45 protein-coding genes (2 of these 45 running past the window's edge) are annotated in these 57,671 nt (G+C 43.6%); 21 read left to right on the forward strand and 24 right to left on the reverse strand.

Annotated elements, in window-relative coordinates:
- Window positions 1-779: the 3' portion of a DUF1214 domain-containing protein gene (locus tag DN068_RS07585; RefSeq protein ID WP_110998301.1), read on the forward strand. Its footprint begins 295 nt before the window's first position; the window shows 779 of its 1,074 coding nt (coding positions 296-1,074); its start codon lies off the left edge, out of view; its stop codon occupies window positions 777-779.
- Between the two features lie 90 nt (window positions 780-869).
- On the opposite strand, the gene DN068_RS07590 is transcribed toward DN068_RS07585, so the two are convergent.
- A complete protein-coding gene (locus DN068_RS07590) occupies window positions 870-1,850 on the reverse strand; it encodes a T9SS type A sorting domain-containing protein (protein WP_110998302.1) in 981 nt (326 codons plus the stop codon).
- Window positions 1,851-2,023: 173 nt separating this feature from the next.
- Window positions 2,024-3,070 (reverse strand): hypothetical protein, encoded by a 1,047-nt coding sequence (locus tag DN068_RS07595; protein WP_110998303.1) that lies wholly within the window; start codon window positions 3,068-3,070, stop codon window positions 2,024-2,026.
- A 224-nt stretch (window positions 3,071-3,294) separates the two neighbouring features.
- Here DN068_RS07595 and DN068_RS07600 point away from each other — a divergent pair, with 224 nt between their 5' ends.
- The 4 genes from DN068_RS07600 (at window position 3,295) to DN068_RS07615 (ending at window position 7,756) form a co-directional block, all read left to right on the forward strand.
- Window positions 3,295-4,044: an SDR family NAD(P)-dependent oxidoreductase gene (locus DN068_RS07600; RefSeq protein ID WP_110998304.1), complete on the forward strand. Its 750-nt coding sequence runs from the start codon at window positions 3,295-3,297 to the stop codon at window positions 4,042-4,044.
- A gap of 349 nt (window positions 4,045-4,393) precedes the next feature.
- Window positions 4,394-4,969 carry a TetR/AcrR family transcriptional regulator gene (locus DN068_RS07605; RefSeq protein ID WP_110998305.1) on the forward strand — a complete coding sequence of 192 codons (576 nt, stop codon included), beginning with the start codon at window positions 4,394-4,396 and terminating at the stop codon, window positions 4,967-4,969.
- 989 nt (window positions 4,970-5,958) lie between these two features.
- The gene (locus DN068_RS07610) at window positions 5,959-6,807 is read left to right on the forward strand and encodes an AraC family transcriptional regulator (RefSeq protein ID WP_110998306.1); all 849 of its coding nucleotides are present in this window, start codon (window positions 5,959-5,961) and stop codon (window positions 6,805-6,807) included.
- A gap of 100 nt (window positions 6,808-6,907) precedes the next feature.
- Window positions 6,908-7,756: a choice-of-anchor V domain-containing protein gene (locus DN068_RS07615; RefSeq protein ID WP_110998307.1), complete on the forward strand. Its 849-nt coding sequence runs from the start codon at window positions 6,908-6,910 to the stop codon at window positions 7,754-7,756.
- Window positions 7,757-8,131: 375 nt separating this feature from the next.
- On the opposite strand, the gene DN068_RS07620 is transcribed toward DN068_RS07615, so the two are convergent.
- From DN068_RS07620 to DN068_RS07690, 15 genes are all read right to left on the reverse strand, one after another.
- Window positions 8,132-8,395 (reverse strand): DUF6624 domain-containing protein, encoded by a 264-nt coding sequence (locus DN068_RS07620; protein ID WP_110998308.1) that lies wholly within the window; start codon window positions 8,393-8,395, stop codon window positions 8,132-8,134.
- Complete coding sequence (locus tag DN068_RS07625; protein ID WP_110998309.1) at window positions 8,386-8,817, reverse strand: hypothetical protein; 432 nt, start codon at window positions 8,815-8,817, stop codon at window positions 8,386-8,388. Before DN068_RS07625 ends, DN068_RS07620 begins: the two co-directional genes overlap by 10 nt.
- 185 nt (window positions 8,818-9,002) lie before the next feature.
- Complete coding sequence (locus DN068_RS07630) at window positions 9,003-10,034, reverse strand: hypothetical protein (RefSeq protein WP_123985280.1); 1,032 nt, start codon at window positions 10,032-10,034, stop codon at window positions 9,003-9,005.
- A gap of 9 nt (window positions 10,035-10,043) precedes the next feature.
- The gene (locus DN068_RS07635; RefSeq protein ID WP_110998311.1) at window positions 10,044-13,706 is read right to left on the reverse strand and encodes a DUF4280 domain-containing protein; all 3,663 of its coding nucleotides are present in this window, start codon (window positions 13,704-13,706) and stop codon (window positions 10,044-10,046) included.
- Window positions 13,696-14,562, reverse strand: coding sequence for a hypothetical protein (locus DN068_RS07640; protein WP_110998312.1), 867 nt, complete (start codon window positions 14,560-14,562; stop codon window positions 13,696-13,698). Before DN068_RS07640 ends, DN068_RS07635 begins: the two co-directional genes overlap by 11 nt.
- 9 nt (window positions 14,563-14,571) lie before the next feature.
- Complete coding sequence (locus tag DN068_RS07645; protein ID WP_110998313.1) at window positions 14,572-14,955, reverse strand: peptidase associated/transthyretin-like domain-containing protein; 384 nt, start codon at window positions 14,953-14,955, stop codon at window positions 14,572-14,574.
- Window positions 14,955-16,292, reverse strand: coding sequence for a hypothetical protein (locus tag DN068_RS07650; protein WP_110998314.1), 1,338 nt, complete (start codon window positions 16,290-16,292; stop codon window positions 14,955-14,957). The genes DN068_RS07645 and DN068_RS07650 overlap by 1 nt, the downstream gene beginning before the upstream one ends.
- Window positions 16,293-18,194 (reverse strand): type VI secretion system Vgr family protein, encoded by a 1,902-nt coding sequence (locus tag DN068_RS07655; RefSeq protein WP_110998315.1) that lies wholly within the window; start codon window positions 18,192-18,194, stop codon window positions 16,293-16,295.
- A 70-nt stretch (window positions 18,195-18,264) separates the two neighbouring features.
- Complete coding sequence (tssR, locus tag DN068_RS07660) at window positions 18,265-20,691, reverse strand: type VI secretion system protein TssR domain-containing protein (protein WP_110998316.1); 2,427 nt, start codon at window positions 20,689-20,691, stop codon at window positions 18,265-18,267.
- Complete coding sequence (locus tag DN068_RS07665; RefSeq protein ID WP_110998317.1) at window positions 20,688-21,596, reverse strand: PKD domain-containing protein; 909 nt, start codon at window positions 21,594-21,596, stop codon at window positions 20,688-20,690. The genes tssR and DN068_RS07665 overlap by 4 nt, the downstream gene beginning before the upstream one ends.
- Before the next feature lie 32 nt (window positions 21,597-21,628).
- On the reverse strand, window positions 21,629-22,108 hold the full coding sequence (tssO, locus tag DN068_RS07670; protein ID WP_110998318.1) for a type VI secretion system TssO: 480 nt from the start codon (window positions 22,106-22,108) through the stop codon (window positions 21,629-21,631).
- 26 nt (window positions 22,109-22,134) lie between these two features.
- Window positions 22,135-22,638, reverse strand: a complete 504-nt coding sequence (tssO, locus tag DN068_RS07675) for a type VI secretion system TssO (protein WP_110998319.1) — start codon at window positions 22,636-22,638, stop codon at window positions 22,135-22,137.
- Window positions 22,639-22,757: 119 nt separating this feature from the next.
- Window positions 22,758-24,128, reverse strand: coding sequence for a DUF5458 family protein (locus DN068_RS07680; RefSeq protein WP_110998320.1), 1,371 nt, complete (start codon window positions 24,126-24,128; stop codon window positions 22,758-22,760).
- A gap of 50 nt (window positions 24,129-24,178) precedes the next feature.
- Window positions 24,179-24,637, reverse strand: a complete 459-nt coding sequence (locus DN068_RS07685) for a hypothetical protein (protein ID WP_243630152.1) — start codon at window positions 24,635-24,637, stop codon at window positions 24,179-24,181.
- Between the two features lie 158 nt (window positions 24,638-24,795).
- A complete protein-coding gene (locus DN068_RS07690; RefSeq protein WP_110998321.1) occupies window positions 24,796-27,297 on the reverse strand; it encodes an ATP-dependent Clp protease ATP-binding subunit in 2,502 nt (833 codons plus the stop codon).
- Between the two features lie 148 nt (window positions 27,298-27,445).
- Between DN068_RS07690 and DN068_RS07695 the strand changes: the two genes are divergently transcribed.
- The 10 genes from DN068_RS07695 (at window position 27,446) to DN068_RS07740 (ending at window position 38,844) form a co-directional block, all read left to right on the forward strand.
- The gene (locus tag DN068_RS07695) at window positions 27,446-28,363 is read left to right on the forward strand and encodes a type VI secretion system baseplate subunit TssG (RefSeq protein WP_110998322.1); all 918 of its coding nucleotides are present in this window, start codon (window positions 27,446-27,448) and stop codon (window positions 28,361-28,363) included.
- A gap of 26 nt (window positions 28,364-28,389) precedes the next feature.
- On the forward strand, window positions 28,390-29,253 hold the full coding sequence (locus tag DN068_RS07700; protein ID WP_110998323.1) for a TssN family type VI secretion system protein: 864 nt from the start codon (window positions 28,390-28,392) through the stop codon (window positions 29,251-29,253).
- Between the two features lie 24 nt (window positions 29,254-29,277).
- On the forward strand, window positions 29,278-30,441 hold the full coding sequence (locus tag DN068_RS07705) for a hypothetical protein (RefSeq protein ID WP_110998324.1): 1,164 nt from the start codon (window positions 29,278-29,280) through the stop codon (window positions 30,439-30,441).
- 34 nt (window positions 30,442-30,475) lie between these two features.
- Window positions 30,476-31,414, forward strand: coding sequence for a lytic transglycosylase domain-containing protein (locus DN068_RS07710; protein ID WP_165836313.1), 939 nt, complete (start codon window positions 30,476-30,478; stop codon window positions 31,412-31,414).
- An 11-nt stretch (window positions 31,415-31,425) separates the two neighbouring features.
- Complete coding sequence (locus DN068_RS07715) at window positions 31,426-31,863, forward strand: GPW/gp25 family protein (RefSeq protein ID WP_110998326.1); 438 nt, start codon at window positions 31,426-31,428, stop codon at window positions 31,861-31,863.
- 13 nt (window positions 31,864-31,876) lie between these two features.
- On the forward strand, window positions 31,877-33,724 hold the full coding sequence (locus DN068_RS07720) for a type VI secretion system baseplate subunit TssF (RefSeq protein WP_123985281.1): 1,848 nt from the start codon (window positions 31,877-31,879) through the stop codon (window positions 33,722-33,724).
- 63 nt (window positions 33,725-33,787) lie between these two features.
- Window positions 33,788-34,372, forward strand: coding sequence for an NAD(P)H-dependent oxidoreductase (locus tag DN068_RS07725; protein ID WP_110998328.1), 585 nt, complete (start codon window positions 33,788-33,790; stop codon window positions 34,370-34,372).
- 94 nt (window positions 34,373-34,466) lie between these two features.
- Complete coding sequence (gene tssD / locus DN068_RS07730) at window positions 34,467-34,871, forward strand: type VI secretion system tube protein TssD (RefSeq protein ID WP_110998329.1); 405 nt, start codon at window positions 34,467-34,469, stop codon at window positions 34,869-34,871.
- Between the two features lie 456 nt (window positions 34,872-35,327).
- Window positions 35,328-35,870: a TPM domain-containing protein gene (locus DN068_RS07735; RefSeq protein ID WP_110998330.1), complete on the forward strand. Its 543-nt coding sequence runs from the start codon at window positions 35,328-35,330 to the stop codon at window positions 35,868-35,870.
- A 307-nt stretch (window positions 35,871-36,177) separates the two neighbouring features.
- Complete coding sequence (locus DN068_RS07740) at window positions 36,178-38,844, forward strand: tachylectin-related carbohydrate-binding protein (RefSeq protein ID WP_110998331.1); 2,667 nt, start codon at window positions 36,178-36,180, stop codon at window positions 38,842-38,844.
- A gap of 191 nt (window positions 38,845-39,035) precedes the next feature.
- Here DN068_RS07740 and DN068_RS07745 read toward each other — a convergent pair whose 3' ends face one another.
- Window positions 39,036-39,968 carry a hypothetical protein gene (locus DN068_RS07745; RefSeq protein WP_123985282.1) on the reverse strand — a complete coding sequence of 311 codons (933 nt, stop codon included), beginning with the start codon at window positions 39,966-39,968 and terminating at the stop codon, window positions 39,036-39,038.
- 127 nt (window positions 39,969-40,095) lie between these two features.
- Window positions 40,096-40,968, reverse strand: a complete 873-nt coding sequence (locus tag DN068_RS07750; RefSeq protein ID WP_110998333.1) for a c-type cytochrome — start codon at window positions 40,966-40,968, stop codon at window positions 40,096-40,098.
- A 197-nt stretch (window positions 40,969-41,165) separates the two neighbouring features.
- Between DN068_RS07750 and DN068_RS07755 the strand changes: the two genes are divergently transcribed.
- A complete protein-coding gene (locus tag DN068_RS07755; protein WP_110998334.1) occupies window positions 41,166-42,080 on the forward strand; it encodes a UbiA prenyltransferase family protein in 915 nt (304 codons plus the stop codon).
- A 111-nt stretch (window positions 42,081-42,191) separates the two neighbouring features.
- Here DN068_RS07755 and DN068_RS07760 read toward each other — a convergent pair whose 3' ends face one another.
- From DN068_RS07760 to DN068_RS07770, 3 genes are all read right to left on the reverse strand, one after another.
- Window positions 42,192-42,848, reverse strand: a complete 657-nt coding sequence (locus DN068_RS07760) for a class I SAM-dependent methyltransferase (protein ID WP_110998335.1) — start codon at window positions 42,846-42,848, stop codon at window positions 42,192-42,194.
- A 397-nt stretch (window positions 42,849-43,245) separates the two neighbouring features.
- The gene (locus DN068_RS07765; RefSeq protein ID WP_110998336.1) at window positions 43,246-44,934 is read right to left on the reverse strand and encodes an arylsulfatase; all 1,689 of its coding nucleotides are present in this window, start codon (window positions 44,932-44,934) and stop codon (window positions 43,246-43,248) included.
- 325 nt (window positions 44,935-45,259) lie between these two features.
- Window positions 45,260-45,769, reverse strand: coding sequence for a hypothetical protein (locus tag DN068_RS07770; protein WP_110998337.1), 510 nt, complete (start codon window positions 45,767-45,769; stop codon window positions 45,260-45,262).
- A gap of 164 nt (window positions 45,770-45,933) precedes the next feature.
- Between DN068_RS07770 and DN068_RS07775 the strand changes: the two genes are divergently transcribed.
- From DN068_RS07775 to DN068_RS07790, 3 genes are all read left to right on the forward strand, one after another.
- Window positions 45,934-46,989, forward strand: coding sequence for a BamA/TamA family outer membrane protein (locus DN068_RS07775; RefSeq protein WP_110998338.1), 1,056 nt, complete (start codon window positions 45,934-45,936; stop codon window positions 46,987-46,989).
- A gap of 266 nt (window positions 46,990-47,255) precedes the next feature.
- The gene (locus DN068_RS07780; RefSeq protein ID WP_110998339.1) at window positions 47,256-48,743 is read left to right on the forward strand and encodes a DUF1254 domain-containing protein; all 1,488 of its coding nucleotides are present in this window, start codon (window positions 47,256-47,258) and stop codon (window positions 48,741-48,743) included.
- 175 nt (window positions 48,744-48,918) lie between these two features.
- Entirely contained in the window at window positions 48,919-49,476 is a 558-nt protein-coding gene (locus tag DN068_RS07790; protein WP_207798869.1) for a GNAT family N-acetyltransferase, read from the forward strand.
- Window positions 49,477-49,940: 464 nt separating this feature from the next.
- Here DN068_RS07790 and DN068_RS07795 read toward each other — a convergent pair whose 3' ends face one another.
- Window positions 49,941-53,381: a pyruvate carboxylase gene (locus DN068_RS07795; protein ID WP_110998342.1), complete on the reverse strand. Its 3,441-nt coding sequence runs from the start codon at window positions 53,379-53,381 to the stop codon at window positions 49,941-49,943.
- Between the two features lie 744 nt (window positions 53,382-54,125).
- Window positions 54,126-56,168: a M13 family metallopeptidase gene (locus DN068_RS07800; RefSeq protein ID WP_110998343.1), complete on the reverse strand. Its 2,043-nt coding sequence runs from the start codon at window positions 56,166-56,168 to the stop codon at window positions 54,126-54,128.
- Window positions 56,169-56,354: 186 nt separating this feature from the next.
- On the opposite strand from DN068_RS07800, the gene DN068_RS07805 reads away from it, so the two are divergent.
- Together DN068_RS07805 and DN068_RS07810 are read left to right on the forward strand one after the other, a co-directional pair.
- The gene (locus tag DN068_RS07805) at window positions 56,355-56,594 is read left to right on the forward strand and encodes a DUF1653 domain-containing protein (protein WP_110998344.1); all 240 of its coding nucleotides are present in this window, start codon (window positions 56,355-56,357) and stop codon (window positions 56,592-56,594) included.
- A 16-nt stretch (window positions 56,595-56,610) separates the two neighbouring features.
- Window positions 56,611-57,671, forward strand: the 5' portion of a protein-coding gene (locus tag DN068_RS07810) for a DEAD/DEAH box helicase (RefSeq protein WP_110998345.1). Its footprint extends 262 nt past the window's final position; only the first 1,061 of its 1,323 coding nucleotides appear in the window; the start codon lies at window positions 56,611-56,613; the stop codon falls past the right edge of the window.

Here is a 57,671-nt window from a genome sequence, read left to right on the forward strand (position 1 = left end):
GGGTATTTGATCTGGACGCGGGTCCGGTAACCATCGTACTACCCGATCCCGGAAAGCGCTTTATGTCCATGATGTCGATAGATGAAGACCAATACGCCGAAACGGTATATGCGCCCGGCACTTTTACCTATACAAAAGAAAAGATAGGCACCCGCTATTTGATGCTGGGTATTCGCACATTTATTGATCCCAATGATCCAAAGGATTTGCAACGAGTGAAAGACCTTCAAAACGCCGTTAAGATCAGCCAGGCCAATAAAGGTTCTTTTGTCATTCCGCAATGGGACGAACTAAGCAGAAAACGAATCCATGATTCTTTGGTTGAAGTAAGTAAAACATTGCCGGATACACGCGGTATGTTCGGGACCAAGGCAGAAGTTGATCCTACGCGTCATCTCATAGGAACGGCGACCGGTTGGGGCGGTAATGCCGAAAAAGATGCCATGTATCTTCCCGTCACGCCTGCGCAAAATGACGGTAAAACCGCTTACGAATTGACTGTTAAAAATGTGCCTGTCGATGGCTTTTGGTCGGTAAGCGTTTATAACAAGGATGGTTATTTTGAGAAAAATAATTTGAACAGTTATTCACTCAACAATATGACGGCGAAAAAGAATGCGGACGGTTCTGTTACCATTCGATTCGGCGGTTGCGGCGCCAAGTCCGGCAATTGCCTGCCCATTACGCCCGGCTGGAACTACTGGGTACGATTGTATCGTCCCCGTCCCGAAATATTGGATGGACGATGGAAATTTCCCGAACCCCGGAAGGTCCAATGATCTGCCAAAGATCCCACTATTTGCTTCATCAAAAATAGTAAAGGCTTTTCGGATGACGAAAAGCCTTTACTATTTCAACAAAATAAAATGCTATCGCGCTACTACAAAACGTTCGCGTTTGAGTTGATTATTGATGCGTAGCTCGATACTATACAAACCATTTGCCAGACGGGTGAGATCTACTACGGTCTTTTTACCGGTAGTAAGTCCGGAATGCACCAATTGTCCGAGCGTATTATAAATGTTGAACTCAAATTTGCTCTCGTTGCTCATAGCAATGTTGAGCTCGTTTTTTGCAGGATTAGGAAAGATCGAAAACAGATCATCGATGTGAACCGTTTCAACTGCGGTTGGTTTAGCGCAGGTAACGGGTTTCGGGGATTGTGTCACCAGTCTCATGGACGCAGCGCCCGGAACGCCATCGATATTAAGATCGGGACAAAGCATCTGATAACTGCCGTCGATCTGGCAAATCTTAATGGCATTTTTTCCATTAAAACCAATGATTGAATTATAGTCGTTCGCAAACTGTGCTGTGACGGCACCTTCGCAGGTTGGAATCGAAGAGCCGAGCGCGATTACACTCGTTATCGCCGTGATCGTACTGTTCAGTACTATTTTCACAACTTGTCCGCCAGAAGTGACCATGTACAAATCGTCATCATACCAGGTCAGATCGCCCGCCGCCGCATAACCGATGGTATCAATATATTGCGCAAACGCCGTGTTGGTACTAACGCGGTATAGCTTTTGACCCGCCTCCGCCAATAAAGTTGTATCGTTTAGTCCGACCAGTGATACCGCATCGAGTCCTGTAAAACCGATAGATGTTGCATTTGCAGTTGTGGTATTAATATGAAAAAGTTCACCGCCCGCAATGCCCCATAGTTGTCCGTCTGTAGATAATGCAATATCGCCGAATCCAATTCCCGTAGCACCAATAAACTGCCGGGAACAATTGGCCAGATCGAGTGAATACAAATCGCCACCGGTAACGGTTGTAAAGATCGGCTGTTGTGCAAAGGCTGTGTGGGTAGCTGCCAATAAAAATGCAATGATGAGTTTTTTCATACGCAGTAGTTTTTCATTAAGGTTATAGATATGACGAAGAGTTTGGCGAGAATGTTAGAAATATAATTAGTTCATATATCGAAACAAAAGACCATTCACAATATGCAACCGTTCAAACCTACTTGACATAAAGAAACCGACATTAGATGTGTCGGTTTTGCATTTCGATTTAATTATTCAGCGTACGACCATGGATACACCGCCTTTTTCAACCACTTATCTAACTGCTCCTTTTGCTCTGTATCCATAACCTGTTTTGCTCCGTCGATATAAAATCTGTTTTTGTCACCCATTTTATTGGCGTAGTTGATCTTTGTGATCTCATCTTCAATCGTGCATAAGCCATACTGCTGCCTGATCGTATTGATTTTTGCGATTTTGCTTTTGTCGATTTTGGGAATAAACAATGAGTCATTGTAACCAAGACATTCAAACATCAACGGCTCTTTTGACCCCATATATTTTTGCGTAACTACTTTTGGCCCAGCCAGGGCAAACATTAACGCCTCATTCGGCGTTATGGAAAACTGTTCCAGACCTTTATTGACAACGCTCCAAAACAGAAAATCATTCTCCCCGCTTTCCGCCATCTGAATATTGTGCAGTATAATGATATTATAAGCCAATCCATTAAAAGGACCGCTCTGTCCGTTTCCGATAGCATTAATGCCAAGCGTATGCTTTTGCAAAGTATCAAACAGTTCTTTTTGCACCTTCGCATCTACTTTCCGTACGGTATCTGTATTAACACTCCCATCATTTAAGTCGCTCGAATAGGACCGCACACCCTGATCCTGATCAACAAGTCCTTGTACATATAAGGCCATCGCCGAAGGAACAATTGTGTCGCCCTTATACAGATCAACCCAGGCCCGGATGCATTGCTGCTGCGGAACACTATAGTATTTCAGAATATGATTGCTGATGAATTTTTCGTGAAGACCACGCTGCAATAAACCATGCAATTGATTTTTAGCAAACGTAGTGTCACCAGACATCATCCCTGTGTGAAACGCATTGTACAAATTAATGTTGGCGATGCTGGTATCATTAATCGCACAAGCCATTTTATATTGTTTACAGGCCGCACCATAATCTCCTTTGCAAATAAGTTGTTCCGCATTGTTGATGTGATTGTAATATTTGTACCAGGAAGGAGCGAAAGCGAAGCTTTGGGCGCAGGTAATCAATGCACCCACAATTAGACATACGAACTTCATATTCTTTTTTAAGGTTTAAGTGTTACCAACAATATATAAATACTCCTGTAAAAAGACAATAGCTAAAAACTGTAAACCGTCCGCGTTCCTTGCTACCCAAATGTTTCGACACACCCCATAAACTTCCCCTATTCCACTATCAACAATTCAAGAACGATCATTCCAAAACCCAGCCTACATTTGCGGAACGATTATTCCAAAAACAAAATTTAATCGTTTCAACAATGAAAAAATTAGACAATAAAGTAGCAGTAATAACAGGCGCATCAAAAGGTATTGGTGCTGGTATCGCTAAACGTCTGGCAGCAGCGGGTGCTAGTGTAGTGGTGAATTATTCATCCTCTAAAGAAGGCGCTGATAAAGTGGTGGAAGAAATCACTGCCAACGGCGGCAAGGCGATTGCGGTGCAGGGCAATGTATCGAACAAAGCGGATATCGATCGTTTGTATGCTGAAACGAAGAAAGCCTTCGGCGCTGTGGATATTCTGGTGAACAACGCCGGTGTTTATAAATTCGGCGCTATTGAAGAAATCAACGCGGAGGATTTCCACAATCAGTTTGATACGAATGTGCTTGGCTTATTGCTGGCTACCCGTGGTGCCGTAGAAAACTTCAATGAGAACGGTGGCAGTATCATCAATATTGGCTCTGCGGTAACGGATATTACGCCTGTTTACAGCTCGGTGTACACAGCTACTAAAGGTGCGGTGAATTCGATCACACAGGTATTGTCGAAAGAATTGGGTGCTCGCAAAATTCGTGTGAATTCGATCAATCCGGGCATGGTGGAAACGGAAGGTGCACATGCTGCAGGACTTATCGGTGGTGATTTTCATGCGGAAGCAGTGCGTACTGCCCCACTCGGCCGTATCGGTCAGCCGGATGATGTGGCGGATGTAGCGCTGTTCCTGGCGTCGGAAGATGCGCGCTGGCTCACTGGCGAGATTTTAGTTGCGAGTGGTGGTATCAGATAATTTCTGTCACTTTTGTCTTGAAACAAAAGTAACCAAAAGTTCAAGGCTTAACGAAACTAGGCTAAAATGAAAAGGCATACAGCTACAATTATTAAAGCTTACTATTAGACATTAGCGCAATTCCAGACGAATCTATGCCTCGGCATAACAATTCTTACTACCATCATAATTGCTTTACGCTGTCTGCATTTCATTTCTTAACGCCGAGTTTCATTAGGCCGGGGTGTTAGCCGACAATCGATCTTAAGCAAGGAATGAAAGTGTGTGTAAACGGCAGATGAGACAGGGGCGCTGATTCTGTGAATAATTTAAAATGAATAGCTTTGCCCCGGCAAGGCTATTTTATATTATGGCAAGAAGTAAAGATTTTGACGAGAATGAGGTGCTGGCAAAAGCGATTCAGCTTTTCTGGCATAAGGGATATAATGGTACTTCAATGCAAGACCTGGTGGATGCATTGGGTATCAGCCGGTCCAGCCTGTACGATACTTATACGGATAAGCATACGCTGTTTCTGAAAGCATTGGAACGTTACCAGAGTATCGGCAATACGAATGTGCTGGAAATTGCTGCTGGTAAAGGTTCAGCGAAGAAGATAGTTCAAAAGCTGCTGGAATTTGCGGTGAGTGATATGATCTGCGATAAACAACAGAAAGGTTGTTTTATGGTGAATGCAGAGGTGGAAGTGGCGCCGCATGATAAGGAGGTGAATAAGCTGGTTTGCCGGAATGATCAGCAGATGGAGGATATCTTTTTCGAAGTGATTCAAAAAGGTATTGATAACGGTGAGCTTAAAAGCAAGGATGGACGGGCGCTGGCAAGATTTGTTTTTAACGCGGTGAAGGGTATGCAGGTAACTGCAAAGTCGACGAAGGACAGGGCTGTGTTTGACGATATTATTAAACTGACGGTTTCGGTTCTTTAATGAATGTGTGGAATGTGTTAATGTGGGTGAATGTGTCGTTCATTGTTCTGGAAATTTCACGCGAAAAGTCTAATTTTTCTCACGGCGGACACAAAGGCGCGAAGGTGTTTTCTACAATAGCATGAGTAACTGTCCACTGTCAATTATCAACTGAAAAGTTTCACGCGAACACTTAAAGAACAAAAGATGTAAAGGCAGTCGACGCAATTCTTCGACTCCGCTCAGAATGACAAACGAGTATGTGTCATGTAAAGAAGGGAAGCAGCAAAGGTGCTAATTTTTCTCACGGCGGGCACAAAGGCACCAAGATGTTTTCTACAATAGTATGATTAACTGTCCACTGTCAATTATCAACTGAAAAGTTTCACGCGAACACTTAAAGGACAAAAGATGTAAAGGCAGTCGACGCAATTCTTCGACTCCGCTCAGAATGACAAACGAGTATGTTTCATGTAAAGAAGGAAAGATGCAAAGGTGCTAATTTTTCTCACGGCGGGCACAAAGGCACCAAGGTGTTTTCTACAATAGTATGATTAACTGTCCACTGTCAATTATCAACTGAAAAGTTTCACGCGAACACTTAAAGGACAAAAGATGTAAAGGCAGTCGACGCAATTCTTCGACTCCGCTCAGAATGACAAACGAGTATGTTTCATGTAAAGAAGGAAAGATGCAAAGGTGCTAATTTTTCTCACGGCGAACACAAAGGCGCGAAGGTGTTTTCTACAATAGCATGAGTAACTGTCCACTGTCAATTATCAACTGAAAAGTTTCACACGAACACTTAAAGGACAAAAGATGTAAAGGCAGTCGACACAATTCTTCGACTCCGCTCAGAATGACAAACGAGTATGTTGCACGCAAAGGAGCAAAGATGCAAAGCGCATAAAAAACGTACCTTGTTGGTTAAGGGAAGGATACATTCATCATATTCGTTCACATTTGACACATTGCCTGATTTAACCAACTAACCATTTGCCCAACTACCAATGCTGATTCCGATTCACGATTTTACGAAGGACAATGAGGGAAGTGTTCCATTCCGGTTTATATCGCTGGGGGCATCGTCTCACTATGATTTTTCGGAACCGCACCGGCATAACTACTACGAGATTTTTTTCTTTAAAGAAGGCGGCGGCACACATTTCATCGATTTCACGGAGTATCCGATTGCCGACCACGCCATTCATTTTGTATCGCCGGGACAAGTACATAGATTGCAACGTAACAGGAATGCGCACGGCTCTATCGTATTGTTCTCCCGTGATTTCTTTCATCCTGTCGCGGGTAATTCCGGCTCACTATTTTCTTTTCCATTCTTAAATAATAGCCCATATCCGGTAATGGATGTGACGCAGGAAGAGTTCGACGAATTTGTGCCGCTCCTGAGTATCATCGCTAACGAAAAAGAAAAAAGCCGGGAACTTTACCGAGAATTTCTCCGTTCCTGCCTGAATGCAACCCTGCTGAAATGCCTGCATGTATTCGATTCTATTTATCCCGACAGAGTACAAAAACAAGGCACAGCATTTAACACATTCAGGGAACTAATAGAAAAGGAATACCGGACGCAACGACAACCGGCGTGGTATGCAGCACAATTACACATAACGGAGAAGCGACTGAATGAACTGTGTAAGGATGCAACGGGTGAAAATGTGACCAACTATATTAAACAGCGTATCATGCTAGAGGCCAAACGGCTGTTGGCAAATACTGATCATTCTGTAAAAGAAATCGCCACTTTTCTTGGCTTCGATGACCCCGCTTATTTTAACCGGTTTTATAAAACAAACACGGGCATGACTGCGGGTGAGTTCCGCAAAAACGGCAATTAGTCCAGTTCTACATCCATTTTGTCCATTGTTTCCGCATTGCATGTGAATGACCTTTGAGGTCATCAACCATCAACTCATTCCATTCCTAAAACAATGACTTATGAAAAAGAAAACACTAACCATTATCCTGCTGGCGGGCTTTTCGTGGGTATGCCTTGAAAGTTTCTCGACGGGCGCTGGTGCCGGCGCTGGCATGAATGCTACCGACTCGCCTTCCGGTTGCAGCTGCCATGGCGTACCGGGTATTGCAACGCCGGGCATCAATATGTCGATACAAGTCATGAACGGAAATAGCGCTGTAAGCAGCTACATCCCTGGCAATAGCTATACAATCAGACTCACCGGCACCAATACAACTGGTGGTTCATTACCACGTTTCGGCTATCAACTCACGGCTACTAAAACAACTGGCACTGCGAATGCAGGCAGTTTGTCCGCACCGTCGGGTTCGCATGCAATCTCTATACAGGGTATAAACATAATTGAACAATCTTCGGCACTGATGCCGTTTTCAGGCACTGGTGGCAACGGGACTCAATACGTTGTCAATATTCCGTGGACGGCTCCGGCGACTGGTACGGGCAATGTCTCACTGGCGAGCGTTATTAATGCGGTGAATAATAATGGCGCGTTTGATCCGGATGATAAATGGAATACGACATCGGTTACTATTGCGGAAGACGGCGTGCAAACTGCCGTATCTGAACTTAAAAATGAAAATAACATTTCGGTATACCCCAATCCCGCGAACAGTTCTTTCATTTTAAATTTGCCGCAATCAGCAGGACCGGCGGAGGTGTATATCATCAACTCAATTGGGCAACTGATGCGTACCTACTCCGTTCATAAAAATAGTACAACTTTTACTCCGGATTTGCCAGCAGGATTATATCATATTTCAGTGATTTCGAACGATCGAAAATACGTTTCTCAACTTCTTATTCAATAAAAGCTTGCTCGCGAAGACGCAAAAGTTTCTCTCACGGCGCTCACAACGACGCAAAGTTTTTTGTTTGTATTTTTTTAATGTCACATCGACCTAAGGAGATGTTCTAGCGTTATGTAAGTCCTGTGTAACGCGAGATCCTCTCCTAAACTCGGGACGACGAATGCGCGTAAGCTTCACGCAAATTGCTTCGTGCCTCGCAAGCGTAAGAGGCAAAGACGCACAAGCTTCTCTCACGGCGCCCACAACGGCGCAAAGCTTCAAATAATTTAAACAAATTAAACTCAAAATGTGGTTAATGTAAAAAACGGACAAGCACATTAACCACATTTTTCACATTCACCACATTGATCATTATCCTATTATCGAATTGTCACATTAGGGCATCCACCACTTCGGCCGCTTCACTACATAAGGAACGCCCATTTCTTTTGCATACTCCTCAACAGTAGTTTTAAAACCTGCTTCACGCCTTCGTTTGTTGACATTTTCAGGATTTCCGATTGGGTCGAAATACCATACTGGCTTCACGACACCTGTCACTGAATCTTTCACGGGATCGCCCCATAATTGTGTGCCGTAAATTTGTTCTTTTTGTTCATTGACCAGCGCACGATCTTCCATCATTGCCACTAAAGGCATTGCCAGCTCGTCTGCCTTACCTGCTTTTTTAATAAAGGCAAATATTCTTTGATTTTAGAGGAATGCTGAATCACGTAAAATGCGGCTTCATTGGTAGGTTTGCCCACAAGTGTTTTTCCGGGATAACCGTATTTTTTCAAAATGCCTTCCACATAGACCAGATTCATACTGTCGAGTACCATTTGTTTTGCCATTAAATAATCAAATATTTTACCGGGCGGCTGATGGTAGACTTGGGCTAAGCTGTCCAGTGTTGCATCTGAAACATCCTGTGGTAACCGGTATCGTTGGTCTTCTAATGCAATGCTGTCTAGGCTTTCCTTGACTGCGGGATTGATTTGGGTTGTTTTGTTCTGCGCGAGGCAAGCATGACCAATTAATGAGAGGACTAATGAATAAAGGATAAAATTCAGGTGCTTCACTGTGGATTGTTGATAGTTATGAAATAGGTTGAGGGGTAATATTAATGCAAAAAACAGCCGCTGATTTTGATCAATGGCTGTTTTAACTTTTATTTAGAAATGGTGTGTATGAGCGCCGATACAATCGGCCACACTTTTGTTTCTATTTGACGGCAGTCTGAGACTGCCAGTGTCGTAGAGCCAGACTACTTCATAAAAAAACTATTACTCTCATTGTTCACATATTTCGCCGGACTAAACTGATAGACATTGAAATCCCGAATGGCTTTAGGTCCACCCAGTTTATCTGCCGCAAACACATGCGTGTCGGGCTTTTGCTTGTATGGGATATAGCTGATTTCCGCTTGCTTGAGCGACCAGCTCTTTTCCGCAGCGTTATAGCTAAAACTATATTTCACTTTACGTAAAATAGTGCCGCCACCGCGCGGATCTTCAATTGTAGTGAATTGTATGTTTCCTTTATTGACGGATACTTGTTCGTAGGAAACTTGTCGCTCATTCTGTGAAAAGAGTTTTGACGGAATTAGTTTATCGTTACGAAATGTCAATTGAAATTTTCCGCCTCCCTGCCCTAAAAACAATATAGCCGGGCGATTCACGCCTTCGGTATCGTTTCGGATGAGCGATTCGTATAGCTCGGGATCTTGCTCTGATTTATGATTTAAAATAACGAGCTGGTCTTCGATGCCATCATTATTCGCATCACCTTTTGCTGTTTGCGCAACTGTATAATCGGAAACTAATGGCCGCAATAATTCATTGATTGTTCCCGCTTCTTCACTTAGTTCACCCTCACACCCTTTCTCTTTGACGGTTTTGAAATCGTGCATATGCAGACTATCTACAAAAACAATTTCCGATACCGGATCAGATGCAGCGTGCGCGATTTTCCAGACTGCGATGCCTTTTGCTTTGTTTTCCCAGGTAAACACATATCTGCTGCCGCTTTTGCCGTTAAGCACATAACCTTCTCCTTCTGGTTTTATGTCTTGCAGCGTGCTTTTATTTTCTTCACTGGGTAATAACTCATAAACAGATTGCTCTGAAATTCGCATCAGGCGGTTATCCAGACCACAAGGCTGAAAGATCACGTACGCACCGTTTTGCTTCGTAAGCTGTACCCAGGTGCCGAGATACGGTTTATCATCCGAGCGTGACTGGCAACTGGCAAGCATTACAAGCATCAATGCGGGCAATATGCTTTTTATAATTGTCATCGATTATGGTTAAACGTTTTTTCTTACTTGCGTTACTGTATACGTACTGCCGTTATAAGTGGTAGTCCCTTTCAATGAATGATCAGTGGCATTCAGGTAGAGCAGATTGTCTTCACTCGCGCCTTTATCCATATGACTGGTTCCTACATCGTAAAACCGGTAACAGATTTTCCCCTCCACACAGCCTTTGCCTACTATTACAATAAAGTGATCTGTAGTTCCTTCATTGAGTGTGCCGCCTTTGTAATTGAGCGCGTGATCCACACCAACGAGGATCGGGCGGCCGGCTTTCAATTCGCTATCAATATAAGCTACGCCTTTTTTGGCTTCGTCGGCATTAATATTGAGTTGCGTATGGTTTGAATTTTCCAAAGCGGTCTGAAACTTTCCATCCTGGCTGCCACTACCATCGCCAAGTCCTGTGGTGACTAATATATCATGACATGTTTTCCAGCAGGCAACATTTTGCTTTGCTTTATCGCCCCATTTCGGATTGAATTGTGTTTGCCATACTACAGTATCCACCAGATCATCATAATGCATCGTACCACATTTCGGGCAAAGTCCATCTACTTTTGAATTCTTTGCAGTTCCGCCATTACACAATTCTTTGTAACGGAAAACCTTATTCTTAAGCAGGTTGTAATACGTCTGACGTTTAGACCAGTTGATCGGGAATGCTTTATCATGAAAACCATTAATGAGTTTAGAAATCTCCATCAAATAAGTGTCTTCATAATCTGCAATTTCGTTCGGCGTCTTCCCTAAAAGATCTGCATATTTCTCACGCAGGTATTTTTTCTGTTTCTTGGTTGACTCGCTATCGTTCTTATGATCTTCCCATTTCGGACAAACCTTTGCTACAGCCCATTCCCAACCACCGCTATCGATACAGAGATGTATATCCGTTGCTACTTTACCGGGGCTGGTTACTACGTCAGGTTGCTTCACATAATCAGCATAAGTCTGATAGGCACCCGGCAGATTATAGAAACCCGTTGTATCCGCTGCACCTGTCAACTGCAGAATACCACGGCCTTTGTACGTACTCTGGCTGGATTTGTATTTACTGAGACCTTCTTCCGAAAGTCCGAATACGCCTGTTTCCTCACATACCTGCGCAAGGAAATGTATTTTACGAATACAAGAGGTGACGTTGTAACGCGTCATCATCGCATTCAATTCACGGGTCAAGGCTTCATAAGATTTATCAGAAACGCCGCAGTTTTTCCCATACCATATTTTCTGCTGACCCGTAAGGTAGTTCACCGTATCCTTTACTTCCTGCACGGTGAAATCACGATTACAGAAACATTTTCCGGAAGGCTTTCTGTTGTTCACTTTATCCACACCTACCGGTGCATTACTTGCATCAGGTGCTTTGGCATTTTTCGTTACAACGAGCAAGGCCTTGGTCTGAATATTCTGAACACTGAATTCATTGTTTTTTAATTCCGTTCCATATTCCATCGAAGAACCAAACATCTCATCTTCTTTTACCCATGCGTAAAACTGATGAATATTGCCGCCGTATTTGTTTTCCATATCCTTTGGCAATGTAAAATCTACCTCACCATAGCCTTCCTTACCAACTGTACATTTCAATGTATTACCCATCTGTGTATCGATACGCCAGTTCTCATGCCGGTAGATTTTAATCGTCAGTTCTTTGGTACTCAGATTCCGTGCGTAAACTCTACACTTCATCGTATCACCATAATTAGCGCTGTAAATCCGTTTACCTCCTTTGTAAAAACCAATGCTGGTAATCTTTTCGTCGGTTTTCAGTTGCAGGTATAGTTTATCCTGCGGCTGATAGGTATCGGCGAGATCAATCGTTTGTCCCTGTGTTTTATTTCGGATGACGAAAGCCAGTTTATCGCCAGCATTTACTTTATTGCCGAATTTATTTTTATCGAGTGTAAACTTCTGTTGAAATGTATTTTCGCTGGTAATTTTTGCGCCGCCATAGGTAAATATTTTTGTTTTGCCGCCACTACTATTCACCGTATAAATTTCAATATCCACAGTCATACCCTGTGCGGATTTGAACGAAAGCCATATAATACTTTCTTCATCCCAACCTGTGGTCGTTTTTACGTCACCATCATCGCCACGCCAACAGCATTGTGACAACCGGGGTTTCACCACTTCGAAGGTTGCTGTTACCTCTTCTGATGGCGCCATGAGATAGGCGTATATTTTGTATTTCCCTTCCGCTCCCAGTTTCGCATCGAAGCTTACAGAACCATTCACCACGGCATTTGGGTGTTCCCCACCTTTATCATCTACACATTTCCATTTTAACTGTGCCACTTCATCAGGCATCGGCGGAGAAAATTCAAAACCTTTAGAAGCATCTACATGAACAGATTCCCCTAAACGCACACTTGTTTTATCGATTGTGATTTGCTTAACGCGATTCTTCAATACCTGTATCAACGGCGATTGAAAAGTCTTTCCGTTCTGCCTTGCAATGACCACATAACTACTTTTATCGCTCGCAGTCGCTGTTGTCGTCATGCCTTCTGTGTTACTTAATACTGGCTGTGCCCCATCTTTTACCTGTACTTCCCAACTTACGTTTCCACTTGCTGCGGGAAATGGTGTTTGATCAACCGGGAACAAAGTCGACACATTAAATGTTGCAGGCTGACCGATCCGTATTTTCGTCTGACCATTGCTTTCTGCAACGCCAGTCATTTCATTATTTTTAATAGAGACCCTTTGAAACGCACTGCTGCCTTTCTTCTTGGCATCTGTTGCGCCTGGATTTTTCCCGTAGGCTTCCACAATGTATTCGCCCGGTTTATTGAAAACCGTACTCATCAACGGACCTATATCATTGCTTGTTGTAATTGGTTGCCCAGTTGTTCCGTTATAGACAATCCAATCGATGGTTTTCTTTTCAGCATCAGTCGGATTTTTTTTGGTAAATGCTATTGCCTCAAAATCTACCGTGCTCCCGGGTGGATAAGTACCTTCCGTTGGCGATTCTGTTTTAGTTTTGATTTTCGTAACACCAATGGTAACACTGTTGTCAGTATCATTATCTGCCTGTTTAATCTCGGCATCCTGTTCACTTACCGCCGGATTCGTAGCAGACCAGGCACTAGCGTTGGCTTCATCGAGATGTTTGGCGGTAACAGCTTGTTCCTGACCGGTTGTTTTTACAGTAATCTTCCCGCCCTTCGCACAGGTCGCTTCACTTTTTTCGGTGAGTACAAACGATTTCCCCGGCAATTCTACCGACTCGTAATATTTTTCCCATTTCAGCTGTGCCGTACAGGCAACAGGTTTGGAAGGATCAGGAACCTTGCATTCGGAAAAATTCAGCGCGGCAATATTATTCTCCCGGATGGTGGCAATGTATTTTTTTGAACCATCAGGATCATTGATAAAATATTTCTGATGGCTGATAACGTTCAGCTTTACGGGATTCGGCGATTTTGCTTTATCACATACACAAGTGCCGCCTGCACAAAGCAGCAACTCCGTTTTATCCGCTTTACTATTTTGATCTTCTTCTGTTTTCTGTTCCGGCATAGTGCCGCCATTTCCTGTTGGCTGGCCCTCTCCGCTATTCCCGTTGTCACCGTCAGCAGGCGCAGCTTCCGTTGCCGCAGCTGTATCTGAATCTTCGTCCAACGGTGACCAATTTTTATCTGCCATTACTGTTCATTTTTTCAGGTGATAGTTGAATCGTTGTTCTTTTCTGCCAGACATTCCCTAAACGCATAATGCTAATGGTATTAAACGCATTGTACCATCCTGTTTGCTGGCTGATTTCGTAATTCGCGGCACGTTTCACTTCAAGTTGTTCAGTGATTACAGTTCCGGTTTTTCGTTGCAACCATTCTTTTACTGATTTCACGGAAGTCATATCTGCGGTCTCGGGCAAAAAACCTTCCGCGTCTACATGTCCACCAGCCGGGGTTTTGCGATACTGCCAAACCTCTTGCAATGGCACAAAATTTTCGCCCATGACATGTTGCATACTGGTTGCTGGCGCGCTATGCTGTGTACGAAAATCAAATACACGTTTGTACACATCATTAAAATAATTGGCCAGCACCTGATCTTTCGTCAGTATTGTTTTTAACAACTGATCAGGATGTAAAATGAGATCGTCTGTTTTACGCACCATTTCATCTACCCACTGCCCCTTGTAAGTGGCCTGTACTGCAATTCGTACGTCTTCATTCCACAACTGCCAAATCTCAACATGATTACGAATATTGTATGGATTGCCATTTTTGTCTAATAATAATTCCAGCTTTTTCCAGGGCGCTGCCAATCGCAAAATCACATCATCTGCAGGATTGATCTTACCGGTATGATAGCGTGTATCTGTTTGTTGCACTTCCAGACAATAATCACCCCATCCCTGTTTTGGTGCCGGACGCAGTTGTAATCCATAGCGAATATTTGCCCCCGAGTTATCCCCGTTAAAAGTGGATTCCGTCTGTACGCTGACCTGAAATTTCAACGCTGTATCCAGCGGGCGATATGGTAAATGCCAACCCATAATTCTATTTTAGCGAGTAAGCTGTTTTTGTAAAAACACTGTATCCATCACAATTGCGTTGGGTTCCCGTTGTGCCTTTGGTCCGAAAATGTTGAGTGTATCGCTGCCATAACCATTCTTCTTTACAACGAGCATATCCGAATGTGGCGCAAGTCTGCCGCGCTCCTCCCCGGGCAACGTTCTTCTGTCTTTCACTGCTGCTATTTCAAATGAACCGTCGCCGCCGGTTGTTGTGAGGAGATTCATCATGTCATATGAAACCACCATAACACCGCCTAACGGCTGATGTGTTTCGGCATCACAGATAACACCCTTAATTGCAGGACGCAGATCAGCAGCGGCTTTGCAGGCAAAAAAACTAAGACAAAAAATAAGTATTGCGGTACGTGTCATTATTTATTGAATTTTAAACCGGACAACCAAACAAGTCCTGTCACATCCTCTTCAGCCGCTACCACTCTATCAAAATCTTTGTCGTAAGGTTCGTCGTTATAGTATTTCATCAGATCAATTTCGCCTGTTTTCGGATATTGAAATCCGCCGTCAGCAACGGTTTTCGTATCCGAAAAACCAGAACTGCCTTTGTGCTTGTAGGAATAGATATCGCCGCTGTAATCCTTTAATATTTCATGTCCGATTTCATGGGCAGCGGTTTCTGTAAAATGTTGGTCTTCACCCGCCTCATCCTGATAACCCCAACCGTTTGAATACTCAATATAACCAACGTTGTAGGCGACGATTTCAGATAACACCTGTGCGAAGAAAGAAACAACGCCATCCACAGAACCCGGATTGTGTGAGCGTTTCCAGCTGCCATTGGTATTAAATACGAGTTCGATGTCGTCCATCGAATTTTCGGTTGTATTCGACGGATGCACAAATACCTCGTACATTTCGCCATGTACCGTAATTCCTTTGGCTACCCTGTTAGCCGCATTGCGACTCCAGTGTTTCGTGAGTCCGTCCAGCGCCAACTGCTTCAACTGATCGAAGCTGCGACTGCGTGTGCGCAATGGTTGTATGCCGCGTGCTGCCACTTTATCTTTTGGTACTTTATCGTAATCATTGAGTCCATCGGCACCACCGTCTTGCAGATTAACACGCAGCACTACATCGATTTGTTTCTTCTTTTTATCGAGCTTCACATCTACCCAATCTACTTTTGCAGCATCTCCTTTGAATTCTTTTTTATCCTTCGCTGTTCCTCCATTCATTCCTGTTGCCTCAATTTCTACGGAAATATTTTTCTTCAACAATGCCGTATCAATCACACCATCCTGCGAAGCACCATCCCATTTAAATACATAAGAGCCAGGCGGATAACCGCCATCAGGCTGTGATTCCTCCGAACCAACCATAACCTTGATGGGCTGCAGATTGGTCTCTTTGAAATACATTTTGCCATCCACATAGATTGTAACAATGTATTCCTTCGCATCTGTTTTCAGGATATCAAAGAGAATATCGATTGTCCCGGATGTATTGTCTGTACTGCGTGATGGATTTTTAATGCCCAGTGGTGTAAAATACTGAGTGCGCATATGCATGACCTTTACACCGAAATCTTTTTTCTCTTCTGGTGCTTTGTAAGTGGTGTATACAATTTTCTCTTTCGATTGCATTGCTACGCGGCCAGCCGCACCGAGCACAATGTCTCCCGCTGTGGCTGCCCAGCTTGTTGTCCCGGCAGTTTCTGTAATCGTTTTTGCTATGGTTGTAATCTTGCCCATCTAAAACAGTTTTACGTTATCGCCGCTGTGATTGACGATCTGCTTTGAACTGTGCATTTCGATATTGTCTTTTGTGCTGTTCACTTTCACAGTCTCGGCAGTTTTCTCAATAGAACTGGCAGTGCGTAAAATATTATCACTGGCGACTTCTGTGATGTTTGCAGCTGTCAACATAGTATCTTTAGTAGCACTCAACATCATATTTTCGCCCGCTGAAATGCTCACGTTATCCCCGGCAGTATGCGTGATATTTTCTCCTGCATTAAAGCCAATATTCTTTGCATAGAAATTGATGCTTTCCGGCGCTGTAATGGTGATGTTCTTCGCTTGCGTATCAAGGAAGATTTCGTTGCCGCCAGGATCTTTGATGACGATATGCGTTCCTTCCCCATCGTCATTCAGTTCTATTGTATGCCCGCTGCGGGTCGTAATACTTTTGTTGATATTCTGTGGCAGTCCGCCAATACCATTTTTACCATGAAACAAACTGCCTAATACAAATGGTGCATCCGGATTACCGCGCTCAAAACCTATAATCACCTGATCTCCGATCTCCGGAATAAATACAAATCCACGGTTTTTATTCACGGCATTTGAAGAACCGGCATCGGGCGTCATCACACGAATCCATGAAGTCATATTGCTGCCTTCCTGCCACTGAAATTGCACACGCACACGGCCGATACCTGAAGGATCTGCATTGTCTTTTACAATGGCCAGTTGCGTTTCTGTAACCGGAAAATGTACTTTAGCTACCGGCAACACTTCTATCTCTGCAGGTACCGCACGAAATGCACAAGTATAATTGCTCACGTTATCCAGTGAGTGATGTGCTTCTATTACCAGGTATTCGCCGAGTTCATTTTCATTGAACATGATTTTTATTTTGGCGCCCGGTTTTGGCGCCGGGTGACGGCTCTCACCTTCTATAATAAAAGTTTGCGCGGCGGCCGCAGACTTATTGACTGTGGCTGCACGCTCCATTTCCCCCTGATCACCGACTTGCTGCCAGGGACTACGCTTCACTGTATTATAAGTCTCATCAGATTTCTGCACGGCGAAATCGCCGTAGAAATTAAGTCCGTCCACCTTCTGTGGCGCATCTTTTTGTAAGACCTGATCGTCCTGATGACGATATGAAACATGCGTGAAATTCATTGGTGCCATCTGCATGGTCATGCGCAAGTTCTGAATATGACGGATGTACTTAAGGTCTGAAGATGACTGTGAGGAAGGCTTTCCGAAATTTAGTCTTTCACCGTCGTAATAAAACCATTCACCATAAAAAGCACTCATACGATTGAGAAAATTGAAATTACTTTCCAGATGTTGCGCTGTATATTCAATATTGCTGCTGAATTTTGGTTTGATCGCCAGATCCAATTTTCCGGACAGAGGTTGTGTTACTTCTTTTACAACCGTCGCCAGATTTTTATTGTAGAACGACTGCATGTTTTCGCCACTTTCCAGTAAGATCGTTGGTGAATAGCCTTTCAAAGCGATTTCTCCGTACAGCCCATTTCCTTCCAGGAAAGAAATACCTGTAATAATTCCACTAAAACGTGTGATGTCTTTATTCTTATGCGTACCGAGAATGGCTGTAACGGTCTTTCCCAACAGATCTTTGCTCTTGTCAATTTTATACGCACGTGGCGACTCTAACTCAGTGTGATACACTTTTAGCTCAAACTCATGATGACTGTTGAATGCCTGATTGAGCTGAAACGAGATAATCCGTTTTACATTATTGCCATCTACCATAATCTGCCAGGCAATCTCTTCATAAGAGCTCACCAGCGATGAAGCATCTATTCTTTCTTGTGCAGGCATTTCGGAATTCCCATTATCGGATGTACTGTATGCATTTGTCGATGCAGCTTCTTGCAGCGATTTTTCATTCATAGCAGGTAGTTTATAAAAGTGATACGATTCGTTTAAAAAATTCCGGCTGTTTCGCAGCCGGAATTATCTCCTAAATTCCTTTAGGCAACCAGTAGTAGGTGTTATTTACTGCGTAAATACGTTTTACCTGGTTAGCGTTATAATAGTTTCTGAGGTAGTCATAATAAGCCATGACACCACCGCGTATTTCATTGTACGAAGCATCGGTGAGCTTGCCATAAGATTTCAATCGTTGCATATTGATCTCCGCGTTGTCTGGTTGCATACCGGTAAATAGAACCACCACATCGCCCATCGTCATAGCGCGTACCGGTTTTTCTGTATTTACGTGATTTGCCTTCACGTAGTGTTTTACGTACTGACGCACCTTACGTGCTGCTTTTTTTCTTGAATAATGTGGATCTTCCAAACGGTCTACTACATTACTCATATGAAAAGTAAGATTGTCCAGCTCAGATTTTGACAACAGCAGACCTTTGCCAACAGCACTATCGGAAGCAGGAACCGGCATCCACGCATTGAAACGGAACAGATCATTTTTCTTGCGGAACTGGCGGAAGAAACGGTCCGGCAGCGTATCTGTAAACGAGCCGAATACCGGAGAAAAACGTGCATCGACTGTAGTCCCCATATTGCCCGCATAAGATTCAAACACATTTTCTAACTGGCGTACGGTATTATTGTTGTCCGATTGAATTTGACCCAACAATGTATCCAGCGTTACATTCAGTGTGAGCAAAGGCATTGATTCCATTTTGTTTGGAAATACAACTGCACCTTGCCAATGACTCTTACGTGGATAGTCGAGCATAAATACGCTATAATCACCAGTGGCTAAACGGAAATCGTAAGCGGGCCCTGTCGGCGGATTTTCAACGAGCAATTCTTTTTTCAGCGTGGTGATATTATCCGCAGATTGCACAATTACATTCTTCGCTCCGATGACAAAATCGTTGTACGCACCGGAAGCGTCGCTATGGGTTTGATAGACCAGCAGTCTGGCTTTTGTATTAGTTAAGCTGTTTACCAGCGAAGACCAGCTATAGCCAGACATACCACTACCGCTGCTGGAGCCGATCACAATAATAACGTTTGATTCATCTTCATGACCGCGCAGTAATTCGCCTGCCCGTGCTACACCTTCAAAAATGGAAGACTCTGAATTACCAAACGAGCTGCAGTCTTTTATGGCTTTGATATTGCCTTCAAAAAACTCTGAAAGACTTTTGTAATCATGCGTCAGCGGCAACGTTTTCTTCGCAATACAGGCTCTATTGTTGTCGCGATGAAAAACTGCCGCATAATGCACATCACTGAAGCTGGTCTGACTATCGATCTTCAGTTGTAACTGTTGCAATACCGTCATCACCGGTGCGATGAAAGAACTGTTATAGCTGCTACCGTCTACTACCATCACAATATTCAACTTTGGCGCACTTTCTTTTACCTCCATATAACGGCTGTAAGTGATTGGCTGACCAAGAACGTTGTACACTTTATTATTGCGATAATCGAGGATATTGCTCAACGCAGATGTCTTCATATAATTGCTTCCGCCGATATTCTTATATCCATACACCGGATAAAGCTTCTGTGAAAAGCAGGGAAACCGATTCAATACAGGATCACTGACTGGCAATTTGATGGTGTTTGTCTCATCATTGTTCACCATCAGATCGAGTGTAGCAGACTGAGAAACCGCGCCCACATTGTTATTTACCGATGCGGTATAATAATTCACTTCCGGTGTGGTAATATAAAATTTCTCACCCCATGGTTGTACGGTTTGCACAGGCAACCATCCGATCACGCTTTTCTGCGCGGAGTCCGGCACACATTGTGGATTAGTACCGACCAGAAAATATTTGCGATCGTCGGAAAATTTGTACGTATACAATAATGTATTGATCGGCAGTAATGTTTTTACTCGTCCGCCAATATCGGGGGCATCAAATACTTTAATAGAATCCCCAGCAAAAAAGTTATCCGGATTTTCGATCACCGAACGCCCGCTCAACGCGGTGATATACTTAATGTAAAATTTATTGTTAGCATCTTTAATCGCCACACTCCAGGGTAATACACGCGATTTGTGCACCCAGCCCAGGTATTCCACATCTTTCCAGTTTGCAATATTTTTTGTGAGTTTTCTAAATTTTAAACTGGAATTATAGCGAATAAGTTTTACGTAGTCACCGTCTGTATTGATGACATAACAAGGCTGCATAAACGTAAGCGTTTTCAAACGGTTTTCACCAGCAGGTTGTGTATAAGTCGACAATCCTTCCTGTGCGGCAAATACGATCCATTTTTTATCACCGTTATAACCGTTCTCACACTTGAAATTATCGTTGCTGATTGAATACGCTTGTTTCTTTGGTGATTTGATGACTTTCGTTGTACGTTTTACTTGCGCCGCTGCAGCCTGCAACAAGCCAATCTGCAAAGCGACAGCAACCGCCAGGCTAAATACTTTTGATATATGTGTGCGGATCATAAATTTTGTTTTTGTTGTGCGATTTCTAGGCGTTTTACACAGGTCAGCGATGTATCCACCGCCACTTTCACCTGCTGGATATAAACATTATTATCATAGTGCAATCCTGCACAGTAGCTAAAAAATTCATTGTATTTCTGACCATTCACCACCACTACGATCTTTTCATTATTGCAGAGATATTTGTTGACGAGGTACTGATAGTTATCATCAAAATTTTTGTGATCGGCGATTTTCTGTAAATGAATTTTAAAGTCTTCATCAAATTTTCCGAGCTTATCATTGGCGTTCGGACCTTCCATACCAACGCCCTGAAACGCAGGCAGGATCTTGATCGGCAGACGTATCGGATACTGATTGATATCTGTATACAATTCTACAATGTAGTTACCTGGCTGATCGAAGGTGTGAAAAGTGAACGGATCACGTGTATCACCTTTCTTATCGTCGCCGAATTCCCAGCGAAATAATTTGGCGCCTTTACCTTCCGCACGGAAAATCAGATTTTCGAATTGCATCCCTACTGCCGGCCCGTCTATGCGCATGATCGAATCCTGCACTACTTCTACCCTCGCAGTATCTCTCACCGAAACAAAAAAAGTATCAACCATTTTATCGTTGATCGTAAGGCGGAGCATAAACGTGCCGGGATGTGAATAGTGATACTGTCCGCCGCGATCATAAGAAATGACGCCATCGCCAAATTCCCATTTCCATTTGTGTGCAAAGCCAGAGTTGTCTTCAAAATTGAATGGTTCATTAACGTACAATGCGTTCTTGCTGATCTTTGCATTCACGTCCTTATCTCCGGTGAATACAAATTTTATCAGCAGTACGGCCACCGCAACGACAAGGATCGCAATGACCGGTAAATAAATTTTTTTGTCAAAGTTTTCTGATGCCATGTGTTGTTTTTTGTGAAGTGGTTGTTCAATCCTTATTGCTGGTTATTTCTATAGCCGATACGGCAGTCATTGAGCTGTTTTTCAAACAAGCGGATATTTGCTACTTTTTTATTGAGCGTCACGATGTCTTCCAGGCGCATGTTCATAAAATTGCCCGCCTGTACAAAAGCAACGTAACGTAGGTCTGTACTATTGTCATTGTATAAAGCCGCCAGTTGTTTGGTCATGTTTTGCACATCTTTTTCCAGAAACACCTGACGATCGTCGCCTTTCAACCGGTCGAGATTAATACTGATCGTATCAATCATTTGTATTGCATCGGTCTGCCGTGCATTTACCTGATTATACTCTGCGATTTTACTTCTGGTCTTTTCTGCATTGATATTGGATTCGCCCATTGCATTCCAGAAAATGATACAACCAAAAAGCAGTACACCCACGGTATAAATAGAAAGCAGCTTGAAGAAATAAACGCGGCGTTCTTTTAAGGTTAAGTGAATAGTTTCGTTCATAATGATCAGCGCTTAAACAGGTTTGTTTATCTGAAACGTTCCGAATTATAATTGATTTTTTGCTGTGCATGTCTGTTGTACGAACCGATACAAGCGTTCAGCGACATGCGGAGAAACTCTTCTTGTTTTCCGAGCTCACTGATGGAATCTTTTACCACAAGCGCACGCCTGATTTGTTGCAGCATTTTTGCATACACAACGAAATCCGCGCTGTCACTGTTTTTGATAATGCTTTGTATATCGGTAGCCTGACTGGTAATTTCATTCACGAGAAATGCATTATTCTCGATCTGATTGCTGTTGAGGAGTCGCATTTTTTTTACCAGTAAATCCACTCTGTCGGTCAAGGCGAATTGCTTGTTCTGCGTAGCGTTAAAATCCAGGTCTTGTTGAGTAATGCGCGCGAGTTGGTCTTTGTGCGTCTTAAAAAGAAAAAAAGTGCATAGCAGCGAAAAGCAAAGCAGTGTGAAGAAATAGCCGAAAAACACACGGTATTTCCTGCTTATTTCACTAGTATTTTCAGGTTTCACTGGTTAGTGTTTTGATGTTTGGGTAGCGATATTCAGGTTCTGTATAACAAAAAACACAGGCAGCTACCACCTAAAACCTACAACGCAAAACGTGTAATTTTTAAGTGGCGCTACTGTATCTAATTCTGTTCGTACTCTGTGTTCCAGGTAGCATTTTCATCTTCTCCCTTATGTCCGTCAAGCTTTACTACAAAGCTTTTCGCCGGAAAATAGGGTGTGATGTGTATGTCGAGCAGGATGCGATCTTTCTGCTGTTCATCACGTTCGAAACGCATGATCCGGAAACGTTCAATCAGTTTATCCGGACCTTTTACACTTTCGAGAAAACGAACAATCTGACTACGCAAATCGGCTTCTGTTTTGCTGTTCCAGTTTTCGAATGCTCTTCTGTTGAGGAAATCAAAAAGTACTTTAGTTATATAGTCAAAAACGCGCACAACGGAATATGTCTGCAGACCGAGGTTATCGCCGTTGAAAAGTGTCTTGGCGGAAAATGCCATTACCTTTCCATATTGAGCAACCATTGGTACCAGTCCTATTTTTTCGAGATGGGAAATTTCACTTTTCTTCAGGTCGAAGCGAACAGAGTCTACTTCATTCATACCGCCGTGTTTTTTACCGGCAGCAACCTGAGACATCAGCGTACTATAAATCTTACCGGCCAATGAAGAAGATCCCGGTATATACAAATGCTCTTCTTCCCCTACTTCATCTATTTTACCACGGCCTACCAGATAGTTGCAGGTCATCATCACATTGCTTCGGTACAAATCTCCACCAGTAAGGTTTGCAGCTGAAAACATTTCGATCACGTCATCCGGTTTGTCCATGTTGGCAAAGTCGGTAACGAGCATTACTTTATTTTCATGCGCGAGTTTCCCCCATTTTTCCAGCACTTTATTACTACCTACATAACCCGGCAATACCATCAGAGAGTAGTTATCGCGCAGATCAAGCTTATCGTAGTTCTGTCTGAATTCATCAGCAATAAAATCGATGAATCTTGGATTGTCAAGATCGGAAAGTTGCTCCATGGTAGCATTGACAATGCTTACATTTTTTACTTTATCGAGCTCTGTATTTTTAAAGAATTGGCCAAGCGTACGATAGCTTTCTTCAAGCCCGCGAGTTGCGTCCAGGGCATTCTTCAGATTTTTCTGCAATAATTTATCGGCGTTTTGCGCTTTCTCTTCGCTTTTCTCTACCATCTCAGAAACATCCTGCGTAGTCTGTAACAGATCTACCCAAAGTTGTAAACGTTTTTTTAACGCTTCTCTTTCTTGTTTCTTTTCTGATTCTGTAAGGAAGATTTGCTTGCGGGCTTTACGTTCAGGGTTGAGATTCTGAACACCGTCAATTGTAGATTCGAGGAACACAAAACCGCCGGCTTTAGCCAATTTGCGGATACTCACTTCAAGTGGCGCCGGAGCAAAACCACTCGCCTGTTCTACTTGCAGGGCATTATTTGCCTGCTGTTCATGGCTTGACATGTTGACTTTGTTTAGGTAGTGATATGAAAGTGGTGTGACGTTGATTTGGTTTATTGTTCTGCGTCCAGTTCTGAGAGCAACGATTGCAAGGCATCCATAAAGGCCGCACGTGTTTCCTGATTTTCCAACATGGAGCGCAGCACTTTATTGGTCTTTATTTGCTTCGCAATTTTTGTATACTGTTCTTTTTGAACATTCAGATCGGCAAGAAAACCGCTTTGCTCTGTGAGTTTTTTTACACCGAAATCGCCCAGGTTTTTAAAGCGGATATCATCCTGAAATGACTGCCCATGTTCGTTTTCAAAGTCAACACTTACTTGTGGTTTAAAATGGGCAAAGACTTCTTCAATAGTTGTAAGCCCTTTTACTGCTTCAGGAAACAACGCTTCGTCATCGGTGAGTTTTTGCGCGATCAGCGTTTTGTTTCCCTGAATTTCATTGATCGATTCCGAGGCATCCGGTTTCACTTCGTTGCCTCCGATTCCATACTGATACATTCCAGAAGACATATCGGTGTGTGTTTTTCGGTTAGAGATAGATTTTAAGTAGTTCCTGATAATGTTTATTAAAAAACGTACCACGAATGTATTTTTTATGACCGGAAACACCGGCCTCATATTATTTATTTCTATTCAAAAGCACTGCCCACAGGCAATTTGCGAGAAAATTAATTTTGCGTTACGGCTAAATTATTCACTGTCCAGGTCAGATTTTTCTGACTGTCGATTGCTATTTCCACCACATCATTTTTCTTCAGTTGCCCCGCAATCAGCATTTTTGAAACAGGTCTGCGAACCTGATTTCTGATCACACCGGAAATTTGACGTGCACCATATTTACTATTGAAACCGTTCGTTGCAAATTTCGTTTTTGCTTCTGGTGAAATGTTCAGTTTGATCTCCATTCGCTCCAATGATTGCAACAGACCGCGCATCTGTATATCAAAAATGCGCACAGCCATATCTTCTGTGATCGGCCCGAATGGCACAATCTCAGTCAACCTCGCTAAAAACTCTGGACGGAAATGTCCCGCCATTTTTTCCATCAGTTCATTAGAAGATGGAATATGCCCCGATTCAAATTTTTCAGTCACCCATTGGCTGGCAATGTTAGAAGTGAAGATCACAATCGCGTTCGAAAAGTCACCTTCCTTTCCCAGTTTATCATGTATAACACCTTCGTCCATAATCTGAAGAAAAATGTCAAATACAGATTGATGCGCTTTTTCAATCTCATCGAAAAGCACCACTGAATAAGGCTTCTGGCGTATCTGATTCACAAGCAATCCACCTTCTTCGTAACCCACATAACCCGGAGGCGCTCCATACAATAATGCAGCGGAATGTTCTTCTTTAAATTCAGACATATCAAACCGGATCATCGCCTTTTTATCGTTGAACAAAAATTCTGCGATTGTTTTGGCTAGTTCTGTTTTACCAGTTCCTGTCGGCCCAAGAAAGAAAAACGAACCGATTGGTTGCCCTGCTTTCTGAATACCGCTCCGGCTCTCAATTACAGCTTCGCTGATTACTTTCAGTGCATGCTCCTGACCAACCATCCGGTTTTTCAGGTAATGCTCCATATTGAGAATGCGCTCTTTTTCCTGTGATTGAATTTTCCCGATCGGAATACCCGTTTTATGTGAAATAACAGCAGCGATTTCGTTGCGACTTACTTCATCATATTTCTTGTCTGCGAGCAAATCTAATTCAACCAGCATAGTAGTTATATACTGTTGCCGTTCAGTTACAGTACTGAGCTTGTTAAAATCTGTTTCATCGTGTAGTAAGCCAAGCAAGACCGGACTAACACGATTGTTGATATTATCGTACAACCATCTTAGTTCTGATGAAAGCTCCTGTTCGTCGAGCCCATCTTCGTTGACAATAATGTCCGCGAGCATCGTTTTCAGTTCGCTGATATCTGTCTTCGTTACCTCATCTGTCATCTTAATAGAAGCCATCGTACGATCCAGCAGATCCAGCGCCGCATCCGGCAAACGTTTGTCTTTCATATAACGTTTAGCCAGCCGCACACATTCCGGTATCGCATCTTTTTGTACTTTGATCTGATGGTGTGATTCGTAATTTGGCAGCAGCAAACGAAGCATGCGCACGCAAGTTGCTTCATTCGGTTCTTGCACCGTAATGGTTTCAAAACGACGGTTGAATGCTTTTTCCGGTTCAATGATCTTGCGGTATTCTTCGATCGTTGTGGCACCGATCACAGTCAACTCACCACGAGCCAGTTCTGGCTTTAAGGTATTACCGGCACCGCTGATCAACGGATTTTTACTATCTAAAAGCAAATGAATTTCATCGATAAACAGGATGACATTGCCAGCTTTCTTCACTTCGCCGACGATGCTTTTTAACCGATCCTCTACTTCACCTTTATAAGCCGCACCTGATAGCAATGTGCCGATGTTCAGCTCCAACAATAATGAATTCTTAAACATTTCCGGCACTTTTCCTGCCGCGATGTTTTGCGCGAAACCGTCTGCCAGCGCAGTTTTTCCAACACCGGGTTCTCCAATGAGTAAAACATTTGGTTTCGTCCGGCGAGCGAGTACTTCGGTCATCATACGTATTTCCCGATCACGACCAAATACAGGATCAAGCTTGCCTTCGCGCGCCAGTGATGTTTTATCGGTGCAGTAACGGTACAGCGCGCCGAAGGAAGTCGTCGTTTCCTGGCCGATCGTAGCCGACTCATGATTTAAAGTAGATTGAAGATCATGACCTTTTATATAGAGGTCTAAGATGTCTTTTTCTTTAAGCGGAAATGATTTTAGCTGCGCCGGGTTGAATGCAATATTTGGTTTGCACAGCGCAACCAATAAACATGTTGGAGAAATTTCATCGAGTCCTAAACGAATGCGCACATTGTCGGCTTCTTCGAATACCCTCGACACCGCGTCATTTGCAACTACCGTTGAAGCGTGATGCAATGACTTTGGCAGATCTTCCATACGGATCTCCGCCCATTCTGAAATATAATATGGATCTTGTTTTAACGAAGTGATGAGATCACGCAAGCCAATCTCTTTATGCATAAGTGCTTTCAGCAGATGCGCCGGATCGATATAATCACTGTGATATTCGCGTGCATAGTTCTTCGCTATGTTCAGCACTTCCTGCAGCGCATCGGTAAACGACAACGTGTTCATGTGTGGGTAGTTTGGGATTAGGAATTAGTCTTCATAAAAAATCTGTACCAACCCTGTCAGACTGCCCGATTTTTAATAGCTTCTTAAAATTGGCACAAGTTTTATAAAGGTATTTTTGAACTACTGTTAACCTGCCACACACACTACTATGAATACACCTTTGGTAAACAGCTTGTACACTGACTATAAGGTCGAGGTGATTGCCGCCGAAATACTCGAGCAAAACAATGACCTGAGCTCAATCATCATTAAACGGATGCCTGGCGTAGAACGTCCGCACACAAAGGATTTGCAGCATGTGTACAACGATACTTCTACTTACGACTTCTCCGACATCTGGCTTTTAGAAACAAGCCGTGAAGGGCTGTACGAAATGCTGCCGCAAAATCTGTTTCACGAGCCGACACTCGGAACTATTCACAGCACCGACCAGGACATTTTACAGCAGATACACAAACAGCGACACGAGGAAGAAAATGCCCGTAATTTTTTTGGACCATTTGAACAGGAACTTGCTTACCTGAATGTGCGTATGTACGCATTGGAAAAAAGCATTTGCCGCACTAATTCAGATGCCATAATACAGATCTTTTCACGCGCCTGGCCATTTCTGAATCGCATCGATCCTCATTCTGCAAGAGTTTTTATTCACATACTTCCATTCCTGCATCGCGTAAAAGGTGATTTTAAATGGATGGAGCAATACCTCAGTTTATTTACCGGACTTCCCGTGGAGACAACCCAATACCCGCGTACTTTATCGCCATTTGCCAATCTCGAATACTACACGCTGGGCACACAATCATTGGGGGAAACAATGCTGCTGTACGGCGATGCCCATGATGGGGAAACCGATCTACAGATCAGGATCGGACCGATACCAGCAGCGCTCATGGAAAACTATTTACCAGGCTCGGCATTCAACAGTATCCTTGATGAACTATATCAACACTTCGTGCCATTCCATAAATCTTACCGGCAAGTTGTGTTTGCAGAAGAGGAAGCGCGTGACTTTATTTTAAACGATCAGGTGCACAGTGCACTTGGCTACAATGCTTTTTTATAAACAGATCACTCCAGAAATAAACGAAAATGGCAAATCACCCGGTGGAAACAATATTTCTCAGATATCTGTTGTATCCCTTCCTGGCAATCATTCTGGTTGCCATCTACGCTGTACTGCGGAAGAAAAATACGCTGCTCGAAAACAGAAAGGTAATTGTGTTTGTACTGCTGAGCGCATTCATCACAGGCGTTCCGGGATTTATCGGATTGCTCGGTTATAGTTTTTCATCCACCTTCTTTTTTATCTATCAGCTTTTGTACCTGGGCCTCGGCATTTTATATATACGTGCCATGCTGCGCCACATCAGCACCAAGCTTACTAAATATCGTGTACTCACAGAGGTAATCATCAGCCTTACAGCGGTTGCCCTGGGGATGTATTTATTCTCCCTGTTTTATAACATGTTTAGTCCGCTGAAAAATGGCCTGCTCGTCGCAACCAGTATTCTGCCGTTGCTCATACCGCTGTTCTTTTATTGGTCCTACCAGGCCTTTCTGGATATTCCACCAGAGATCTACAAAATCTGGAAATACATCGCCGGTAAAGAAGAGCTGGATCTCGACGGAATTGATTTCAACCGGATGATGGTGATTGAAGTAGAATTCAGTCGCAATGCAGAAGATGAAGACTTGCTGAAAGTAAAAGCCAAAGCGCCTGCCAATGTCACTTACGGAGATTGGTTCCAGAAATTCATCAACGATTATAACAATAAATTCAGCGAAAGTCCAATCGCATACAGTGATCGCAATTCAGAAACTTACGGATGGATTTTTTACGTGAAGCCCGGATTTTTTAGCCGCCGCAGGTATATTGATCCGGAGCTGAGTGTTGTGGACAACAAAATTCTTGAACACAAAACGATTGTCTGCAAGCGTGTGATGCAGTTTTAATAACCTTCCTGAACGAATTCTATTATGCCTACGCAAAAAAAATATTACGCAATCAACTGGACAGACGGAATGAAAATTTCCCGCGAGCATTTTGTGCAGCAGGAAAATTACATGATCAATCTGCTGAGTGATACGATTGCTACTCAGTTGCAACCTTTCAACTATGGCCTTTTACCGGCGCCGCTGCCCAATCAGTATTCCAATGATCTGTCACTGGAATATAAAACTACCGGCGAACTGGAAATTCATCTGCGTCGTTTTGATGCCATCACACCGGGCGGATTGCGGATTACGGTAGGCAATGATGATGTATCGAGCGGATTGCATTTTACCACACAGATTTCTACAGCGGGCAAAAGCAATGTATTAGATAATACAGAAGAAGCTTACTACGTGGTACTTTCATTGAATCCATATGAGAAACTGCCGGTGGGTCAGTTGAATCCGCTAGAAGCGCCACCGAGACATCCCTACACGATGCCTTCGATGGAAATATCGATGATGCCGGATGACCAGTTTAATCCAGCTTACGTCGGTCCCTATTTCGTATTAATCGGACGCATCGTACGCAAAGGAGGTTCTCTGGTCAAAGATGATCAGTTTGTGCCGCCATGCACCAGCATCCGCAGCCATCCGCAATTGATGAAATTTTACGAGAACATAGGACTTTATCTGAACGAACTGCAACAGAGCACGCTTTCTATTGTGCATAAAGTAAAAAGCAAAGCGCAGCAACCAGACCTCGCTAAAAACATTCAACGCTTCTGTGAAGAAACGCTGGCTTATATCGCGCAGATTTATTTCAGCTACCGCAATGTGACATACAACCTACCGCCGATTCATACGATAAAGGATATTTCCTCCCTTGCCAATCGCCTGCACAACAATATTCAGATGCTGACGGAAAAAGATAAGGAAGAAATGTTGAAGTATATTTTTGAATGGTCGGACGTGCAGCCAAGCCATCTGGAAGCTCAACTGGCGCAAGCCATAGAAGTGAAATACGAACACACGCGTATTGGCGAGCACATGAAACTGGCAGATGATGTCGTGCGTTTACTGGCACATATTTTTCAACGGTTAAACAAGCTGGATTATATCGGTATTCACAAAGAAAACATTGTAGTGAAGGAAGAGATAATCACGCAAACTATAAAGACCAAAAAGGGTTGGAACATCCTTGATTAACTATCACACCCACTACATGCGGAAGAAGCAGGCTATGAAACGCACAATATCCGTTCTGGGGATCAATTTCCTCAGCGGGGTTTTTATTGCCCACTCCTTCCCCACACTGCAGGATTCTGTTCGAATTCAAAAAGTGAATCCTGCAGACAGTACACTTCGCGCATTACACAATTCCGTTCCAGCTGCGCAGCAAAAAGAAATAGCAGGATGCATTAGTCAATTTGGCCGTTACTACCAAAATATACGTTCTTCAAAAGGGCAATACCTGGATTTCATTTCATCATTGCTTATCAAATACAACTTGCCGGATGAGTTAAAACTGATTGCGGTGATTGAATCACATCTGGAAACGACTTGCACTTCAGAAGCGGGCGCAGCAGGCATTTGGCAACTTATGCCGGACATAGCCCGTGACAATAATCTAGCGCTCGCACCGATAGACGACAGACAAGATGTATATAAAAGTTCGTTTGTCGCGCTGAAGTTGGTGACTGAATTGTACAAGCGTTTTAAAAATGATTTGCTGGTTGTTGCTGCTTACAACTGTGGTCCCGGACGCGTGAATAGCGCCATCACACAGGCCAAAAGCACGGATTACTGGGCAGTACACGCTTATCTTCCGAAGGAAACACAATTTCACATTATCAAGTATCTCGCGGCCAGTACCGTTTTCTATAACCTGCCTTGCGGGAAATACCTCGCATTAAAGCAAGAAGGCGATGCTTTCCGGTTGCCGGTTAAAAAAAAGAGCGAACGTTATGCTACCATACAGATCACGTCTTCGTTTCGTGAAACCGCCATTTTGAAATATCTCCACACAGATGCCGCGAGCTTTAGAAAACTAAACCCACAACTCAACACCACGCTAGATCGCAGCGGCCAATACCAGTTGAAACTATCTGATGCCGACATGCTGGTTTTTCTTTCGAAAAAATATGATATCCTAAAAGCCTCAATCACAGATCAACCATAAAATTCTTGTTTATGGACCAACGCCATTTAAAATTACCGATCAATGTTTCCAACTTCCTCGCTGGCGAAGATGCACCAAAATGCAGACAGGGAGCGGAATCCATCGCACAACATATACAACTCTTACTAACAACGCGTCCGGGCGAACACCGCTTCGATCCGGACTACGGTTGCTCAATCTGGGATATCGACTTTGAACTGATCGTGAGTGAAGGCACCTGGAAAGAAAAATTCCGGTTAGCAGTTCTTGATGCGATATTGAATTATGAACGTCGCATCGAGCAAATTTATGTAGAGGTAAGCCTAAGCGCTGTAGAGCGTTTCGGCTTACGAAAAAGACCAGAAGTTCGCCGCAAAGCGATTGTATTTATCAAAGCGCAACTGGTAGAAACCAGCGAGCAATTTTCTTTTAAGACGGAACTCTATTTGAGTCCGTTGACTGTTGAATAACCTGAACACACGCATGAGCATTAAGAATACATCAAAAGAAGCAATCCGTAGCCGGTTGTTGAAAAACGCAGCGCATTTCTGGGGACAACAAAATATTCACAACCTCGATCCGTTTATCCGATTGTTGATGGAATCATTGTCCATAGAGCTTTTCAAAGCATACAACGAAATTGAAACCACGGATGCGCGGGTACTGGAAAAGATCACACGCTTGCTGACGCCTGAATTGTATGTATCCCCTCGTCCGGCACATGCGGTGGCGTATCTGCGTATCAACGAACCCGGTCAAGTACTGGATGCACATAACCAATTCTATTCGCAACAACGTATTGCCACCAAAGAAGAAGGCATTCTCGATGCAGAATATCCAATCGTTTTTACGCCGTTGGGCAACGTCCGCCTTTACGATGGCGACATCAAATATCTGGCTACTGGCGACAGTCTGTATACCTTCAACAATGTACGTAACCGCACTTATATCGGTGGAGCAGAACGCGCGCTACCGCCAAGTAAAGTATGGCTGGGACTGAATATAAATCCCCATGAAGACCTGAACAATTTGAACTGCTATATGAATTTCAATGTGCGCGTGGAAGACTGGATGTATACGCTGCTGGCTGCTGCAAAATGGTCATGCAACGGCGTAAATCTTTCAGTGAGAAATGGTCTGACGTTTCATAACGAGCATACAGGCGCCGTTGACGAGAAAAATGTTTTTGCCGATTTTGAAATCATGAAGCTTATTGAAACTGATATTAAAACACATTATCAGCGCTCCTTTGTAACGATCGGCAATCTGAACGAAGCGCGTCGAAACAATAGGCATGAAACGCCTGCTTTATTAAAAGATGCATTCAGCAATTCCGAAATATTAAATACTGAAAAGAATATTCTCTGGATCGAAATTGAGTTCCCTTCCTATTTTACCGCGCCGGTGCTGGAACAGCTCAGCTTTACGATCAATGCATTTCCTGTTGTGAACAGAAAACTACAGCAGTTCTTTCACCGCCTTCGAGATATCAATAAGATCATTCCACTTATCTCTGATGCGCACGAGCATTTTCTTTCAGTAGCATCACTTAGCGACGACAGAGGCCGCATTTATCAGGCTTTGCCGTTTCGTTCTGCAACCGAACAGAATGGGTTTTACTCAGTGAAATATGGCGGCACCGAACGCTTTGATGAACGCAATGCACAAGAATACCTGAGCTATCTTTCAGAATTGCTACGCGATGAAGTAGCCGCATTTGCGGCCTACGGAAAGGATTTCGTAAAAAGCATAGTAAACGAATTGAGTCAGAAAATTAAACTCGTTAACCAGAAAATTCAGAGCGACGACAACAAGCATCGCGAAATTCCCACTTATCTGATGGTAGATCCGATCGATAATGTGGAGGCTAATATGGAAGTGCGCTACTGGATCACGAATAGCACACTCGCCAATAATATCCGCGCCGGCAGCGAACTCATGCGTCTGCAAACTTCATTAATGATCGGCAATAGTCCAGTGTTATTGACTAATACTACCGGCGGCCGCGACAAACTGAAAACTACCGATCGTCTGAACGCATATAAATACACACTCACCACGCGCAATCGTCTGGTTACCTATGAAGATATTAAAAGCTTCTGCAGACTGCACCTTGGCAATAAAATCAGTGAAGTAAATGTGCAAAAAGGCGTTGGTGTGGGCATTCACGGATACCAGGGTATCATGTCAACAACTGATGTTGTATTGCAGCCAGCAATGGGCGATTTAACACCAAAAGCAGAATGGGAAACAATCTGTACAGATTTAAAAGAGCAGATCAGCGTGCGGGCAATTCACGGCAATCATTACAGAGTTATGCTTCAGGCATAATATTTACACCACAGGAACCAGTGTTTTAGCTACATTTGAAAGCTAAATCTGCGCATTCCGTATATGGCATCCATATGCATTATTAAAGCATATACCCCTGAAGAAAATTTTGGACTGCAGCTTGCAGATGCTTACAAAAAAGGGGCCGTTGAAGGTGGTCACAAAGTTCATGAGGTTAATATCTACGATCTGAACTTTGACCCTTTTGCCTATACCTATGCGCCAACCAATACGGTTTTACTGGAGCCGGAAATGCAGGAGGTTATCCATGATATTCTGCACGCTGACCATCTGGTTATTTTTGTTCCCGTATATAAACGATATGTTCCTTCCATTCTACAATCGTTTTTTCAGCAGATATTCAGAACGGACAACTATGGGAAGCCGCTTCCGGCTATTTGGGGCGACACACCTTTTCTCCATTTAAAAACGGCCCGCATTCTTTCGACGCTTGATACTGACTCCTGGCTCGAGTTTCAGAAGGATCGCAATGCGCGTTTTCATCCGCTGAAAAAATCAGTGCTGGAATTTATGGGCTTCCAGAAAGTGCGCACTACAACAATTCCGCCGGCTTACGATGATGGTGACGTCGCATATGTCAAAAAATGGATCGGCAAAGTAGAAGCGCTGGGCAATCACAGTTTCTAAAAATTAATTTTCGGCTAACACAGAAAGTCGCTGTTGGAACGGTTTTTTAACACTATTCGGTACATTAATTTTTTCACCGTAAAAAACTGTAATTATGGCTTTCAAAGCAATTGCATCGTTTTCTAACGAAAAATTCGAAGTAGAAAACGTACGTTTTGGTCTGTCTCGTCAAATGTCACCAGACGGCCTTCCTTCTTCTGGCTTCCAACAAAGCCTGATCAACCTGACGATCCGTGTAACGGAGGGTTCTAAGATCATCGAAGATCAGGTAAACAACCTGTACAAGCCAATCGGCAAAATTGAAATTGAATTCAAAAAAGCAACTGAGGATGCTGCACTTCAAAAAGTGATCCTTGAAAATGCTTACCTGGTAGATGTTCGCCAGGAATTCAACGCAAACAACGAATCTCCGTTACTGGTTACGCACACTTTCTCGTGCCAGAAACTGCAGATCGATGGTGCTAAACTGGAAGCGTCCACTGACTGGAGCAAAATCTAAGCAAACTGTTTTATTGGAAAAGCCCGGCAAATTTTGCCGGGCTTTATATTTTTTATTGAATGCGGTAATGTGTTAAATGTGAGGGATGTGGTAATGGCTCACATTATTATGAAGAAGGTTACTCGCGAAGGTTCAGGTTTTGACTTAACTTTAGGAATCTTGTCAAGATACTACCGATGAAAAAAGTTTTCCGTTTGCTCTCAATCACTTTAATGCTAGGCTTTTTTGCCCTTAGTTTAAGTTCCTGTTTCACAGCAAAACCGCATGGCTGTGGTTGTGGGATGGAAGAGCATATGAGATGATAATGGGGAATGATCAATGGTCAATGCCTGCGGCAACTAATAAAAACGTATAAACCTTTCAACGTATAAACGTAGCAACCTGTAAACGTATCAACTTTTCAACGTAACAACGTAACTCAAGGTGTCAAGATTTATTTTACCTTTTTGTCTGATAATGGCCTGCTGTATCAATGTTAACGCGCAAACAGCACGCAAGAAACAAACGCGCGCAACACACACTACGGCGCATACGACATCGCAAGCTTCGCTGCAAGCCTACCGTCAGAATTTTTGGAATAATCCGCCACAGCCAACTGGCTGGACGAATGACTTTGATGATTTATTTACTGATGAAGAAAAATCCAGACTAGACGGTATGATTTCTCTTTTCCAGCGAGAAACGACAATGCAGATTTGTATTGTAACGTTGGACACACTCTGCACTTCGGCAAAAAGGTTTGACAGTTTAGCACTTCACATTGCGAATGTCTGGGGCGTGGGCATGAAAGATAAAAACAACGGTATCACTATCTGCATTTCCAAAGCTTACCACCGTGTAAGAATTTGTAATGGTAAAGGCATTAAGCAGATTTTATCCGATAGCCAAACCAAGCAAATCCTCGACGCTCATTTTCTCCCAGCGTACAAAAAAGATCAGTATTTCCAGGGGACATGGGATGGCGTTACGGCACTGATAGAAGTGCTGAAACAGGGGTAAGGGCTTTATAGCAGGAAGTTTTTCCCCGTAACGCACACCACGTCGCGACGATAATATTTTTCCAAAATTCCGACCGAATCTTAGACTTTAGGATTTCTAAGTCGAGCTTAAAAAATTCTCGAAGACTGCCTCAAAATAAGAGGTAGTCTTTTTTGTTAGTCATTTAGCATGGCGAAAACCACTAACCGTCAACCTTTAACATGACCCTATCGTCCACCTCCTTCCCCTTCGCAATTATTTGTCACCTCGCATAACATAAAACTCCAATAAATTTGTCCTTCATCATCATTAAACAAGATAAAACATCATGGAAGCACAGAACCTCGCGCAAATCACCGATGCGCTCCGCTCAACACCATTTAGAAACGACAATCTGCCCATTCAGCTGGCAAATTTTATTCAGGAATTGGAAACCCGCGCCGCCACACCTCCTGCAGACGCGCCCGCACTTCCGAATGCAAGCGATCTTTATCGCCCTTATGTGCACGAAGCCACCATAGAACCAGGCTTTGAAGCTCATTGCTTTAAACAGCATGTAGACCTTTATCAGGCCAACTGTCTTGTTGTAAAATTCACTCCTAACTACCCTTTCAAAGCGCTGGATATGGTCGTTCTTTCTCCGAAAGAGGACTTATCTTTTGACGAACTGCTTGATGAAAATAAAGCTGCTTATGCGCAAAACGTTTTAGACATCGTTCAGCCATTGGACCTCAGAGATCAACCATGGTTTACCAACATTACGGAATCAAAAGCCAAAAGCGGCGCGATTTACGTTCACTATTTCTATTTCGTTCCGGAAGAAAATGACGCGAAAAAAATCAGCCGTAAACATGTGCATTTCAAAGTTTACGATCCGGCGAATGAACTACCACAACCGGAACTAATCGCAAATGCGGAAGAAATAATCCGGTCACAAAAACGTGGTTCTTCCCAGAAGGATTCAGAGCCTACTTATGTACCTGATTTCAATGTCAATGCAGCACTCTCTGCAGCGGTTACTACCAATACAGCCATCCCTTACAAACGCCTGTTCATTACGCTGGCGGGCTCTGGCACTTCTACATGGAAGCCGCTACAACAATTGTTCGCCTGCATCAATGTAGATATGGACGGCAATACACCAGGCAAATACGATTATATCGCACTCGCCGATCATAAGCCAACGCATGCAAAAGATTACATGACTGGCTGCTGGCAATATGTGTCAAGCCTCGGTGCTGAAGGTTATGTAACCAGTGAGTGGTGTGTAAAAAGCGTCAATATGGACCTTTCCATTGCCGATTTTGAAATGCTGGAAAAGCTGTACATTTTTTACGGAGGCTGGGTAAACGGTGCGTGGGCCATCATCGGCGATCCGGTTCCGTTCAAAGCACAGCTACATTGGATGACTGATACGCTGCCGGATATCGGCCAGTATCGTCTTCATGAAATAGCGATTCCGGGCACGCATGATTCCGGCACTTACGACATGTATGCGAAGGGTTTCACCATCAATGGTCAGGCTCAGAATATGGATTTTACCGGGCAGCTTACACTGGGTATCCGTTATTTCGACTGTCGCTTCGAGAAATGGTCCGGGCATACGGTTCCTTACTATTTCTATCACAGCGTAGCTAAGACCTGGACAACGATTGAAGATCTTGTCAAAAATCTTAAAACATTTTTCGCTACGAATCACTCACAGGACATTGTAATCCTGGACTTCACACATTTCAGCGCATTCGAGCGCAATACAACAACCGACGATTATACCGCGCTTTTCAACTATATCAAATCAGATGCGGATCTTTCCAAAATACTGATGACGCCTAATGAAGCCAGAGATCTGACGATTAATCAACTGCACGGACTTGACAAACGGATACTCATGCTGGCGGGTGATGATGATGTAAATGTGGCTAAAGAAGTCGATGCCATACGCGCTGCTTTTAATCTCGGACAATCCATCAATCTCACATCTCAATGGCCGGAAACACATGATCTGACGGACCTGAAAACCAAACTGGACAAACAGATCAAGGATAATGCCGGACAAAACTTCATGTGGAATTTACAGGGTATTCTGACACCGAGAGCTCTTGACTCACTCGCATGGTGGGCACAGGAATTATATCCGCTGCTGCGTAAATGGATGGTCAATGACTGGCCGACTACAACCAATGTGGTGATGTGTGATTTTCCGGGCGGAACGGATATTGTACATGCGGCACAGCAAAGCAATAGTATCCGCAATGCTTCCCGGACAGACGGCAACATCTACTGGTATGAAGATAAGGGCTGGAATAATCCTGCTAACGGCGGTATTGACGGCAAAACCGAAATCGGCATTGGTGGCTGGAAAGCGTTTAAAGCTGTTTTCTCTGCAAACAACGGACAGATTTTTACCATCAGCTGGAACGGTACGCTTCAATGCTATCACGATGCAAACTGGCAGCAAGCAATCCCGCAAACACTGAAAAATCCTGCACTTGTGTCTTCTTCAGACTGGCAGAATTACCGTCAGGTATTCGCAAGTGTTGACGGCAATGTATATGCGATCGTAGGAAATTTTGAATCGTGGGGAACCGGAAAGCTGATGCGCTGGAACATCACCGCTCCTAATACGCTGGGCACCGGAAAACTGATTGATGCAGGCTGGGAAGATTGCCGGATAGCGTTTGCATCCAGCGGAGGAACAATTTATAAGATCATCGGAAACTATATGTCACCGGGTACGGGCAAGCTGATCCGTTATACCGATAATGGCGGCGACAAATTAGGACAAGGTGTGGAAATTGATGGCGGCTGGGAAAACTACCGTCTTGCTTTTGCATCAGGCAATGGCTTGATCTATGCAATTAACGCCAACGGAGAATTGTGGCGCTGGCGTGATACCGGTGTTGCCAAACTTGCCAACGGTATACTGATCGCTGAGGGATGGGCCAATGTACGCATGGCAACGGCTACCAATGACGGCAGAATCTACGCAATCTGATAATTTATCTCGCAGCACGCTTAGTGACACAGCGATGAAGAGGTAAAGGACTTTCCTTTACCTTTTTTTATTTGTGTCGCATCCGGTGAAACTTAAAATTCAACGCTAAAAAACAAAGGACAAATGATCGAAGACCATTTGCCCTTTTAATTTATTCACCGTTCACCTTATCGACCTGTTTAACCATGAAGCTAAAACATACGTCTCATGCCGCCTGTATGTTTATGGTAGCGTGTTCTGCCACCACGGCCGCCACTACCGCGCCAGCCGCCGCCGTCTTTCCAGTCGCGCGAATGTTGCATATGCCCGATACCTATAGTAAAAACATGATCGCCCTGCATATTCAACGTAGTAGTTGTTGCTGCTACAGTGCTCTTGTAATCCTTTGCTATTGTGAATTTGCCTGGCATGTAAGAAACCCTGATTTTCCAACAGCCCATAAGATAAACACCAAAAGATGCATATACCAAAGGCGCCACTTTAAAACACTGTCCCAGGTCGGCAAAATTATAATCAGAGAGACCAAGCATTGGCATCGCTCCGGCGCCCACCGCAAAGCAAGTCCTGCTTTCCGGTTGAAAATCCACATCGCAGCCCCATTTATAATCGAGTGTAATTGGTACACCAATTTGCCAATATAAAGGTTGCTGTGTTACAACATTGAGTGTACTATTATCAAAGGTTTGAATTTGGTAATGCAACATATCGACTTGTATGCCGACAGACAACGAGAGAATGCTATTCATCCCCAAACGGGAAATCAAATGGTTTGAATTGCCATTCAGGTGCAAACTCAGCAACCCTTTTGCCGCGCCCATAATAGTAGTATCGTGGCTGGGTTCGTTAATATTTGGAATTGCTGTGTACTGGCTGCGTTGTGAATAAGTCACAGGCCCCGACATTGAGATACCTAAAGAAGCCTCGTCTTTCCACCATTTACAGAGATTTTGTCCTTCTGATTTTGCTTTTTTGTAAGCGAGCAAGGCACGCTGTCTGGTACGCTCATTTTGCCGCCCCAAATCAAAAACGGTCGTTTGTCCCATTGGACCGTATTGCGCAAATGTGTGGAATGCTAACATGCATAGCAATGCCGCTACTGCGAAAAATTTATTATTAAACTTCATAAACTGACCTTGATAGGGCTAACCCGTTTTATTTTGATGGGCGCGAAAGTACAGAAATAGGAATAGGAAGATCTAACAAGTTTTGGGGAGTTCTGTAAGCCAGACCGAAGAACTGCTTAGCTTATAACTACTTAAAGCTTTTAATATAATTGATTACTGCGAAAATTTGTTCCTTATCTAGTCTTTCAAAATTGGGATGTTTTATCTGCCCATATTTTTCATAAAGCGCAATGGCATCTTTATTCCCCTCTGCAATCAACGTATCTCCGTTAGTAACCATTTTTACCAACCATTCATTATTTCTACGTTTAGCTATTCCTGCTAGTTTCGGACCTGCGATATCCACATTGGCGCCATGACATTGGGCACATTCACGCAGAAAAATTGCCTTTCCTAAAGGCTGCTCTTCCGCATTGAGCCGACCATATAAAACAGTGTCTACAATTACAAGATCTGTTTCGACCCCTTTCACCAGATCCACTGTATAAGCAAGCTTTCCGTTGAAGTATTCCTTCTTTGTTGCATAGTCATCATTACTACCCCATAGCGTTGTCTTGTCAACAAAAATCTCTTCTTCTTTCAACGTGCCGGTTTTGTTATAACGTTTCCAGATGCCGGTTTTAAATTTATTTGTACAGAATTTCTCCCAATCGGTTTGTCCGTTGGGATAGTTCACATACAGCCTCCCTTCAGGAACACCATCTTTCCAGAAAGCAAATGTTTGAACGATCCCATTTTCATAATACGAAATCTCCGCGCCCTCCATTCGAGAAGTAATGGCACTTATTCTACAACGTCTATTCTTACCAAGCACGTTCCCGCTTTCATAATATTGCGTCAAATCAACGCAATTACAACTACTATCAAATCTCATCTCCCATTCCACTTGCCCAGACGGATAACAGTGCTTCTCCACTGACTTTTTTTGCCCGTAAACCCAAATCGCGCATGTAAACGGCACAAACAGGATGTATTTTTTAGTTTGTTTTGATAAAGTCATAGGCTGCAGGCTTCGCACCCAAATTAAAAAAATTTATTCTGCAAAAAGCAGCGATATCGCATGGTCTGACAGACATCACTGAAAATTCTCCATTGTCAACTGCCCATTGTCCATTGAAAAGTCTATCTGACCACAATTCACTATTGACCATTCACCATTGACCATTACTTTTGTACTGGCGACATTTTACTGCGGGCATGTTCAATAAACTGGTACAATTCATATTTTTCGGTAACTACTTTGTAGGGCTGCTCACGATAGCACTTGCATTAGAAACCGCGTACCAGTTACAAATACCGTTTAACTCTCCCGCTTTCTATGCGCTGGCATTTATGGTAGTGGTACTTTATTATACCTATGCCTATTCGGGTGTAATGAAACCAACGGCCACCAATAATCCACGTACGCTTTGGTACCGGAAACACTATCAGTTTGTAAAAATCAGTCAATGGACATTGCTGGCAGCTTGCAGTGCTTTGGGCCTTTGGTATATCGTTCATAATTTCGAAGGCATCATTAAGCTGCCGCTCTATTATTGGCTTATTCTGGGAGCAGTGGGCGTTGCAGGATCTTTATATTATGGCATTATGCCACATGCACTCGCTAAATTTAATCTCCGTAATTCGGGATTGCTAAAGGCCTTTGTAATTGGTTTTGTATGGGCCTGTTGGGTCGATATAATACCTGTAACAGCACTCCGCATCGAACGGCAATTCGATATTCCCGAACCAGGCTTTCTGCTTTGGAGCTTTATCAAAAACTGGATGTTCTGCACAGTGAACGCAATTATGTTTGACATCAAGGATTATGCAGATGATAGTAATCGTCAGCTCAAAACTTTTGTAGTGCGTATGGGACTCAGGAAAACAATTTTCTATGTACTGTTGCCACTCCTGGTTATAGGTGTAATATCACTCGCGGTATTTGCGTATTTCCGTCACTTCGGATTACCGACATTTCTCCTGAATCTGATCCCATTTGTTTGCCTGATCTGGGTGGCTTATTCATTGCATAACCGCAAACCCATTTTATACTATCTCATCGTGATTGATGGTTTGCTTTTACTCAAAGCAATCTGTGGCATCTTAGGCGCACTGGTCAGAAATATCTGAGGTTTCTATTGCTAAAATCTGATTTGTAACTGAAGAAGTAAATGGTGAATAATCAGTGCGAGTACACATGTTGTCACGCTTTCACGAGACTTCTCCAGCGTGCAATGGCATTTAGGCTGACACGGCATCATTATTAACTGCCAATTTTCTATAAACGATCGCCCCGATGAATCCCTTATATCTTTCCGTTTTGAATAGTACTTCATAACCGGCATTTCTAAAAAGCACAGTCATATCTACCAAATGAGTGGCTTCTACTTTACTGACGAATCTAAAAAACAAAAGCATAGACTGCAACATTATCCGCTGCCACCAACCATGTGTATCTGTGTATTGAAAATCGATGTATAACCATCTGCCTGATGGGTTCAGCCAGTTATTCAACAGTGTGAATACGGTACGTCCTTTATCTTCTTTAAAATTATCAAACAGAAAAGCGGTGAATATAATGTCAAATGAAGCCGCATTAAATTGGCAATTCTCAATAGCACTTTGTATAAATACCACTTCATTTTCGCCCACGTTTCTCTGTTTGGAAAGTTCGAGCATGTTCGCCGAAATCTCCACGTAAGTGATTTGTAATCCGGAAGGGAAAAGCTTTGTGAGTTCTTCTAACACCCAGCCCGTGCCACCACCAATAATCAATATCCGGTTACCCTTTTCAATGTATGGCAACAATGCGATCTGCGCTTTCACCTGTGCACGACCAAATACCATACGACTCAACAGGTCGTACATCGAGGCGATTTTGTCGTAGTTATTGCGCATGGACCAAATTTAGCCATTCGTTCTGAAATACTGGAACGGCAAAAACTTCAAACTGACAAAACGTATGTTTCGATATGCCGCCTATGGAGCCATCGACACAGTTGAAAACTATGTTCAATTTCAAGGCTCTTAGATTGGCAGCACAGTAGTAATGTGGCTCCATCTGGCGATCGCCTAAGCCACGGAGTGATCTGGCTTAGGCTGCCCTTTTTTGCTTACTTTTTTTGGCATAAAAAAAGTAAGAGAAGGGATGATTCGAAGCATGTTTTGAAGCGTTAATGCCAAATCAAAGTGTTATTCTCTTTTGATTGATGCAGATTCTTACACACTAATAACGCAATAAAAAGTCCCCCAACAGTTCCGTCGGGGGACTTTCTCATTTATGGCAAATCAGAGGTTATCTTTTCTGTCCTTTCGTAGATGACTTACTGCTGCCACTGCTTCCACTACTGCTACTACCTTGCATCGCTCGTTTCATCTTTAATTTCTCCAGTTCATCTTTCATCAAAGTAGACGGTACAAAGCTAGGCGGGAATGACCTCGGCGGGAATTCTTCAAAACTCTGAATGAATTTAAACACATTATCCATCGAACCATACACGCCGCCAATTTCATTCAGATTCCAATCCCAGTAGGTATTAGAAGTGATATCGGCACGTTCGTACGGATCCTGATAAAGGTTGAACATTTTTTGCAAACGCAGTTGTGTAAACGGTTCCGCCCATACACCCAGCGTACCTTGCAGACGTTGTTCGGCATACACATATTTCATGTCACCGTCTCTATAACCAACCAGCAAACCATCATCATCTGCATAGAAGAAATCATGGCGCGCACTGTGTACTCCATTGTTTCTTCCGGCAGTTCCACTTACAGTCTTCAGAAAGTTCGACTGATCGTAACCATCCAGATGCACTTTGTACGTTTTACCATTAGCGGCATAACCTTTCAGACATTTGTTGATGATATCGGGCTCGCCGGCGAAAGCACAAAGCGTAGGGATCCAATCGTTGTGACTCATCAGTTCATTGGTAATCGTTCCCGGTTTAATCACGCCGGGATAACGTACCAGACAAGGCACACGGAAGGCACCTTCCCAGTTCGTATTTTTTTCAGAGCGGAATGGCGTCATCGCACCATCAGGCCATGTGTTCATGTGTGGACCATTATCCGAAGTATACACCACAATTGTGTTGTTGGCAATGCCCATATCATCCAGTGCTTTCAATATGGTACCGATTGTAGAATCGTGCTCAATCATACCATCAATGTATTCGCTGTTGCCATGTGTATAACGACCGCGATGATCTGCACGCACGTGTGTGCGCAAGTGCATACGTGTAGAGTTGAACCAGCAAAAGAATGGCTTATTTTCAGAGTGTTTGCGTTTCATGAAATCGATAGCGGCAGAAGATGTCTCGTCATCGATTGTTTCCATGCGTTTTTTTGTCAGCGGACCACTGTCTTCGATGGTTTGTTTACCTACTTTACCAAAACGCGGATCAACTGTAGCATCATCTTTATCAGTGGCTTTACATTTCAAAACCCCGCGCGGGCCGAAACGCGCCAGATAAGCCGGGTCTTTCGGGTAGTCCGGCAACTCTGGTTCTTCCTCCGCATTCAGGTGATACAGATTTCCGAAAAATTCATCGAAACCATTTACCGTAGGTAAATTTTCATTACGATCACCTACGTGGTTCTTACCAAACTGTCCCGTAGCATAACCGAGACTTTTTAGCAATCCACCTACAGAAGGATCTTCCTGACTCATACCCATCGGTGCTCCCGGAAAACCTACTTTAGTGAGCCCTGTACGAATACCGTGCTGGCCTGTAAGAAACGCAGCCCGGCCCGCAGTGCAGGATTGTTCACCATAATACTGAAGGAACATAATACCTTCTTTGGCGAGTCGGTCAATGTTTGGCGTTTCATAGCCCATCAGTCCGTTGCTGTAGGCACTGATATTGGCGATTCCGATGTCATCACCGAAAATCACCAGGATATTCGGTTTGTTACTGTTTTGTGCCTGGGTAGTCATCATAGAGAGGCATAAACCAGCGACCGTAAGCATTTTTTTTGCACTCATAATTACCGATTTTGGTTATAGAAAAATGTTGTGGTGTTTTTCATCTGTAATCTGAAATGTCAAAACAGCGGGAGCGAACACTGTCATGGCGAGAAGCAGGATAACACGCTCATTATCCTTCAAATGCATTACTAAAATAATGAATTCGTTTAAATATTAAAATATTTATTTATTATTCAAACTGAGAAGTTGTGAAATTGTAGCATGTAAAGTTTCAAATGGAAGTTGTGCCTTCTAAGCTGGCGTTATAAATTTTCCAGGCTTCATTTGATTAAATAAAAAAGCCGGTTCTTACGAAACCGGCTGTGCATAATGTTTTAGCGTCTTATTGTTTTGAAGCTGCCAACTGATCTTTCACCCACTTTTCTAATTCACCTTTCTGATCCAACATTGCAAGTTTATCAACGTCTTCATTTTTTGGCATTTTTTCTGCTTTGTATTTATTGATCACAAAGCGAGTACCGGCAAGGTTTCCCTGTACCTCATCTTTTGAATAGTTATGCTCGAGACTGTATTTCGTCCACCCGGCCATAAACAAAAAAAGCAATTGAGGATTGGAAACATAAGGCACTAGTTTTTCGTTCAGCATAATTGATACATTCGGAGAACCGCTAATCCAATTCATAAGGAGCCCCTCTTGTTCTTTAAACTTCACCGCATCTTTATTAATCGGAGTCTTCTCCATCCAGTCAATCGTGGACAAAGCACTTTTTTCAGTTTTTACAAACTCTTCCCTGGTTTGAGGTACAGAACTCAGCAAAGGTGCTGTTTGCGCGAAGGAAACTGTTGATGCCATCAGCGCGGCCAGCAGAAAGGATTTTTGTAGGAATCGCATAACGATTGATTTAGGTTTTGGACTTGTAAGTTATAGTTTTAAAAGTTGTAAGTTTTAGGTTTTAAGTTGGCGCCTGACATTTGACATTTCATTGTCCCCAGTCAACCACCAATTGATTTTGCCTTAACTTTAAAAATACCATTCCTCATCCCAAACTCACCACTATGCCTTTTATCACGCTACATAAAAAAGGACTGCCCTTGCTATGGATACTGTTGTTAGGCTCCGTTATTGCAAGGGCACAAACGGATACCGCGCACAAAAAGAAGGTGAACATTACCGGCATTCCGATTGTTTCCTACAACAGCTCCTACGGTGTTATAGTTGGTGTAAATGGAATGGCATTTTTCCGCCTGTCAAAAAAAGATACCATATCTCCGGCAAGCCAGGTTGGTTTAGGCTTGGGATATACACAGAACAAATCGTGGTTTGGTTCTGCATTCGGACAGTTCTACATCAACGAAGACCGTTGGAGAATCACCGCAGCTGGCGGTTTGGGTAATATCAACTTTCAATATTTCGAAGCAGCCAACGAAACAGAAGATGGCGGATTTGTGGATTATGGAACGGTGAGCAAATTCATCTTCTTAAAAGGAATGCGCAAAATAAAAGGACATCTTTATGGTGGGCTTTTTGCAAAACTCCAACATTCGGAAACCACTTTCGACAACAGTGACAGCGTTGAAAATGTAAACATCAATGGCATCGGCGCGTCATTGCTTTTCGACTCCCGCAATACTGTCTACAATCCATCCAAAGGCCTGCAAGCTGCCGTTAGTTTTCTCGTTAATCCGGAATGGCTGGATAATGATGATGTATTTAACTCGCTCACGGTCTATGCCAACTACTATCATCGCGTCACCAAAAATGCAATCATTGCCGCACGAATCAGTATTCATGCCGGTTTGGGCGTAGTACCGTTTGTCGGTCAACATGCAGTTGGTGGCAGAGATATACGCGGTTACACAAGTGGAGAGTTCCGCGGCAACCAGGTTTACAGTGGCCAGGCAGAGTACCGTTGGAACTTTTATCGCCGCTGGGGCGCAGTAGGATTTTTTGGCGTCGCTTTCACGGAAGCACCTTCTAGTGGACTGTTGCCTGGCGGTGGTGCAGGCATTCGTTTCAAAGCCATCCCTTCCCGCAACATCAATATTGGCATAGATGGTGCAGTCGGAAAAAACGACAAGGGTATTTATTTCCGGATTAATGAAGCGTTCTAGCCATTAGTGATTTGTAATCGAAAATTTGCGATTGCTTCGCATAACCGAAACATCAGATGATTTTTCACGGCAGGATGATAACTGTCAGCTGCAATTGTCAATTTCCTAACCAATATTTGTATATTTTATTTATATTTAAAATAATTTCATAAGAAATAACGACCGACACTGATCACCACCATCTGAAAATACCACATTGCGGCCAGCACAGCTCCGTCTACTCATTGTTCTGACACATCATTTGCCAATCAAAAGATTAATCTATCATGAGAAAAACAATTCTGGCCTGCACTATTGGCCTCTTCGCAACGGCCTGTAATCAACCAGCCAGTCAAAATCAAACTGCAGCAACTGCAAAGAATAATGACACTTCAGATAACAACGGCTACGAATTTGTAGGCGGCTACCCAACGCCAGCCACAATTCAAAAAGCATATGACGATGCTGATCTGAATCGTGCCATTCAAGCCTATCGCTTCTTTTATCCTACTGTTTCGGGAGAAGCCATTCTGGAAGGTAATATGGCGATCAATGTAAAACCTAATGTGGTCTCCGGCACATTGGATAGCAAACCACAGCAAATTGGTTTTACGCTCAATTCTGATACACCTTACGGGCCGTTGCTTATTGATCTGTCCAAAGGTCCTTTTGTAATCGACTTACCTCCTGGGCCACTTATTGTAGTAGCCATAGATGTAAACCAGCGCTGGGTGGCCGATATGGGCATTCCCGGACCGGATGAAGGAAAAGGCGGCAAACATCTGATACTCCCACCGGATTACAAGGGTGCTATTCCTTCCGGCTATCATGTATGGAAATCTTCATCCAACAATCTCACTGTGGGCATACGCTCGTTACCTGTTGGTGGTGATGTGAATGCTGCGATGGAAAGAATCAAAACAATCAAATTTTATCCGCTCAATGATCCTGGTGCAGCCAATGCTGCGACATGGCTAAATCTTACAGGCAAAGATCAAAATACAACGCCGCTAGACTGGGAGAACAATATCAAATTCTGGGAAGTACTGGCGAAAGTCATAGATCGTGAACCTGCTTATGAAGGTTATCGCACTTACTATGGCGAGCTCGCTGTGCTCGGTATTACCAAAGGCAAACCATTTAACCCAGATGCGCGTATGAAAGGCATTTTGGAAAAAGCAGCGAAAATCGGCAACGCACAAATGCGGGTTCAATCATTTGCAGATCGCAGACCAGACCGTATTGTATGGAAAGACCGTCAATGGGAATGGGTAGGACTTCGTCCTGAAAATGGCGATTTTGATGCCCCTTCTTATGTAGATCTCGATGCACGCGAAGTATGGTTCTATCAGGCAATTGGTGCATCTCCGGCTATGTTCAGAAGACAGGCAGGCCAAGGCTCTTTATACTGGCTGGGCTTACGCGACAAAACAGGTGCATATGTTGACGGTGGTAAAACATACAAGCTGACGATTCCGCAACCAGTGCCTGCAAAGCTTTTCTGGTCGGTAACAGTCTACGATGCACTAACGCGCAGCCAGGTAAAAACAGATCAGGGCTATGCAGCTTTACGCTCTATGTTTGAACTAAAAGATCTTGCGAACGCTCCATCTGTCGACCTCTACTTTGGACCAACAGCACCAGCAGGCAAAGAAAAACAATGGATCAAAACCATTCCGGGCAGAGGCTGGTTCATCTACATCCGCATTTATGGTCCTGAAGAGGCAGCCTTTAATGGCAGTTGGAAACCAGGAGATATAGAAATTGCCAATTGACGAAAAATAATTCACAACTAATAGTTGTTTGAGACGTTTGACCAGCAATGATCAGACGTCTCAACATTTTTGCCGACCTTCGAAGGTTCAAAAATCCTTTGACTTTTGACTTTTGACTTTTGACTTTTGACTTTTGACTTTTGACTTTTGACTTTTGACTTTTGACTTTTGACTTTTGACTTATCTATTCCAATCACCCCGACTCGGCTTCCGCAACTGGCGCGATGCAGACCTACCGCGGATGGCAGCGATCAATGCTGACCCAGAGGTCATGCGCTTTTTTCCCGCTACGCAAACAGAAGAACAGACGCAATCATTCATAGATCGCGCGCGAAAACAATACGAGGCAAAAAGCTTTACATACTTCGCTGCTGATCGTCTTGACACTGGCACATTTATTGGTTTCATCGGGCTTTCCGAACAAACCTACGATGCAGACTTTACACCTTGTATTGATATCGGCTGGCGGTTGGCGAAAGAACACTGGCATCATGGCTTCGCAACGGAAGGTGCCAAACGTTGCCTGGAATACGCGTTTCAGGATTTGAAATTATCGCAAGTTGTAGCAACAGCTCCTGCTATTAATTTACCTTCCATTCACGTGATAACCAAAATAGGAATGAGTCTGGTAAAGCATTTCAAACATCCGATGTTAAAAGGGGATGAACAATTGGAAGATTGCGTGCTTTATGCAGTAAACAGTAGAGACGTTGTGCACAACGTCTCCAGATAACACACTGATGCAAGAGTCAGCGTAGTGTCCTGTGTCTGAGCATACGGCCAGTCTTCTGACTGGAACTTGTATCGCATGGTCAGTCCGAGACTGACGACAATTATAGACACGAGAGCGCTACGCTAATTCCCGCGCCAACCGGAAAATTGTATTTATTTAAATCACGATGCAGCAGACATCCCACGTAATGCAAGACAGATCGTACCGTTAAGGCCAGAATTCCATGAGCTATAGAAAATAAGTGTCACCCTGAGCGGAGTCGAAGGGCCAACACACAATGCTTCGTCTGCGCTCAGCATGACAAACGCAAGAACAGAAACAAGTAGCCACAAGTCATGACCTAAGGAGACGTGTCACATAATGTGGGCTCACGCTCGTCCAAGAAACCACTAACAAAAAACGCCAAAAGACTTTCATCTTTTGGCGTAATATTTTGCAAGCATCAAACCTCGAATGTAGAACTTCTAATTAAGTTCAATAACCAAATCACCTGTGTTCACCAGCGAGCCTGTATTCAATGCAATATCGCGCACAGTCGTATCAAACGGTGCTGTGATTGTAGTTTCCATCTTCATCGCTTCAATCACAAACAATGGCTGATTACGTTTTACAGTTTCATCCTTTTTCACCAGTAGCTTAGACAACATGCCTTGCAACGGCGCGCCCACATGTTTATCATCTCCTTTGTCTGCTTTGCGATTTTCTACAGTCACCACTTTCACTGATTTATCCATCACTTCAATCGCGCGTGTTTGTCCATTGAGTTTGAAGAAGACCGTCCGCATTCCTTTTTCATCTACAGGACCAACTGACAACAAACGGATCAATAAGGTCTTACCCTTATCAATTTCAATGGTCACATCCGGCCCCTGCTTCATACCATAAAAGAAAATCGGCGTTGGAACCACAGAAACATCACCATACTCACGTGTGAATTTCAATCCGTCTTCAAATACTTTCGGATACAATTTGTACGACAGAAAATCCTCAATCGTCAAGTCATCACCAAACTGTGTGGTAAACGAAGCAAAATCTTTTTCGAAATCGATTGCCGGTAAAAATTTACCCGGGCGTTCCGTGAAAGGTGTTTTGTCTTTGAGAATGATCCGCTGCAAATCTTTAGGAAAGCCACCTTCCGGCTGGCCCAGTTCACCCATAAAGAATTGCTGAACTGATTCCGGGAAAGAAATGCCTTCACCTTTCGTCATCACATCGTGCGGCGTCAGATCATTGGCCACCATAAACTGTGCCATGTCACCAACTACTTTTGAGCTCGGCGTTACTTTTACAATGTCGCCAAACATATCATTGACCTCTGCAAACGTTTCTTTAATGGCTTCGAATTTATCACCAAGTCCAAGCGCTACTGCTTGCGGCTTCAGATTAGAATATTGGCCGCCGGGAATTTCATGATGAAACACCTCCGCAGAGCTAGCTTTCATACCTGATTCAAACGGATAGTACATTTCACGCACCGCTTCCCAGTAATTGGAGAACTGATTCAGTGATTTTACATCGTAAGGATTTTCACGTTCGTGGAATTTCATCATTTCCACAATTGCATTAAAGTTTGGCTGCGAAGTAAGTCCAGAAAGCGCGCCCAGTGCACAGTCCACCACATCAACGCCAGCCTCGATTGCCATCAGATAAGTAGCAGGCTGCAACGAAGAAGTATCATGTGTATGCAAATGCAATGGAATTTTCACGGCATCTTTCAACGCACCGATCAACTCTTTCGCAGCATATGGTTTCAGCAACCCACTCATGTCCTTGATACCCAGAATATGTGCACCCGCATTTTCCAGATCTTTCGCCAATCGTACATAATAATCGAGTGTGTATTTTGTACGTTTTGGATCCAGGATATCGCCGGTATAACACAACGTACCTTCCGCGAGTCCACCCGTTTTCTTGCGCACCATTTCAATACAAGGCGCAATATTTTCCATCCAGTTCAGTGAATCAAAAATGCGGAAGATATCAACGCCCTTCTCCCAGGATTTTATCACGAATTTCTCAATCAGATTATCCGGATATGCCGCATAACCAACCCCATTCATACCACGGATCAACATTTGCAGCAACACATTCGGAATCGCTTTGCGCAATTGTTCCAGACGTTTCCACGGATCTTCATGTAAGAAACGGATACACACATCAAACGTAGCACCGCCCCACACTTCCATGCTAAATGTCTGCGGATGATTGCGGGCAAAGCTTTCGGCAACCTTCAGCATATCGTACGTACGCATACGGGTAGCCAGCAGCGACTGATGTCCGTCACGCATGGTCGTATCGGTATAATGAATTTTCTTTTCGTTTTTCAACCACTGACAAAAAGCATCCGGACCCAATTCATTCAATAAATCCTTAGAACCTTTCGGCATCGGTTGTGATGCGTCAAATGCAGGCACGACCGGCTTTTCAAACTGTTTCTTATCGTCTTTAACCTTTACATCAGGATTACCATTTACCGTAAAATCTGCCAGGAATTTCAGCATTTTCGTGCCTCTATCCTGACGAAGTGCAAACTGAAACAATTCCGGATGTTCCTGGATAAAGCCGACGGTAGTCTGACCGGAAATAAACTCCGGATGTGTTACCAGATTTTCCAGAAATGGAATATTGTTTTTTACACCACGAATACGAAACTCTTTCAATGCACGATACATCTTCTGCGCGGCATCTTTCAGATTATTGCCCTGCGTACTCACTTTCACCAGCATCGAGTCAAAGAACGGACTGATCTTCATACCCGGATAAGTACTGCCTTCATCAAGACGCACACCAAAACCCGCCGCATTACGGTAAGTCACCAACGTACCATAATCAGGTTTGAAATCGTTCCCCGGATCTTCAGTAGTGATACGACATTGAATTGCAACCCCGTTTTTGGGAATGCCATTCTGGTCGCCCAGCCCAATTTCATCATCTGAAAGTTTATACCCGCCGGCAACATAGAGCTGCGTTTTAATCAGGTCCTTACCTGTGATCATCTCAGTGACGGTATGTTCCACCTGAATACGTGGATTCACTTCAATGAAGTAAATATGCTCCTGATGATCTACCAGAAACTCAACGGTACCGAGATTATTATAATTCACTGCGGAAGCGATTTTCACCGCATAATCATACAGCTTGTTTCTTGTCTCTTCCTTTAGTGTAACAGAAGGCGCCATTTCTACTACCTTCTGAAAACGGCGCTGCACGCTGCAATCACGTTCATACAAATGCACAATATTACCGTGATTATCTGCCGCGATCTGAACTTCGATATGCTTCGGATTTTCTACAAATTTTTCCAGGAAAACTGTATCATCACCAAAAGCAGTCTTGGCTTCACTGCGTGCTTCTACAAATGCTTTTTTCAGATCCTCGTCGTTACGCACCACGCGCATACCGCGTCCGCCACCACCTGCAGCAGCTTTCAGCATTAACGGATAACTGATCCGCTGTGCTTCTTTCAATGCAATAGCTATATCTGTAAGATCTTCCTTATTGCTTTCAATGATCGGCAATCCAGCTTCAATGGCTACGCGTTTGGCGGTTACCTTATCACCCAAAGCCGCCATAGCTGCTGGCGAGGGCCCAACGAACACAATTCCGTTATCCGCACATTTCTGCGCAAACGTCGCGTTCTCTGAAAGGAATCCATACCCCGGATGAATCGCATTGGCGCCGCAGTCTTTTGCAATACGGATAATCGCGTCGATATCCAGATAAGGCTTCAACGGGTCTGTGTCCGCCCCTACCTGATAAGCTTCGTCGGCCTTATACCGGTGCAGTGAATAACGGTCTTCATACGTATAAATAGCAACCGTGCGGATTCCCAGCTCTGTGGCAGCACGTGATATCCGTATAGAAATTTCACCGCGATTGGCGATAAGCAATTTTTTTATCTCCATGACCCTTCTAAAGTAAATGTTCGTTTGAGTTTTCGAGGCGGAAAATTACTTCAAATAATCATGCCGCTGATAAGGGATTATACTTATTTTTTATTCAATTTTTTCGTGAATGGTCAATGGTGAATGGTCAATAATCAAAAGCGGAAAGCTTTCCTTTGTCACCCTGAGCGGAGTCGAAGGGCGATCTCTGTTTGTCACTCGCGTCATGGTAAGATTTGAGTTTATCCTGCCCAAAGCGGGAAAGCAATCATAACTCAAACCGATATAGTTAAATCAAGGCAATGAAATTTTGTTTAGAGAATAACGGTCAGACGGACCCGAAGCCGTCCGACCGTCATTCTCCCTTGATTGCGTCCATCGTTCAATGACACACAAGAAATAAGTTCAAAATCAAGGCTCTTAGCTTGGCAGCACAGTAGCACTGAAGTTGATCGAGCGACCGCCTAAACCACGGAGTGATCTGGTTTAGGCTGCCCTTTTTTGCTTACTTTTTTGGGCAAGCAAAAAAGTGAGAGAATTCGCCAGCTGAATTAAAGCCGGCGCAGATAAATCAAGGAATGAAAGTTTGTTTGGAGAATAGGTGTGAGACGAAACGCCTGTAGGCTAACGCCGATCTACATTACGCGGGACCTCTCCTTCCGTCGAGGTGACAACAAAAAAACACAAAACCCATGTTCCGTATATCCATTACAAAAAAAAAAGCCCCCACTGTACCGTGGGGGCTTTCCATCACTATCATTTCTCTTACCACAATCTCACACGGAGACTATCTGGCAGGTACATTTTATTGGTTGGTTGCACATTCCATGCCTGATAGAATTCAGGAACATTCGGGAACGGACCATTCACGCGCCATTTAGCAGGAGCATGCACGTCTGTCATGATCTGGCTGGCCATTTGCTCTTTACGATTTTGATACAACCATCCCAGTGTATAACCCAGGAAGAAGCGTTGCAGCGGTGTTTGACCGTTGATCTTTTCGTTTTTCTTGTACACTTCTGTTTGTTTGAATGCATCCAGACCAATCAGGATACCGCCAAGATCTGCGAGGTTTTCACCCAGAGAAGCTTTACCATTAATATGCAGTGTATCTACAGCCACAATATTGTTGAACTGATTCACGAGCAATTGTGCACGTTTGTTGAATTGTTCTTCATCTTGCTTGCTCCACCAGTTATTCAGATTTCCTTTTTCATCAAACTGGCGACCTTCATCATCAAAACCGTGTGTGATTTCGTGACCAATTGTAGACGCTGCAGCATAGCCATACACCAGCGCATCGTCCAGCTCTTCATCGCGATAGCCAGGCACCGTGAACTGACCAGCAGGCAATACGATTTCATTGTTTGAAGGATTGTAGTACGCGTTATAAGTCTGTGGCGTCATATCCCATTCTTCACGATCTACCGGTTTACCCAGTTTATTGATGCTGTATTGATTCCACCATTCAGCAGAACGCATCATGTTTTCAGCATAAGAATTTGGAGTGATTTTCAATGAAGAAAAATCTTTCCATTTATCAGGATAACCTACTTTTTTGCGGATAGCGGCCAGTTTCACGATTGCTTTTTTCTTCGTGCTATCGCTCATCCAATCCAGTTTCTCGATACGTGCCTTGTAAGCGCTGCGTACATTTTCCACGATCTGTGAATAACGTTCTTTCGCCTTTTCGTTGAAATATTCTTTTACGAATACTTGGCCCAATGCTTCGCCAATTGCCCCTTCTTCCGCATCCAGTACGCGTTTCCAGCGAGGACGTTGTTGTTCTGCGCCACGAATAGTTTTGCTGTAGAAGTCGAAACGTGCATCCACAAATGGTTTGCTCAGATAAGGAGCAAATTCATTTACGAAGTGGTACGCCATATAATCTTTCAGCGTTTGCACTTGTTCTTTAGTGATCACTTCGTTGAGCGCTTTGTAGAACTCAGGCTGACCAACGATTACGGTATCAATTTTCGGAAGACCGATACCGGTAAATGTTGATTGCCAATCGATGCCAGGAGCGATCTTTGTAAGATCAGCGGTAGACATCTTATTGTAGTTTTTATACGGATCACGCAGATCTTCCAGTTTGCGTGAAGCTTTTGCCAGTTTGGTTTCCAACGCAATCACAGCCTCTGCTTTTGTTTTCGCAGTAGCTTCGTCGTTACCCATCAGCTGGAACATCTTGGTCACAAAACCAGGATATGCGTTGCGGATTTTAGTAGTACGTTCGTCTGTATTGAAATAATAATCGCGGTTAGGCAAGCCCAGACCGCCTTGGTACAACTGGTAAGACATCATTTCACTGTTCTTTTCGTCCTGGCCTACGCCTTCGCTAAAGAATACGCCTACGCCCATTTTGTGGAGGTTAGCAGCGACCGCCATGATATCTGCAGGACTTGCAGCAGCGTTGATTTTGTCTAATTCTGTTTTCAGCGGTGCAATACCTTGTTTTTCGATATTTACCGTATCCATACCTGCTTTCCAGAAATCACCGATTTGCTGCTCAGCGCCTTTAGCGTCTTTCTTCTCGGCCGCTTCTTCGTTAATTTTGAGTTTGCGCTCGTACAGTTCTTTATTTACCAGCTGTGCGATACCCCAACCCGTTTCATCTGCAGGAATTGGATTTTTCTTGAGCCAGCCACCATTAGCATAGTCAAAGAAGTCATCGGCAGGATTCACGGTCGTATCCATATCGGCCACGAGAATATCCGTCTTCTGCGCTGCAGGCTTGTTGCCCGCGTTATTACAAGCAGCCAGTGAGGCCGCCGCAAAAACCACAGGTATTATCAGTTTTTTGTTCATACGAGGTGTTGAAGGCGGTAAAAATAATATTTCTCAGCTACTGACGAAGGGGATTTTAGGGGGAAATCGCTGATGTGAGTGGTGAGTGGTCAGTTGTGCGTTGTCCAGATAGAACGAAAAGCCCCGAACAACCCTCGTAACATGAATACTCACAACTCACCACTCACAAGGCCTTACATTTGCCTCATGACAAACATCAATGGTAAATACCGCCACTATAAAGGGAATTTCTACGAAGTAATCGGCGTAACCATGCATTCCGAAACTAAAGAAAAACTGGTCCTGTATCGTGCACTGTATGACTGTCCGGAGCTGCATGAAGAATATGGTACAGATCCGTTGTTTGTCCGGCCGTACGACATGTTTTTCGAAAAAGTGGTAATTGATGGCGTGGAAATGCCCCGTTTTGAATTAGTACAGCCGTAAACTTTACCTTTGCGCCATGCAACAACAGGATTTAGACAAAAAATTGCTGAAAAACCTGGGGATACCCGGGTGGAATGCGATGCAACAATCGGCACACCAAACAATCCATAAGGAGAAAGACGTGCTGCTGCTCGCTCCTACCGGCTCAGGAAAAACACTAGCGTTTTTGAAACCTGTGCTCCAAAACCTGAAGGAAAATATCACCGAAGTTCAATGCCTGATTCTTGTGCCATCGCGCGAACTGGCCTTACAGATCGAACAGGTCTGGAAAAAAATGGGAACCGGTTATAAAATCGGTTGTTTTTACGGCGGCCACTCTATGCCTTCAGAAATTCAAACACTCACGGAGCCACCTGCTGTTTTGGTAGGAACACCCGGCCGTATCGCAGATCACCTGAATCGTAAAACATTTATCACTGATTTTATTGAAATGCTGGTGCTGGATGAATTCGATAAATCTTTGGCATTGGGTTTTGAGGAAGATATGTCCTCAATCGTTGTCCGTTTGCGTAAGCTGAAAAAACGCGTACTCGTTTCGGCAACGACTGCCGTTGGCATTCCTGATTTTACAGGCGTGAAACAACCGGAAGTTTTGGATTTCATCACCAATCCGGTGCACACAGGCGACTTTAGCTTAAAAATTGTTCGCTCACCTGAAAAAGATAAAATCAATACATTGATTCAATTGCTGTCCTTCATCGGCGAAGAATCAGCTATTATTTTCTGCAATCACCGTGATGCAACAGAGCGCACCAGCGAACTGATCAGCGACATGGGCATTGAGAACGTATGTTTTCATGGAGGCATGGAGCAGCTGGATCGCGAGCAATCGCTTATCCGCTTCCGCAACGGGACTGTTTATTTTCTGGTAGCAACAGATTTGGCGGCACGCGGGCTCGATATTCCGGAGGTAAAACATATTATTCATTATCACCTGCCACATACGCACGAAGAATTCACTCACCGCAACGGCCGTACGGCACGTATGCATGCAAGCGGCACTGCTTATATAATCCTGCACCCGGAGGAAAGAGTACCAAATTTTGTGGAGGAAGAACCGGAAGAGCTCACACTACC

Source organism: Taibaiella soli (assembly GCF_003236175.1).
Lineage (GTDB): Bacteria > Bacteroidota > Bacteroidia > Chitinophagales > Chitinophagaceae > QKTW01.

Excerpts from the sequence above, each read along its gene's own strand:
- DN068_RS07650 (WP_110998314.1), bottom strand. The coding sequence starts at position 16,292 with ATGGGCAAGATTACAACCATAGCAAAAACGATTACAGAAACTGCCGGG.
- DN068_RS07665 (WP_110998317.1), bottom strand. The coding sequence starts at position 21,596 with ATGGCATCAGAAAACTTTGACAAAAAAATTTATTTACCGGTCATTGCG.
- DN068_RS07630 (WP_123985280.1), bottom strand. The coding sequence starts at position 10,034 with ATGACAATTATAAAAAGCATATTGCCCGCATTGATGCTTGTAATGCTT.
- DN068_RS07620 (WP_110998308.1), bottom strand. The coding sequence starts at position 8,395 with ATGCCTTTAGTGGCAATGATGGAAGATCGTGCGCTGGTCAATGAACAA.
- DN068_RS07725 (WP_110998328.1), top strand. The coding sequence starts at position 33,788 with ATGGCATCCATATGCATTATTAAAGCATATACCCCTGAAGAAAATTTT.
- DN068_RS07690 (WP_110998321.1), bottom strand. The coding sequence starts at position 27,297 with ATGAACACGTTGTCGTTTACCGATGCGCTGCAGGAAGTGCTGAACATA.
- tssR (WP_110998316.1), bottom strand. The coding sequence starts at position 20,691 with ATGATCCGCACACATATATCAAAAGTATTTAGCCTGGCGGTTGCTGTC.
- DN068_RS07605 (WP_110998305.1), top strand. The coding sequence starts at position 4,394 with ATGGCAAGAAGTAAAGATTTTGACGAGAATGAGGTGCTGGCAAAAGCG.
- DN068_RS07750 (WP_110998333.1), bottom strand. The coding sequence starts at position 40,968 with ATGACTTTATCAAAACAAACTAAAAAATACATCCTGTTTGTGCCGTTT.
- DN068_RS07745 (WP_123985282.1), bottom strand. The coding sequence starts at position 39,968 with ATGAAGTTTAATAATAAATTTTTCGCAGTAGCGGCATTGCTATGCATG.
- DN068_RS07635 (WP_110998311.1), bottom strand. The coding sequence starts at position 13,706 with ATGGCAGATAAAAATTGGTCACCGTTGGACGAAGATTCAGATACAGCT.
- DN068_RS07695 (WP_110998322.1), top strand. The coding sequence starts at position 27,446 with ATGAATACACCTTTGGTAAACAGCTTGTACACTGACTATAAGGTCGAG.
- DN068_RS07680 (WP_110998320.1), bottom strand. The coding sequence starts at position 24,128 with ATGTCAAGCCATGAACAGCAGGCAAATAATGCCCTGCAAGTAGAACAG.
- DN068_RS07735 (WP_110998330.1), top strand. The coding sequence starts at position 35,328 with ATGGCCTGCTGTATCAATGTTAACGCGCAAACAGCACGCAAGAAACAA.
- DN068_RS07775 (WP_110998338.1), top strand. The coding sequence starts at position 45,934 with ATGCCTTTTATCACGCTACATAAAAAAGGACTGCCCTTGCTATGGATA.
- DN068_RS07800 (WP_110998343.1), bottom strand. The coding sequence starts at position 56,168 with ATGAACAAAAAACTGATAATACCTGTGGTTTTTGCGGCGGCCTCACTG.
- DN068_RS07765 (WP_110998336.1), bottom strand. The coding sequence starts at position 44,934 with ATGAGTGCAAAAAAAATGCTTACGGTCGCTGGTTTATGCCTCTCTATG.
- DN068_RS07805 (WP_110998344.1), top strand. The coding sequence starts at position 56,355 with ATGACAAACATCAATGGTAAATACCGCCACTATAAAGGGAATTTCTAC.
- DN068_RS07760 (WP_110998335.1), bottom strand. The coding sequence starts at position 42,848 with ATGCGCAATAACTACGACAAAATCGCCTCGATGTACGACCTGTTGAGT.
- DN068_RS07715 (WP_110998326.1), top strand. The coding sequence starts at position 31,426 with ATGGACCAACGCCATTTAAAATTACCGATCAATGTTTCCAACTTCCTC.
- DN068_RS07600 (WP_110998304.1), top strand. The coding sequence starts at position 3,295 with ATGAAAAAATTAGACAATAAAGTAGCAGTAATAACAGGCGCATCAAAA.
- DN068_RS07770 (WP_110998337.1), bottom strand. The coding sequence starts at position 45,769 with ATGCGATTCCTACAAAAATCCTTTCTGCTGGCCGCGCTGATGGCATCA.
- DN068_RS07685 (WP_243630152.1), bottom strand. The coding sequence starts at position 24,637 with ATGTCTTCTGGAATGTATCAGTATGGAATCGGAGGCAACGAAGTGAAA.
- DN068_RS07615 (WP_110998307.1), top strand. The coding sequence starts at position 6,908 with ATGAAAAAGAAAACACTAACCATTATCCTGCTGGCGGGCTTTTCGTGG.
- DN068_RS07780 (WP_110998339.1), top strand. The coding sequence starts at position 47,256 with ATGAGAAAAACAATTCTGGCCTGCACTATTGGCCTCTTCGCAACGGCC.
- DN068_RS07700 (WP_110998323.1), top strand. The coding sequence starts at position 28,390 with ATGGCAAATCACCCGGTGGAAACAATATTTCTCAGATATCTGTTGTAT.
- DN068_RS07640 (WP_110998312.1), bottom strand. The coding sequence starts at position 14,562 with ATGGGTTGGCATTTACCATATCGCCCGCTGGATACAGCGTTGAAATTT.
- DN068_RS07720 (WP_123985281.1), top strand. The coding sequence starts at position 31,877 with ATGAGCATTAAGAATACATCAAAAGAAGCAATCCGTAGCCGGTTGTTG.
- DN068_RS07645 (WP_110998313.1), bottom strand. The coding sequence starts at position 14,955 with ATGACACGTACCGCAATACTTATTTTTTGTCTTAGTTTTTTTGCCTGC.
- DN068_RS07795 (WP_110998342.1), bottom strand. The coding sequence starts at position 53,381 with ATGGAGATAAAAAAATTGCTTATCGCCAATCGCGGTGAAATTTCTATA.
- DN068_RS07590 (WP_110998302.1), bottom strand. The coding sequence starts at position 1,850 with ATGAAAAAACTCATCATTGCATTTTTATTGGCAGCTACCCACACAGCC.
- DN068_RS07655 (WP_110998315.1), bottom strand. The coding sequence starts at position 18,194 with ATGAATGAAAAATCGCTGCAAGAAGCTGCATCGACAAATGCATACAGT.
- tssD (WP_110998329.1), top strand. The coding sequence starts at position 34,467 with ATGGCTTTCAAAGCAATTGCATCGTTTTCTAACGAAAAATTCGAAGTA.
- DN068_RS07755 (WP_110998334.1), top strand. The coding sequence starts at position 41,166 with ATGTTCAATAAACTGGTACAATTCATATTTTTCGGTAACTACTTTGTA.
- DN068_RS07740 (WP_110998331.1), top strand. The coding sequence starts at position 36,178 with ATGGAAGCACAGAACCTCGCGCAAATCACCGATGCGCTCCGCTCAACA.
- DN068_RS07705 (WP_110998324.1), top strand. The coding sequence starts at position 29,278 with ATGCCTACGCAAAAAAAATATTACGCAATCAACTGGACAGACGGAATG.
- DN068_RS07710 (WP_165836313.1), top strand. The coding sequence starts at position 30,476 with ATGAAACGCACAATATCCGTTCTGGGGATCAATTTCCTCAGCGGGGTT.
- tssO (WP_110998318.1), bottom strand. The coding sequence starts at position 22,108 with ATGAACGAAACTATTCACTTAACCTTAAAAGAACGCCGCGTTTATTTC.
- DN068_RS07610 (WP_110998306.1), top strand. The coding sequence starts at position 5,959 with ATGCTGATTCCGATTCACGATTTTACGAAGGACAATGAGGGAAGTGTT.
- DN068_RS07595 (WP_110998303.1), bottom strand. The coding sequence starts at position 3,070 with ATGAAGTTCGTATGTCTAATTGTGGGTGCATTGATTACCTGCGCCCAA.